Raw genomic sequence first — 55,591 nt, 5'->3', positions numbered from 1 at the left:
GTGCCGGCCGAGCAAAGGCGGCTATGCCGCTCACCAACTCCGGGAACCATCATCGACGACATGACCAGCACGCTACCCTTCGACGATTTTCGCAATCTTCTGGCGACCCTGCCGCGAGCCGACACGGCAGCCGAAGCCCGCGTCCGTGCGCTGTTTGCCAAGGCCGACAAACCCCGCGGTTCGCTCGGCCGCATCGAGGACATCGCCGCCTGGCTGGCCGCCTGGAGCGGCCGCGCGCCGCCGGCAGTGAACCGGCCTCTGGTGGCGATCTTCGCCGGCAATCACGGCGTCGCTCGCCACGGCATTTCGCCACGGCCTGTCGCTGCCACGGCGAACGCCGTCGAGCTTTGCGCCGCCGGGGGTGCGGCGATCAACCAGATCTGCATCGCCAATAATCTCGGGCTGAAAGTGTTCGATCTTGCGCTGCACGTTCCAACCGCCGACATCACCGAGGACGCGGCACTCGACGAGCGCGGCTGTGCCGCCACCATGGCCTTCGGGATGGAGGCGATCGCCGGCGGCGCCGATCTGCTTTGCCTTGGCGACCTCGGCGTCGGCAATTCCACCGTTGCAGCGGCCTTGCTTGCCGCACTGTTCGGCGGCAGTGGCGCAGATTGGGTCGGATCCGGATCGGGCGCCGATGCATCGATGCGGGCGCGCAAGGCGGAAGTGGTCGATGCCGCGCTAGCCTTCCACGGCACAGCTCTCAGGGACCCTCTGGAAGCGTTGCGCCGGGTCGGCGGGCGGGAGTTCGCAGCGATTGCCGGCGCCATCCTCGCCGCCCGGACGCAGAAGATCCCCGTCCTGCTCGATGGATTGGTGGCGACAGCCGCTGCGGCGGCGCTGCATGCCGCCGACGCCACTGCGCTCGACCATTGCCTGCTTGCCAGCCTGTCGCCGGAGCCTGCGCATGCCCGGGCCGCCGAGCGGCTCGGCTTGCGGCCGCTGCTTGATCTCGGCGTCAGCCACGGCGAGGGGGCAGGGGCGGCCCTTGCGGCCGGCCTGGTCAAAGCCGCTGCGCTCGCCGCCTCGGGCATGGCAGCGGCGCTCCATTAAAGCGCGTCGCGTTCGACCCGCCTCATGCGACGCGCTTTAAGTTGTTGCTTTTGCGCGACATGCATTAAGCGTCTATCGCCGGCGCGCAGCAACGGCTTTTGTCGGCAGCGCCGGCAATTCCTCCATCACCCGGCTCAACGGAAAGATGGCGATCGCCTCGGTGCCTTCGCGCAGCTTGGAATGGAGTTCGAACTCGCCGCCATGCATGGCGAGCAGGCTTTGGACGATCGGTAGGCCAAGCCCGGTGCCTTGCTCGGCGCTCTTGATGGCGATGGAACCCTGGCCGAAGGCGGACAGCACGACCGGAATCTCGTCTTCCGGAATGCCGGGCCCATTGTCTTTGACGGAGAGGTATTGGCCGCCGCCCGCTGTCCAGCCGACGCGCACGCGGATCTCGCCGCCAGTTCCGGTGAACTTGATGGCGTTCGACAAAAGATTGAGCGCGATCTGTCGCACCGCGCGTTCGTCGGCGAACAGGCGCGGCAAGGCGTTTTCGAAATCCTGGACGATACGGATGTCCTTGTTGCGCGCCTTCAGCTCCATCATGTGACAGCAATCCTCAACCACGGAAAGCAGCATCATCGGCTCTTCGTTGAGCTGGTAGCGGCCCGCTTCGATACGCGACAGGTCGAGGATTTCGTTGATCAGGTCGAGCAGGTGCTGGCCAGAGTCATGGACGTCGCGAGCATAGTCGCGATAGGTCGGATTGCTCATCGGTCCGAGCACCTCGTTGGCCATCACCTCGGAGAAACCGAGAATGGCGTTGAGCGGCGTCCGCAACTCATGGCTCATCGAGGCCAAAAACCGCGACTTTGCCAAATTGGCGTCCTCCGCCCGTCGGCGCGCTTCGTCCGACATCGATTTCGCCGTGTCCAATTCGGCAATCAGCGCGTCCTTTTCGGAGCGGAACGAGAGCAGCATCAGGGACGAACGGTTGAGGCGGCGCGCCACATAGGCGAAGAAGGGCAGCGAGACAATCAGCAACCCGGCCATGATCAGCTCGACCGGCATCCACTGTCTGGCGCCGGCATAGGCATAGGCGGCCACCGGAACGGCGAAAGTCGCCAGCAACGCACCGCGCAACGATGACGCCGTGATCGCGGTCGCTGCCATGGCAAGCAGCAGCACCACCGCCTTGATCAACTGGAACTGGTCGACCTGGCAGGCGTCGCAACCGAGCCAGGCAAACCAGGCCCAGCCGAGGCCGCAAAGGAAATGGCCTATCAGGAAATCACGGTGCGTCTGCAGCGGGTTGAGTTCGGCAGCTTCGGTCCGGTCGATGCGCCTCGCCATGAACACGACGATGGCGTAGCAGATGAGTATGAAAATCGCCCAGACGCCAATTGCCTTGCCGACGCCAGCAAACAGACCGGTCGCGGCGGTCGCCAGGACGAGAAGCGGAACGATGATCGCGCCGCCTATCATCGCACGGGCGTGGAGTTTCAACAGCTCGCGGTCGAAATCAGGATTTCCGGCCTGCTGCGAAAGACGGTCGCGCGTCTTGCGCACCGCGCGCGCCACATCGCTGTTGCGGTGGGGTTTCCGGCGGTCCACAATAAACTTGTCCGCTGTGGTCGAGCGTTGCGAGGGCATGGAGACTTCAATTTATGCGGGCAGCGATTTCAAATCGTTAAGCTACGGTCGAATGATTAACCAACGGTTTGCCATATGAGCCGATCGTGGTCGCGGCGGCCGGGACAGCGATACGTCCCGCCGCGGCCGCGAAGCCTTTGGCGCCGGCTGGCGGACTACGCACTGGCCGTGCTGGTCCTCGGTCTGTTGATCCTGCTGGCGGCGCGGCTTGATCGGATCGAGACGCGCAAGACCGAGGGTGCCGCCGTCGTCAATGACGGCGATACGATCACGCTCGGCACCGAGCGCATCCGCATGCGCGGCATTGATGCGCCCGAATATTCACAAATCTGCCGCAAGGACGGCGCCGACTATCCCTGTGGCAAGCTGGCGCGGCAGTCGCTGGTACGTCTGATATCAGGCAAACCCGTCTCCTGCACCGGCTGGCAGCGCGATCGCTACCGCCGGCTGCTCGGCGATTGCAGCGCCGGCGGCAGGGATCTCAACCGCTCCCAGGTCGAGGCCGGCTGGGCAGTTGCCTATGGCGATTTCGAGACCGAGCAGGCCGCTGCCCGCACAGGCAAGGCCGGCATCTGGGCCGGCACTTTCGACGAGCCGCACGATTGGCGCGAGAGCCACGATCACGAAGTGGTCGAAAGAAAGCACGGTCGTCTGGCTTCGATCGGCGATGGCTTGCGAGAAATTTTTCGCTTCTGGTGATGGTCAACCCTATAGTTGTTGCAACAGACCTGATCAGAGCGGCGTGCGTCCATTCGGACGCACAAGCCCATGCGGCCAGGTTTTTTTGTTTCTAGCGTTGTGCTTCCGGAAATCGATTCCGGTTGTCGGGCCGGCGCGAAAGGAGGATGGGATGAAACTCTTCGACGGCGGCCGGGCGCCCAATCCACGGCGGGTTCGCGTCTTCCTCGCCGAAAAGGGACTTGAGGTTCCGCTGGTGCCCGTCGACATGGGCGCGCTGGAGCACAAAGAGCAGCCGGTCAGTTCGCGCAACCCGCTGCAGCGTCTGCCGGTGCTCGAACTCGACGACGGCACCGTCATCACCGAATCCGTCGCCATTTGCCGCTATTTCGAGGAACTGCACCCGGAACCGGCGTTGTTCGGCCGCGGCGCGCTCGGCAAAGCGCTGGTCGAGATGTGGCAAAGACGGATGGAGCTCAATTTGCTCAACTGCGTCAGCGCCGCGTTCCGACACGTCCATCCGGCGATGAAGGAATGGGAGATTCCGCAAATCCCCGAATGGGGCGAGGCCAACAAACCGAAAGCGGTTGGATTCCTAAAACTGCTCGACGACGAGTTGGCGAACCGCGAATTCGTTGCCGGCGACGCCTATTCGATCGCCGATATCACCGGGCTGATTGCCATCGACTTCATGAAGCCGGCGCGCATCAAGGTGCCGGAAGACTGCGCCAACGTGCTGCGCTGGCATCAGGCGATCTCCAGCCGGCCGAGCGCCGCCGCCTGAGGATGAGCCCCAGGGCATGAGCGAAGAGCTGGAAAATTTCGCGGCGAGGGTGCGCGCCTGCCGTATCTGCGTCGAAAACCCGGTCGGCCGGCCGCTGCCGCACGAGCCGCGCCCGGTGCTCAGGCCGTCGTCGAGCGCCCGGATCCTGATTGCCAGCCAGGCACCGGGCACCAAGGTGCATATATCGGGCATGCCGTTCACCGACGCCTCCGGCGATCGGTTGCGGAACTGGCTGGGCGTCAATGCGGAAGAATTCTACGACACGACTAAATTCGCCATCGTGCCGATGGGCTTTTGCTTTCCCGGCCAGGATGCCAAGGGCGGCGACCTGCCGCCGCGCCGCGAATGTGCAGCGGCCTGGCGTGCGCCGCTGATGGCGCTGATGCCGCATATCGACCTGGTGCTGACGATCGGCCTCTATGCGCAATCCTGGCACATGGGCGCCGCGCGCCGGCCCTCGCTGACGGAGACGGTGATGGATTGGCGCACTATCTGGGATGCGCCCAGCACCCCGAAAGTGCTGCCGCTACCGCATCCGTCGTGGCGCAACACCGGCTGGCTGAGGCGCAATCCTTGGTTTGAAATGGATTTGCTGCCGTTTCTGAGATCGGAAATCCGCTATCGCCTTGGCTGACGCGCAAGCAAGAAATCGCTCGCTTTTGCGCCATCTGACAGAAATTCTTTCTTGTGAATGGCCCAAATAAGAAGGACTATAGCCAATCTATTCCTGATCTATCCCCGTGGGAGCACCCAAATGGACCGCCTTGACAGAAAAATCCTCCGCCTCTTGCAGGAGGACGCGACGCTCGCGGTCGCCGATGTCGCCAAGAAAGTCGGATTGTCGACCACGCCCTGCTGGCGGCGCATTCAGAAGCTCGAGGAGGAAGGCGTCATCAAGCGGCGCGTCGCCATCCTCGATCATGAAAAGGTCAATGTGCGCGTCACCGTGTTCGTGTCGATCCGCACCAATTCGCACAGCCATGAGTGGCTGCGGCGCTTTTCGGAGGTGATCCAGGAATTTCCGGAAGTGGTCGAGTTCTACCGGATGAGCGGCGACGTCGACTATCTCTTGCGCGTGGTGGTGCCCGACATCGCTGCTTACGACGCCTTCTACAAGCGGCTGATCGCCAAGATCGAGATCCGCGACGTCTCGTCGTCGTTCGCCATGGAACAGATCAAATACACGACCGAAATGCCGCTCGACTACATGGTCCTGGACAAGGAATCGGGCGCCAACGCTGCCTGAGGAGTTCTTGCTTAGTTCTTCTTTTTGTTGAGGAAACCCCAAGGCGAGCTTGCCGGTAGCGTGATCGTGTCCGGCACGAGATCGACGTTCGCCACCGCCGCCTTGCGCACGGTGTAACCCGACTGGATCACGCTGACACCGTCGAGGATGAAGAGCTGACTTTTCTCCATGCCCGGCTCCAGCGCGCCGGTCACGGAAACCGGCTGATAGGCTTGCGACATCCTGTAGGGGCGGGCGGGCGTGACGAGGACGATCTGATTGGGCGGCGGCGTCGGCATGTGGCTGCACGCCCCAGTCCACGGCACCAGCAGGAACTGATAGACGAGATCGCCGTCACGATCGAGCGGCAGCGCGTACCCCGCCAGTTGGATGGCCTTGTCCCGCAAATCGAGAGACAGCGTCTCGCCACGGTCGGGCATTTTTGCCGCGACCATCGGCAATCCGACACTTTCGGCAGCGGGCTGGGTCGCCGGGCGCAGGTCCTTCCAGAATATGCGCGCGGTTTCGGCGGAAGCGGTTGCAATGGAGAGGCCCAATGCTACAGCCAAGGCCGAAACTGATTTGAGACGATTGTTCATTGCCTTCATCCTTCGCCAGTCCGTGGCTGGATCGGGTAAACCCCTCGTGAAGTATCGGCCGGAGTGATCCACTTGTTATCGCAGAATACAACATCGAGTGCCATGACCGTGGGGCAAACCGTCGTTGAGGCTTCAAGCCGCTCTGAAGGGCAGAGCGGCGCCGGAGCGGGGAGTTCGATCGGAAGAAAGGCGAGGAAATCGCCGGAAGCGTCTTGCCCAGTCGCCTCAGCGGAGCAGATAACCTTGCCAATCGATGCCTGACGACAGAAACCCTATCTTCGAATATCGCCTGAGCCTGGAGAAGTTCAATGCCGACCAGCCATGATCTCAGCGGGCTGATGAAATTCCTCAGCCGTGACGGATGGAGCGAATGTTTCGCGGAAGTGTTCGACGATCATTTCGGCCCGATCCTCGGCGACGGGGACATGGAATTCGAAGAGCTCGCCGAGGTCCTGGGTGAGGACAGAGTCATGAACCTTTGGGGCTGCGCCTTCGAGGATTTCCTGACCCGGGACTTCGAGCGCGAACCCAGCAACATCGTCGACGAGTATCTCAAACGCAGAGGCTGGAAGGAAAATGCGCAAACGAGAGCCTATATGGGCGCGCTGCGTACCTCCATCATGAGCTTGTATGAGGTGAGCGACGTCGTTCCGGGACAATCGCTCATGGCGCGCGATCTTCTCCGCGGTGGCGAACCGATCCTCGTCAAAGAGGGCACCGCCACCAAGACATTGAAGCAGTGGGACAAGATCGCGGCGAGAATCGTGCCTGTCCGCGGAAAGAATATCCTTGCCGGCGGGGTTCTTCCCTTCACCCGAGAGGCCACCCAATCCTTGTTCGATGCCCTGTTGGACGTGTTCGGCAAAAAGAACGCAAGAAAGCTGCCGGCCATAAAGGATGAAGACCTGCGGGCGGTGGCGTTCACGTTTACGCTCGTATGGGTATCCGACGCCCTTGACAAGGTGATGAACATGCCGAGGGTCCAAAATGCCGAAGGCGACGAATTCATGTTTCATGATGTCCGCTTTCCCTTGGCCGCCGGCGCGACGCAGGAGGACATCGCCGCCCGGCTGAACGGCATAGCGGGCATGTCGCAGGAAAATGCACAGTTCTGGAACTGGCTGGGATACATGCCGCAAGGCGAAGACAGACCCAAGGAGGCGGGCACGCTTTCCCTGGACACCGCAATGGACAGCGGTTTGCGCGTGTTGGGCAATGTCGAGTTGAAAGGCGGTTTCCTGTGTCTATTCGCCAATTCCGCCGCGCGGGCGGAAAAAGGGACGGCCCTGATCCGGCGAGCCCTCGGCGATCTGGTCCGAACACCTCTTACCGAAATCCGTACCATGCAGCAGATGATGGCCGAACGGCCCGCCAAGGATGGCAGGACGCCCTCATCGAAGATGCCTCCGCAACTCGCTGAACAGGTCGTTCACGAATACCTGGATCAACATTATCGGGAAACCCTCGATCAACCGGTCCAAATACTTGGGGGCAAGACACCGCGTCAGGCCGTCAAGACCCAAACAGGCCGGCAAAAGGTCGCCGAGTGGCTCAAATACCTGGAAAACCAGACCGCCAGGCAGCCTGACCGCGACCATCCTATGGCCGTTTACAGTTTTGAGTGGATGTGGACGGAACTTGGCGTTCACGACCTGCGCCGCTAGCGGCTGGCGTCCTAACGCTCCAGGCGCATCACATGCCGGCGCGAGCCGGCCATGCCGACCTCGTGGAATCCGCGGGCCACGAACATCTCTCGAACGCCCATGAAACGGTAACTCGGCGACGCCCGGTCGACCGGATAGGCCTCGATGATCCTGGCGCCTTTGGCGAAGGCGTGATCGATTGCCGCGTCTAGCAGGGCGCTTGCCAGTCCACGGCCGCGCGACGCCCTCGGCACATAGAAGCAGACGATCGACCATACGCCCGCCTCGCTGTCGTCCTGCTCCTGCGACAGCTTGCGATAGGTCTCGCGTGGCGCCACGGAGCACCAGCCGACGGTCTTGCCTTCGGCATGGGCGACGATGCCGACCGGCGTGCCGGCTTCGATGAGCGCCATCATGGCCCGTCTCCTGTCATCGTTGGACGCGTGTTCGCGGTTTTCGAGGTGGCGCCAGGCCATGCACCAGCAATATTTCGGGCCGCCAGGCTGCTCGAACAAGTTCTCGAAATCGGCGCGCGTCGATTGCGTCACCTCGGCAAAGCGGATTTGGCTCCGGTCAGCCTTTCCTGGCGAGCCGCTCGAGCGTCTTGGCATCGGAAAGCTCCCGTGCAGCGTCCTTGCCGATCCAGCACGCCGTCTTGTCGGTCGATCCGGCCAGCTTCTGTGCCAGGGCAAGGGCAGCGCCATGCAACTTCGTCGATCGCTTGCCGATAGAGCGAAGCGCCCAGTTCACTGCCTTCTTGACAAAATTACGGCCATCGCCGGCGTGCGCTTCGATGATCGACAGGAAGTCGAAGAAGGTCGCCTCTGGCTCGTTCTTCCGGTGGACGACCGACCAGGCCATCATGGCAAAGGCCGTGCGTCGAACGAACTCCCGTTCGTCGGCGGCGAACTCTCCTATCAGTTCCTTCCAGCAATCCGTGTCGACAAAGAGATCGGAGACGCCGTCGACGATATCCCACGAGTCGAAAGTCGCCGCCCATCGTCTTGCATCCGCAGCAGAAAACCGCTTCGGATCTGCTGTGACGGAAGCGATGAACTGCGCTTCCATGATCCCCGACTCCCATAGGTCGAAGGCACGCTCATGGTTGCGCTTGATTTTTTTGGCAATCTGCCGCTGCACGCCATGCGAGATTCCGAGCGCACGGTCGATCTTGATGCCGTAGCGCAGCATGCCAAGGCGGCCCTCCTGCGAGCCGATCGAGCGCAGATGGGCGACAATCTCCTCGGCGCTGGATTGTGGCGAAAGCTCGGCCACGACAAAGCCTACTTTTCCAATCGCGCCAGCAGCGAAGACGTGTCCCAGCGTTTGCCGCCCATCGCCTGCACATCCTTGTAGAACTGGTCGACGAGTGCCGTCACCGGCAGCTTGGCGCCGTTGCGGTCGGCCTCCGCCAGGCAGATGCCGAGATCCTTGCGCATCCAGTCGACAGCGAAGCCGAAATCATACTTGCCGGCATTCATCGTCTTGTGGCGGTTCTCCATCTGCCATGAGCCGGCTGCGCCCTTGGAGATCACCTCGATGACTTTTTCGATGTCGAGCCCGGCCTTCTTGCCGAAATGGATGCCCTCGGCCAGCCCCTGGACAAGGCCGGCGATGCAGATCTGGTTGATCATCTTGGTGAGTTGGCCCGAGCCGGCCGGGCCCATCAGCCCGACCATGCGGGCATAGGCATCGATGACAGGCTTCGCCTGCTCGAAGGCTTTCTGTTCGCCGCCGACCATGACGGTCAGGATGCCGTTTTCGGCGCCGGCCTGGCCGCCGGAAACCGGTGCGTCGAGAAACGAAAAACCGCGACCTTGCGCCTTCTCCGCCAGTTCGCGCGCGACTTCAGCCGAGGCCGTGGTGTTGTCGATGAAGATGGCTCCCTTCTTCATCGACTGGAACGCACCCTCGGCTCCGATCGTCACCGCGCGCAAATCGTCGTCATTGCCAACGCAGCAAAAGACAAAGTCCTTGCCGTCGGCGGTCTTAGCCGGCGTGTCGGCAACACTGCCGCCATGCTGGGCAACCCATTGCTCGGCCTTTGCCTTGGTGCGGTTGTAGACGGTGACGTCGTGGCCGCCCTTGTTCCTGAGATGTCCGGCCATTGGATAACCCATGACGCCAAGACCGAGAAATGCCACCGATGCCATATTTTCGAATCCCTTCAATCCTGTTTTCCGGCCTTCTTAGCGGATCAGGCAAAGCGATGGGAGTCAGCGATGCAGATGGATCGTAATGCGCCGTTCGATCCATTCGACTGCGTGGCGCAGCGTTTCGACAATGATCAGATAGATGATTGCCGCCCAGACATAGGACTGGAAGTCGAAAGTCCGCGAATAGGTGAGCTTGGTGATGCCCATCAGATCATAGACGGTGATGATGGCTACGATCGCCGAGCCCTTGATCATCAGGATGATCTCGTTGCCGTAGGGACGCAGCGCCACGATCAGAGCCTGCGGCAGGATGATCTTCCACATCGTCTGCAATTTGTGCAGGCCGAGCGAGGCAGCACCCTCCCACTGGCCCCTGGGCACGCTCTCGATCGCGCCGCGCAGGATTTCAGCCTGGTAGGCGGCCGTATTGAGCGAGAAGGCGAAGATTGCGCAGTTGAACGCCTCGCGGAAAAAGCCCCAGAGGCCAATCATATCGAGCTGCGGCCGGAACGAACCTACGCCGTAATAGACAAGGAAGGTCTGGGCCAGCAGCGGCGTGCCGCGGAAGAAATAGACATAGGCATAGGCAAGACCCGAAAGAAACCGGTTCTTCGACATGCGGGCATAGGCGATCGGCACCGAAAGGATCGCGCCAAGCACGATCGAGATGGCGACCAGCAAAAGCGTCACACCCAGGCCTGTCACATAGGATGGCGCATATTTCGCGAAAAGCTCGCCGTTCCAGGCGACAATGAGGTACGCAGCAATCCCGGCGAGAAAAGCTATCCACATACAGACCAGCGCGTAGCCGAGAATACGCTGGCGCGGCCAGCCGTGCGGGATTGCTGGCGGTTTTTCGACCTTCGTCGCCACGTCGGCTGCCGCCGCACTCATCGCTGCACCTGCTGGCGGCCGACCGCACGTTCGATCGCGTTGATACCGAAGGACGATATGATGGCGAGGAGCAGGTAAATAAGCGCGGCAACACCGAAAAACAGGAAGGCGTGCTTGGTGACGCGGGCGGCGACGCCGGCTTGCCGCAATATGTCGGTAAGGCCGATGGCGGAAACCAGGGCGGTATCCTTGAGCAGGATGAGCCACAGATTGGCAAGACCCGGCAGCGCGATACGGACAAGCTGCGGCAGCACCACGAGGCGCATCGTCTGCCAGCCAGACAGGCCAACCGAATAGCCGCCCTCATACTGTCCCTTCGGGATGGCGCGGAACGCCGAGAGGAAAACCTCGCTGGCGTAGGAGGAGAAGACGACGCCGAGCGCGATCATGCCGGAAACAAAGGCATTCACCTCGACCGCGGCGGTCGGGTCATACAGGCGCATCAATTGCTGGATGCCGACTTGCGCGCCGTAAAAGATGATGAACAGGGTCAGCAGCTCAGGCAGGCCACGAAAGATCGTGGTGTAGATATTGCCGGCCAGCCGCAGCGACGGTTCGTTGGATTGCTTGGCAAGCGCAACCAGAAAGCCGATCACCAGACCGAGAGGCAGGGTCGCGGCTGCAAGCGAAACGGTGATGAAAACACCATAGGCGATGTCGTCGAGCCAGCCTTCGGGTCCCCAACTGAGCAGCGTCCAAACGCTTTGCATCCGCCTGTCTGTTCTCCTCTATGGCTTTTTCTGAGAGCGCGGCGTCAGCCCTCGCGCTTCGCTGTTTGCGCAAACGGCGGGATGACCCGCCGTTCGCTGTCAATCCGTAGGGATCAGGACTCGCCGCCGTAGACGTCGTACTTGAAGTACTTGTCGTTGATTTCCTTGTACTTTCCGTTGGCGCGAATGGCGTCGATCGCCTTATTGAACTGATTGACCAACGCGGTATCGCCCTTGCGCACGGCGATGCCGGCGCCCGGACCATGGATCTCGACGTCGGGCGTGATCGCACCGATCAGCTTGCAGCAGGCGCCGTCCGGCGTGGCAAGCCAGCCTTCGAGAACGGTGATGTCGTCGTTGACCGCATCGACGCGGCCATTGGCGAGATCGAGCTGGTATTCCTGCGCGGTCGGGTACGGCTTGACCGTGCTGTCGGTATAAGTCTTGGTTGAATAATTGAAGTGGGTGGTGGCCGCCTGCACGCCGATCGTCTTGCCGGCCAGGTCCTCCTTGGTCACGCCTTTGATATCGCTGTCCTTGGGCGCGGCGATGGCCGGCGGCGTGTTGTAGTATTTGTTGGTGAAGTCGACCTTCTCGGCACGCTCCGGGGTGATCGACATCGAGGCGACGATGGCGTCGAACTTGCCGGCCTGAAGCGCCGGGATGATGCCGTCCCAATCCTGCGCGACGAAAGTGCACTTCACCTTCATCTCATCGCAAAGCGCCTTGGCGATATCGATGTCGAAGCCGACGAGCTGGCCATCAGCGGTCAGGTTGTTGAACGGCGGATAGGCTCCCTCCGTGCCGATCCTCAAGGTTTTCTCCTGAGCCTGGGCAACGCCCAATGTCAGCAGCGCCGCCGACGCGGCGAGCGCTATACGCAGTGCAATACGCATGATAGTCCTCTCTGTATGTTCCCGGCCGTCGTTCCGAACGGCTCTGTGGGCGGTTCTGTTGACCGCCCGCTGGCGCGATACTCCCATTCTTTCCCAAGAAAAAGCAACTGTAAAACCGTTGCTTGCGGGTTTCGCATCCCCGGACAATGCTGACGTTGCGGCAGGCAGACAACCGAGGAAAACAGGGAGGCCAACGAGGAAACAGCGGGCGGCCGATGCTGCTTCGGCAGTGCCCTCAGCGCGTCAACCCTGTCGCGCGCTCGATGAAGTCGGCTATCGATCTGGTGTCGTCGAGATCGAAGACAGGCAGGTTTTCGTCGGCTATGGCGAAGTCGGCGGCGATGGCGACGATATGCGGATCGTTTGCCGAAAGCGGCGCCAGGTCCTTGGCTTCCAGCCGCCGCGTCTCGATCTTGCTGTGCGCCTCGCGTTTGTAGCCTTCGACGAGCACGATGTCGGACGCGCCGAGCCGCGACAGGATCGCATCCAGCGTCGGTTCGTCCTCGCCGCGTAATTCGTGCATCAGCGCCCAGCGCCTGTCCGACACGATGGCGACTTCAGTGGCCCCGGCTTGCCTATGGCGAAAACTGTCCGCCCCCGGCTTGTCGATGTCGAAGGCATGATGGGCGTGTTTTACCGTCGACACTTTCCAGCCACGCCGGACGAGCTCGGCGACCAGCTTTTCGGTCAGTGTCGTCTTGCCGGAATTCTTCCAGCCGGTGATACCGAAGACGCGTCTCATCATGGCTTCATGCTCTGCAACAGACCTTCGGCCCGGGCAAGGTCGTGCCGGCAATCTCTTTGGTCATCGTCCATCGTCCATGCGGTCACTCGCCGCGAACGGCAAGCCTATATGCCGTCCGGCGCCATATCAGGTCCAGCGCTTTCGGCGGCGGTCTTTCGCCGGCCGACGATACGTTCGCGGTAAAGTGCATAGAGGCCGGAGCCGACGATAACGCTAGCGCCGAGGATCATCGGCAGGTCAGGAACGTCGCCGAAGACGAACAGGCCAAGCAGGATCGACCAGAGCAGGGCCGTGTAGCGGAACGGCGCGATGAACGAGATGTCGCCCATCCGCATCGCCATGATGATGAACTGGTAACCGATGACCACGAGCACTGCCGCCAATGCCAGCAACGCCGTGCTCTCCCCCGTCATCGGCGTCCACCCGCCCATTGGCAAAAGCAGCGCCGCGCCGAGCATTGTCATGGCGAGTGCCGTGGTGGTCGACACCAGCAATGTCGGAATGGCTTGCGGTATCCGCCTGGTGGCGAGGTCACGCACCGCACAACAGGCGACACAGGCCAGCGCCAGCACCGAATAGATGCTGAACCCCTCGAAGCCGGGCCGCACGATGATCAGCACGCCGGCAAAACCGATGGCGATGGCCAGCCAGCGCCGCCAGCCGACGCCTTCGTTGAACACAAGTGCTGCGCCCATCGTCACCGCCAGCGGCAGCGCCTGCAGCACGGCCGAGACATTGGCAATCGGCAGATGGGCAAGGGCGATGAGAAACGACACGGTAGCACCGGCTTCGCCGGCGACGCGCACCGCAACCATCGGTTGCAGCATCGAGCCGGACAGGGCAAGTGCACCGCGTTGCCAGGCAAGCAGGCCAACGAAAAGCGAAGCGAAGGCGCCGCGGATCAGCATGACCTGCGCCATGTTCATGGATTCCGACGCGACTTTGGTGATCGCGTCGTTGAGGGTGAAACCACTCATGGCCACCACCATGAACAGCGCGCCGCGAAGATTTGGGGAAAGAAGCAAGGGCGTTACCACTGTGGTTCTGCATCAAGCCTCTACCAGCCGGCGGCAAGACAGCAACGTCAAAGGGCTGGGCCACAGCCTTTCGGCGGCTCGTTAACCTCCTCGCAAGAGTGGCAGGATCTATTTCGGCGGTACGACCAGAAAAATCAGCCGCCGGTGACGCTCATATGCCGCGACACCGAGGGACGGTTGGTGCGGCGGTCGATGATGAAATCATGGCCCTTGGGCTTGCGGCCAATGGCTTCGTCGATGGCGTCGGCGACCAGTTCGTTGCCTTCGGATGCACGCAACGGTGCGCGCAGGTCGGCGGCATCTTCCTGGCCGAGGCACATATAGAGCGTGCCGGTGCAGGTCAGCCGGACGCGGTTGCAGCTTTCGCAGAAATTATGCGTCATCGGCGTGATGAAGCCGAGCCTGCCACCGGTCTCGGCGACGTGGACGTAGCGGGCCGGACCACCGGTCTTGTAGGGGATGTCGGTCAGCGTGAACTGTCGCTCAAGTGCTGCGCGCAGCAGCGACAGCGGCAGATACTGGTCGGTTCGGTCGGCGTCGATCTCGCCCATCGGCATGGTTTCGATGACCGTCAACTCCATGCCGCGGCCGTGCGCCCAGCGCAGCATCTCGGGCAGCTCGGCGTCGTTGAAATCCTTCAGCGCCACCGCATTGAGCTTCACCTTCAGCCCAGCCGCCTGCGCAGCATCGATGCCTTCCATGACCTTGTCGAGATTGCCCCAGCGGGTAATCTGACGGAATTTTTCCGGGTCCAGCGTGTCCAGCGAGACGTTGATGCGCTTGACCCCGCAATCGGCGAGTTCAGCGGCAAAGCGCGAAAGCTGCGAGCCGTTGGTGGTCAGCGTCAGTTCTTCCAGAGCGCCGCTTTCGAGATGACGCGAAATCTGGCGCACCAGATGCATGATGTTCTTGCGCACCAGCGGCTCGCCGCCGGTGAGACGCAGTTTCCTGACGCCCTTTTCGATGAAAACCGTGCATAGCCGGTCGAGCTCTTCCAGCGACAGCAGATCCTTCTTGGGAAGGAACGCCATGTCCTCGGCCATGCAATAGGTGCAGCGGAAGTCGCAGCGATCGGTGACCGACACGCGCAGATAGCTGATCGTGCGTCCAAAAGGATCGATCATGTCCATGCTGGTGCGTTTCCTCGGCTGCGAACGGCATCGTTATATATGGCTATGTGATACGATCCAACCTGTCATTCAAGATAAGAAGTTTCGACCTTGGGCAGCATCGCGCCGCCGACAGATCGTGTCGGAAGTTTCGAAGCGGCCTTTTCCCGCAGCGCGAAGCGGCGTAGGGAAGGACAGATGATGCGGAACTTATCACCATGACGGCGCCGAAGGAACTCAGGGTCTCGAAGGATCGCAGGCTGCTTACCGTGACGTTCCCTGGCCATCAGCCGTTCGAGCTGCCGGCGGAGCTGCTGCGGGTGGCCTCGCCATCGGCCGAAGTGCAGGGCCATTCGCCCGAACAGCGTGTGACCGTTCCCGGCAAGCGCAACGTTCAAATCCTGAAGATCGAACCGGTCGGCAACTATGCCGTCCGCATCACTTTCGACGATTTTCACGATACCGGCATCTTCACCTGGAACTATTTGCATACGCTGGGCCATGAGAAGGACGCACGCTGGGCCGCCTATCTCGCCGAACTGGAAGAGAAGGGACTAAGCCGCGATCGGTAACTCCGGCCCGTCGTCAAAGCGTCACGGATTTTGGAGTAGCGCGGCAAAGGGCTCGGAGTCGAAAACATGTCCGTCATCACCACGGTCGAACAGCTCGAAGCACTCTATGGCCTGCCCGGCGAGACCTCGCTGGTCAAAGAACTCGACCATGTTATCCCTGAATACGCCGCCTTCATCGAGGCCTCGCCTTTTGCCGCGCTCGCGACCAGCGGGCCGGAAGGGCTGGATTGCTCGCCGCGCGGCGATCTCGCCGGCTTCGTCCGCATCCATGATCCGAAAACCCTGATGATACCGGACCGGCGCGGCAACAACCGTGCCGATTCGCTAAAAAACATCATTCTCGATCCGCGCGTCGGCCTGTTGTTCCTGGTCCCAGGCTGCGGCACGACGCTGCGCGTCAACGGCCGCGCCCACATCACCACGGATGCCGCGCTGTGTGCCTCGTTCAGCGTCGATGGCCGACCGGCGCGTTCGGTCACGATCATCGATATCGATTCGGTCTATTTCCAGTGCGCCCGCGCCATTGTCCGGTCGGAACTGTGGAACCAAGCGAGGCATGTCGACCCGAAATCGCTGCCGACACCGGGAAAAATCCTGGAAATCACCAGCCGGAAAGGCATCGACGGCGAGGCTTACGACAGGGAATGGCCGGAGCTTCCAGTGCGCCCGCGCCATTGTCCGGTCGGAACTGTGGAACCAAGCGAGGCATGTCGACCCGAAATCGCTGCCGACACCGGGAAAAATCCTGGAAATCACCAGCCGGAAAGGCATCGACGGCGAGGCTTACGACAGGGAATGGCCGGAGCGCGCAAAGAAGTCGATGTGGTGAGCAGCTCGCTCCGCGAACTCCATCTTTGTTTGAGCATTGGATTTTTCCCAAACCGATTTCCACCCCCCGGGTCGGGCCCTGGGTCGGGATCGAGGGCGGGCTTTTGGGTCCGACGCTCCGTCACGCTTCCCTAAGCACGTCGGCAATCTTGCGCATCTGCTCGCCGATCATGTCGCATTGCTCCGGTGTCGACTGGCTCATCGCTTTTTCGATCAGCGCCATATGGACCTTCAGCGCCTGCATCAGCAGTTCCGTGCCGGCTTCGGTCAGGGTTAGCCGCAGCACGCGCTTGTCCTTCTGATCGCCTTCGCGGCGCAGCAGGCCGCGTGTCTCGAGTTGCGGCAAAAGCATGGTGATGTTGGAGCGGCCGACCAGCAGCCGGCGGGCGAGATCGTGCTGCGACATGCCGGGATGGCGATAAAGGTTCATCAGCACGTCGAGCTGCGCCGGCTTCAGGTCCAGCGGCGCGAGCTTCACTGCCAGCGTGCGTTCCAGCACATGGCAGGCGCGCGCCACCGCGACCCAGTTGCGGAAACGCGGGTTGTCCCAGGGCAACTCTTGTTTAATGTTCATATTTGAACTATTATGTTCATGCTTGAACGAATGGATGGATCGCCACTATGGCATCATTTGGATTGAAGGTCATCCGGGGCGTGTTTGCCGCCGCCGAACATTTGGCTCCCCGCCTGACCGGGCGCGCGGCATTCGAACTGTTCTGCCGCACGCCGAACGCCAAGATCCTCAGCGACGGCGAGCGACGCGCCGTCGACCGCGCCGCCGGCTTCATGAACGAGGCGCGCCATCATCGGCTGAAGACCAAAAACGGCTGCGTCATGGTGCATGAATTCAGGCCAGAGCCGGGCAGGCGGGCCGCCGGCACGGTGCTCGTCATCCATGGCTGGCGTTCGCGCACCGAATATATGCGCACGCTGATCGAAGCCTATCGTGACGCCGGTTACAAGGTTGTCTCGCTCGACCTGCCGGGCCACGGCCAATCGCCGGGCCGCCGGCTCACATTGGTCAGCGCTGTCGAGGCCGCACGGCTGACCGGCGAATGGTTCGGCCCGTTCGTGGCGGTCGCCGGCCATTCCTTCGGCGGTGCCGTCGCCGCCAATGCCGTCGTCGGTTCGGTCAAGGGCATTCCGCCGCTGGCGACCGGGCGGCTGGTGCTGATCGCGGCACCGAGTTCGCTGCCGGCGATCTTCAACGATTTCAGCCGCATGCTCAGTGTCGGCCCACGCTCGCAGGCCGCCATGGCCGACCGGGTCGAACGCATCTCCGGCCGGCCGCTGCACGAATTCACCGGCGATCGCCAGCTTGCCAGCACGCCGGTGCCAACGCTGGTCATCCATGCGTCGGACGACCGCGAAGTGTCCGCCGACCATGCAAGGCTCTATGCCGGCGCCGGCGACCATGTGCGGCTGTACTGGGCCGACGGGCTCGGCCACCGCCGCATCCTCGCCGACAGGGGCGTGGTCGAGCGTGCGGTCGGCTTCGTTGCCGAACACCGGGAGTCGGTATCGCTGCATTAAAGAGGGCAAGAGTGATGCCGAGCGCGAAATTGCCTGGCTGGATCAAAATCAGCCGGCGATGGTGAAGAACCAGGTGATTTCGACCCGACTGGCCCGCCCGGAAGACGTGGAGTTCTTCATTAGCTCACTAAAGAAAGCCGGCCTCCAGATCGAAGACTAACTTTCACTGCCACGCGTGAGCAACGCCTGGAATTCTTCCTGTAGGATACCGTTAATTACCTTCCGTCACTGCAAGCAATCGGCCATCGTCCGCGACGACGGTTTGCTTGTCGCTGCACGGGTTCTTGGCAGCGTCGGTTGGAGGAAGCGGTGGAAATTTGGCCGAAGCGACTAATGCAATTCGTTCTTCCCGCCCTGCTGTTCACCACAGCCGGTTCGGCGCAGGACGCACAGGATCTCGCGAAAAAGCTGTCCAATCCGGTCGCCTCGCTGATCAGCGTGCCGTTTCAGTTCAACTACGACAGCGGCTACGGCCGGACGACGGCATCGGCGTGCGGGCGGGCATTGCCCTGCTGTACCCAAGGAAATGAGGAGCGACGCCGCCCACATCGGCTTGCCCACTACGCGATCAAATCTGCGAGATGAGAGGATCGAAGCATGAAACCAATCCACGGCAATCTTTCCGCGCTGATGCTGCTGCTCGCCGCATCCACGTTCCTTGCCGGTGCCGGTGTCGCCTATGCGGATGTATCGGCGCAAACACTCAAGTCGCTCGGCGCCCATGACAAGATTGAGACCAGCGCCGGAACGCTGGAGTTCAAGGACGGCGTGCCGACCGCCGAAACGGCGCAGAAGGTCTACGACACGCTGGACTTCACCAACGCCCTCAACGCCTACAACAACAGCTTCCGCGGCGCCTCTGCCCTGGGGATCGCCAAGGGCGTCGAGGAAATCGGCGCCAAGCCCGGCGATGTCGTCATCTTCTCCGAACTGATGGATGCGAATTCGCTGTTCCTGACGGCCAATGCCGACACCATCTACTACTTCACCGTGCTCGACCTGAGCAAAGGCCCGATTGTGATCGAGCAGCCGTCGAACGCCGTCGGCACGATCAACGACATGTGGTTCTCCTGGATCATCGACATCGGCGGCCCCGGCCCCGACCGCGGTCTCGGTGGCAAATATCTGATCGTAGGCCCTGACTATGACGGCCCGCTGCCGGAGGGCGGCTACTTCATCGGGCATTCAAAGACTAACTTCGCGCTCTATGCCGCGCGGGCCTATCTCGTCGACAACGACCCCAAGCCGGCGGTCGAGAACGTCAAAAAGAACCTGAAGGTCTATCCCTACCAGCCGGGCTCCTACGGCACCAGTGTTGCGCAAGCTCTCGAAGGCACGGTGCGTATCGCCGGCGAGCCGAAGATTCCCGAGACGAAGTTCATCGAGGGCAGCGGGCTGTCCTTCAATACGATTCCGCCGAGCGACTACGGCTTCTTCGAGATGATCAACGAAAACGTCCAGAACGAGCCTGCCACCAGTTATGACGTGGAGCTCGCCGGACAGCTTGCCGCCATCGGGATCGTGCACGGCAGGGAATTTGCGCCCGACGAGCGGATGAAGAAGATTCTGTCGGATGCGGCCGCCTTCGGCCAGGCGACCGGGCGGGCACTCAACTGGCGCTACGCCATGCAGCATCCCGATTGGACCATTTATGAAGGTTCGCGGTGGGGCAGCATGCTGTGGGAGGGCGGCGCATTCTTCGAGACGCCGCCGCCGCTCTTCGAACAGGGCATGTTCAAGCCGCTTGCACCGACTGGCGCGCGCACCCTCGATTCGCGCACCGCCTTCTACTACGGCTACACGCTCGACTCGCCTGGCATGATCATGCGCATTCCAGGCGTGGGCTCGCAGTATCTGATGGGCTTCCTCGATGCCGACGGAAACCCCTATGACGGCGCGAAGACCTACAAGGTGACGCTTCCCAAGGACATCCCGGCCGAGGCCTTCTGGTCGTTCACGCTCTACGACAACCAGACGCGCTCGATGCTGCAGACACCGCAAAAGTATCCGCGCGCCGGCAACCAGAGCTATCCCTCACCCGCCGCCGAGGCCGCCGCCGACGGCACAACGACCGTCTACTTTGGCCCGACGCGGCCCGAAGGCGTGGCACGGGGCAACTGGATCCAGACAGATCCGGAGAAGGGCTGGTTCACGCTCCTGCGCCTCTACAGCCCGCTGCCGTCATTCTTCGACAAGAGCTGGCGGCCGAGCGAGATCGAGCTGATTCGATAGGAGGAGCCATCGGCTGACGACGAAAACAGAGGGGAGATTTCGAGAACTCAAGTGGAGAGGACATCAATATGCGCCCATGTTAGCGCAGATAGGTCCGCAGATCCGCAATGGGCTCAATCGAGCCGTTCATCGCTTGCCGTGGACGACTTGGCGTACTTTCAGCGCGATGCCCTCTTAAACAGCGACGGCTTCGTCCTGCGTGTAAAAATCGACCGCTTCGAGGAAGAGTGCTTCCTTGCAGCCGAATGCGTTGAGGCTGGTCGAGTTGATTCCCATCGCCGGCGGCGCCAACGCCTGACCTGAGCGCTATTTGCTGGAGCCGGAGCGGAGCCAATTCGCTTCGGCTGCCACCGTTGTGAAACTGTTCTGCAACAGAGACGTTCTGAAATTTATGAAAGCTTAACGAAATCAGTATGAATCGGTGTAGTCGCGCCCTACATCCATGATGCGGTGGGCGAGACCGTCAAGCGATGCGGAACGGGAGCCGGCTGCAGCCGGAGCGGGTGATTCCATGAAATTCCTCGGAAACAAAGCAACCGTGATGCCGCTTGCGGCGGTCGCGGCAATGCTGGCCTTCGGCGTCCCGCAGGCAGACGCGCAAGGGTTTTTCGAGCGGCTTTTCGGCGGTGGTGTCAGGCATTCGCGGCAAGGTGATTTTCCCCTGCCGCCGTCGAGGCAGAGGCTGAAATACAAGCCAAGTGCAACGGCGCGCGCTGCCTCTCGGATCAGCAGCCCGTCCTATTACACCTACAAGAGCGATCCGCTCGTGCGCGTCGACTTCTCGACGCTGACGGCAGCGCCGGAGCCGGCAATGCCACAGGACGCCGCATTCCAGCCAACTTCCGCCACCGGCGCTGCCTTTCGCGAAGCGATTGCCGGACTGGACGATTACGAACTCTACGCCGAGAAGGACATCGCCAAGGCGCTCGTCGCCTATTACGCGGCCAATCCGGATTTCATCTGGGTGACGGGAGCCAGTGCCAACAGCCGCGCGCAAGATGCGGTGCGGGTGCTTGGCGAGGCGACGAGCTATGGCCTCACGCCGGCCGACTATACGGTTGAAGTGCCTGCCGCCGGCGCATCGACCGGCAGCGCCGATGCGCGGCTGCAGGAGCTCGTCCGCTTCGAGATGGCGCTGTCAGCGCGCGTCTTGCGCTATGTCCACGACGCGCACAATGGCCGCGTCGATCCCAATCGAATCACCGGCTACTATGATTTCCCGGCCAAGCCGCTCGACATGGAAGGCGTGCTGAAAACGCTGACGCGCACCCAGCAGGTGCGCACCTATCTCGAATCGCGGCATCCACAGAACGCTGAATACCAGGCGCTGCGTGTCGAACTGGAAACACTTCAGGCCAGCGCCGACGACGAGATCGTCGTCGATCCCAAGCTGTTGCTGAAGCCGGGGGAGACCAGCCCGGAACTGCCAAAACTTCTGACGAAGATCGCGCGCAATCTCGACGACGAGATGGGCGGCGCCTATGGCGAGATATTGGCCACGCTCGCCACCAGCGAGGTCTATGCCCCGGAACTGGTGCCGGTCATCAAGGCGGTGCAGAAAAAGGCTGGCATGAAGGGCGACGGCGTCATCGGTCCGCGCACCGTCGCGGCGCTAGTCGGGACGTCCAAGGCCGACAAGATTCAAAAGGTGCAGGTCGCGCTGGAAGAGTTGCGCTGGCTGCCATCCGATCTCGGCAGCCCGCGTGTCTTCATCAACCAGCCGGCATTTACCGCGAGCTACATCGAGAATGGCGAGGAGAAGCTGAAGACCCGCGTCGTCATCGGCAAGACCACCAACCAGACTTCCTTCTTCTACGATCAGCTCGAGCAGGTCGACTTCCATCCCTATTGGGGCGTGCCGCAGTCGATCCTCGTCAACGAGATGCTGCCCCGATTGCGCAGGGATCCCGGCTATCTCGACCGCGCCGGCTATGAAGTGGTCAACGCGCGCGGCAAACGCATTCCGTCCTCCTCGGTCAATTGGGGCGCCTATGGCGCGAAGATACCTTATGGCGTGCGCCAGCTGCCGAGCGAGGCCAATGCGCTGGGCGAACTGAAGATCCTGTTCCCCAACAAGCACGCCATCTACATGCACGACACGCCGCAAAAGACCTTTTTCCAGCGTGACATGCGCGCGCTCAGCCATGGCTGTGTTCGCCTGCAGGATCCGCGCGGCATGGCGGCCGCCGTGCTCGGCACCTCGGTCGACTATATCGCGGAGAAGCTGAAGCACGGACATGCGACCGAAAAGGTGGCGCGCAGGATCCCGGTCTATGTCGCCTATTTCACCGCCTGGCCTGATATGTCCGGCAAAGTCGAATATTTCAGCGACGTCTACGACCGCGATATGCGGCTGCAGCAGGCCCTCGACAGCACGGAAGCAGTGCGCTCGCCGGCGATCTGAGGACGCTAACGCAGGGAGAGCGGGCGCCGGAACCGGCCGCGCCGCCAGGGGATGCGGCGATCTATTTGGGTTCGGCTGTCACCGGATCATAGTTGATTTCGACCTTCGCCTTGTCGGTCGTGTAATAAATAACGGTGTAGGCGCCGCTGTCCCAGGCGACCTCGTCGACATAGCGAAAGTCGTCGCGCTGCTCGACTTTGGCGATTATCTGCGACAATTTCTTGGCATTCTGCGGCGGCAATGGACTTCCGTCTGCGGCAAGGGCCGGTTCACCGAAAAAGAGAACTACGACGCCTGTCGCCAAAACAAATCTGAACATGGCTTTCCCTCACTTCTCGCGAAAGTAGAAACTCGCGGCCATGCAGGTTTGTTCCGGGCAGGTTTGTTCCGGGTTCCGGAATGGACACAAGCGAATTGCGCCGACGCATCTTGTTGTCGTTGCTCATGCTAATGCGTTTGCAACTCGTCGGGGAAGAGGTGGGCCAAGGCCGTGTCGAACGTGAGCTCCAGAGCGTCACCCGGTTGAAAGACCTTGTCTTCATCGAAGGCCGCAATGAGTTCACTGTTATCGCGAAGCGTCAGGTCCACGACCGTCTCGCTGCCCAATCGCTCGGCATGTGCCACGATGCCATGCAGCAAGCCTTTTCCAGACTGCACCGCCCGCAGGTACTGCGGACGGACACCCAGGATGGCCTTGCCGTCTTTCCGGAAGGCGCGCCTTCTGGTCGCTACCCTGACTGGTTCCAGGGACTGGTTGCCAACCATTGCCGCTTCGCCATCGAGGTCGAGGACCTCGACGTTGAGGAAATTCATCGACGGGGCTCCCAGGAAGCCGGCTACGAACCTGTTGGCCGGTTCGTGATAGAGCTCCATCGGCGCTCCGATCTGCATGACTTGACCGTCCTTCAGGACGACGATCCTGTCAGCCAGCGTCATCGCCTCGACCTGGTCGTGGGTGACATAGATCGTCGTTGTGCCCAGTTGCCTGCGCAGCCGGCCGATTTCCATGCGCATGTCCATGCGCAGCGCGGCGTCGAGGTTGGAGAGCGGCTCGTCAAACAGGAATACAGCCGGTTTCCGCGTGATTGCGCGCCCGATGGCGACGCGCTGGCGCTGGCCGCCCGAAAGCTGACTCGGGCGGCGGTCGAGCAAATGTTCCATCTGCAGGATGCGTGCGGCCTCGGCGACCTTCTGCTGCTTTTCCTGCCTGGAAGCGCCCGCGATCGTCAGGCCGCACGCGATATTCTCGCGCACGGTCATGTGCGGAAAGATGGCATAGTTCTGGAACACCATCGCAACACCACGTTGCTTGGGCTGGAGCTGGTTGACCACCCGGCCTCCGATCTCGAGGGTGCCTTCGGTTATGTCCTCGAGCCCGGCGATCATGCGCAACAAGGTGGACTTCCCGCAGCCCGACGGTCCGACAAAGACGACGAATTCGCCGTGGTTGATATGGATATCGACGCCCTTGATGATTTCGGCGCGACCGAAGGATTTCTTGACGCCCTTGAGTGAGACCTCAGCCATGAGCGATGGCTCCCGTTTCCTGATTCATGTGCGGCAATTCGGGATCACCGATCGATTGGTCGGCCTTGAGGAATAGCCGTGCCCGCGTTTGCCGTCATGGGCAGACCGGCCGTCCGAGATCCAAGGGTGTTTGAGCGCGAAAGCCATGTAGTCAGCCCTTCACGCCGGTCGAGGCGATCGACGCAATGAAGGCGCGCTGCAGCAACAGATAGAAGACCAGCACCGGGACGGTGATAAGGGTGAGATAAGCCATGACTTCGCCCCAGGCGACGTTGAGTTGAAAGAAGTAGCCGAGGCCGACCATGACCGGGCGATAGCTTTCCTGCTGCACCACGATGAGCGGCCAGAGATATTGGTTGTACATGACGAGGAATTTCAGGATCGCGGCAGTCGCCAGAACCGGCCCTGAAAGCGGCATGACGACGCGATAGTAGACCTGCCACCAATTGGCGCCCTCAACCCGGCTTGCCTCGATCAGCTCGCCCGGCAGCCCTTTGAAATACTGCACGAACAGGAAGATCGTCAGCCCGTCGGCGATCCACGGGATGATCTGCACCCGGTAGCTATTGAGCCAGCCCCAGTGCAGCCCATCAAGCCCGATCCAGGGCAGTTTCGAGACCAGGAGCAGGAGCGGGATAGCGATGGTCTCGAAAGGGATGATCAACGTCGCGATGACGATCGAGAGCAGGACATCGCGCCCCTTCCACTGCAGGAAAGCAAAGGAGAATGCGGCCAGCGAACAGATCAGCAGCGAGAGAAGGACGGTCGCCCCTGTGACCAAGACCGAGTTCAGGACGAACAGGCCAACCGGCGCCCGCCGGAACGCACCGAAATAGTTGTTGAGGCTGATGTCGCCGACGGGCAGGAAGGCACGCAGGCTGGCCGTGTCTGCGAGGAGCTGACTGTCCGGCTTGAAGCTCGAGTTGATCATGAAGACGAGCGGAAAGACGAAGATCAGCGCAATCAGGCAAAGCACCAGATAGCGGACGAACAGCCTGAGGCCGTAATTGTCGGGATTGACGGCCATCTCAACGCTCCCGTGTCAGCCAGCGCTGGATGAGTGAGATCGCCAGCACGATCGCGAACAGGATGACCGAGATGGTCGAGCCGCCGGAGATGTCCTGCTTGCCGTAGCCGCGCTCGACCGCCTGGAAGACCAGGGTCTGGGTGCTGTCGAGCGGACCGCCACTGGTCATCACGTCGATCTGGGCGAAAAGCGCGAAGCCCTGCATGGTGATCACGACAAGGACAAGCACGGCGGTGTTGCGCAGGCCCGGCCAGGTGACATAGCGGAAGGTCTGCCATCGCGAAGCCCCCTCGATGGCGGCGGCCTCGTAGAGCGTGGGACTGATCGTCTGCAGCCCCGCCAGCCAGATGACCATATGGAAGCCGACGGCCTGCCAGATCGACATGGCCATCACTGAGGGCAGCGCGGTCGATGGATTGCCGAGCCAGTCGACGGGCTGGAAGAGGCCGAAGGTGAGGGCCTGGAGGATGCTGTTCAACAGCCCGTTCTGGCCGTCATAGATGAACCTCCAGAGGAGCGAGACCACGACGATGGAGACCACCACCGGCATGAAGTAGATGGTGCGGAACAGGTTGATGCCCCTGACCCTGTGGTTGATCAGCAAAGCAAGCATCAGTGCCAGGCTGCCCTGGACCGGCGCCACGACCAGGACGAACAGGAAGGTGTTTACCAGCGCCTTCATGAACACAACGTCGCTGGCGATGACGACCATGACGTTTTCGCCGGACTGCCAGCGAAACCACTCGCGCATGCCGCGATACTGAGGATAGTCGTCGCTACGGGTGATCGCACGTAGGCGGGGATACTGGATTTCGCCGGCCTCGTTTCGGATCATCTCGCCAGCATCGTTGCGCTCTGGCTCGAGGGTGACCACCGCAAGGCCCAGGAGCTGCTGATAGTTTTCCAGCCCGACGAACTGGGTGGGGTTCGGCGACAGCAGCCTCTGATTTGTCAATGACAGACCGATCGCGAAGAAAAACGGCAGGACGATGAATGTAAAGATGAGTGCGAAGCCCGGCAGGGCGAATGTCCAGCCCGCCCGGTTCGACAGGGTTAGTTTCGACGCCATTTGCGATATCCGCCCAGCAAGCCAGAGAGGGTGGAGTCCGCGGCTGGCGAGGACCCCGGCGCGACAGGACTAGCGGTGACCGTAGCCACCATTGCTTTCGATGTCGGCGTCGATCTCGTCGACCGCCGCGTCAAGCGTGTCGGCCACATCGGCGCCATTGGCGATATCGGCCAGTGCCTTGGTGAAGACCTTGGCCTGGACCACGTAGCCCGGGGTAACCGGGCGCACCAGGGCTTGTGCCTTGGAGAGGTCGAAGAACACCGCGAGCGGGCCGCCGTCCTTGTAGTTCTTCGTCATCTGCGCCGCCGAGGGCGTCGGCGGGATCAGGCCGATGCCGTCGGAGAAGGCGGCCAGGTACTTGTCCTGCGCGGCGAACTTGATGAACTCGGCAGCACCTTCCGGATGCCTGGACTTGGCCGAGACACCGAACTGCCAGGAGCCCGCGCCGATCTTGTTGCCGGCGCCGAAATCGGGGGCTGGAAGGAAGACAACGTCATCGACGGCTTCCATCGTTGCCACCGCGCGCCAGTTGCCGTTCCACTGGAAGGCGAACTTGCCGCCGATGAAACCGGTCTGCTGATCGGCCGGGTCCTCGCTGGTGCCAGGCGCATAGCCTCCGGTGAACAATGATTGCCACCACTTGCCAAACGCTTGCGCGGCCTCGCCGTTCAGCGCGCCTTCCGCGGTCTTGTAGGTCGAACGGTCGACAATGTCGCCGCCGAAGCTCTGCAGGAACGGCGAGAAGGCATAGGAATACCACTCGGCCTGGTCGTTCATGCCGAGATCAAGGGCAAATTCATACTTGCCTGAGGCCTTGGCGGCGTCGAGCGCGGCCATGAATTCCTCGCGCGACCAGGGCTTGTCGAGGGTCGGGGTGCGCAAGCCCAATTCATCCAGCGTCGACTGGCGTGCAAAAAGCGCCACCGCCGCCTCCCACAAACCGACCGAATAAAGCTTGCCATCCCACACGCCTTTGGCGCCGGGCAGGAAGTCGGCGAACTCGCTCTCGTCGATCGGCAGCGGCTGCAGATAGCCGGCCCAGGCCCAATTGGGCATGACGGGCCCGTCGACATCCAGGATGTCGGGCAGGTTGCCTGCCAGGGCCGCCGCCGCAACGGAATCGTTGTAGCTCTTCTCGGGGAAGCTCTCGATGGTCACCGTCCAGTCGGACTGGCTGGTGTTGAAGTCAGAGATGATCTGGTTGAGGATTCGCGACTCCACCTCATTGCCGGCGCCGTGATACCACATGGTCAACTTGGTCTGCGCCAGCGCGGGCGCACACAGACAGGTCGACGCGATCACCACACTGGCAAGGTGCTTTGTCAGTTTCATCGCTTGTTCCTCCGTTTTGACTTAAAGACGCTGGCTGGATCCAAGGTCGAGGCCGCCAGGACAGCGGGCAGGGAAGCCAGCGCCCTGGTTTCGGGTCGGCCGCTACGAAGCCTTGATGGGGTCCAGCAATGTTCGCGGAAGCCGGACGCATTTGCAATTGCGCAGTTTTCATCTGGTCGGAGCAGGAGGTCGACGGCGATTTCCCCTCGTCAGTTCGCGGGCCACTGAGATAGCAGTTCACCTAGGACGCTTTTATCGCCCGTCAACTTTCTCCCGGCCATGTGCAATGTGCTGCTTGAGCGATTGCAAGGGTAGACAGCGCTTGGTGATGTGTCCCCAGGCGAATCGCATGAACCGGATCATGGCAAACCTGGCGATGAGGCGGAAGTTCGAAGCGTAGGCGGCTGCGAAGCAGATGAAAGCTTTGCACGGGAAGGGGGCATTGGTGGGCGATGCAGGGATTGAACCTGCGACCCCACCCGTGTGAAGGGTGTGCTCTCCCGCTGAGCTAATCGCCCGCTCGTTGCCCGAAGGCCAAGCGCGCCGCGATATAAGGGAGGCCGGCCGGGGAAGTCAAGGCGATGTCCGGGCGTTCCGACGAAGACCGAAATGCAACTCCGCCGGGAGCGGCCCGGTCGCCGTCGCGCTCAGTGCCCGGCAGCGGCAATCAGCCGTTCGGCCAGAGCAAGCGTCAGCGCATCGAAATGCGAGATCACCGCCGACGGTTCGAATTCGCGCACATGGCGGTCGGTGTAGCCGAAATCGACCGCCACCACCGGAATGCCGGCCGCCTTCGCCGTATCGATGTCGGTCTGCGAATCACCCACCATCAGCGCGCGGTGCGGATCGCCGCCGGCGAGCAAGATAGTTTCGGTCAGATGGCGCGGGTCGGGCTTGCGGAACGCAAACGTGTCCTGACCGCAAATCGCCGCGAAATGCTTGGCCAGGCCGAGCGCCTCGATCAGCGCCACCGAGTTGGCTTCGTATTTGTTCGTGCAGACGGCCAGGAGATAGCCGGCTGCCTCAAACCGGGCGATTGTCTCGACGACGCCGGGGTAGGGGCGCGATTTGCCCGGGATGTTGTCGGTGTAGTGATCGAGGAACAGCTTTAGCAATCGGTCGTGTTCCTCCACCACCAGCGATCTCTGCTGCGCGGCGTGCGCGCGCTCGATCATCACCCGGCCGCCATGGCCGACGAAACGCTTGAAGCCGGCCTCGTCGACGGCTGCGAGTTCGCTGGCGGCAAGGCTGTGGTTGAGGCTGTCGAGCAGGTCCGGCGCTGTGTCGACCAGCGTCCCGTCAAGGTCGAACACGATGATCGGTCGGGTCATGGCCTGTCCTGTGACGATTGCGCTACCGGCAGGCGATAGCCGCTGCAGCCCGTCCGGGCAAGCCGTGCCTGGTTAATGCACAGGGCAAAGTCTTTGACCGGACGGGCAAAGATGCTAGGAGCGCCGAAACAAGCGAAATCCGGGGCAAACATGGATGCGAGGCAACTGAAGGTCGAGGCCGCGCGGGCGGCACTTGCCCATGTCAGCGATGGCATGCGGCTTGGCATCGGCACCGGCTCAACGGCCGAAGAGTTCGTTCGGCTGCTCGCCGAAAAGGTCGCCACCGGCCTTACCGTTATCGGCGTGCCGACCTCGGAGCGCACCGCCATCCTCTGCGGCGAGCTTGGCGTGCCGCTTTCAACGCTGGAAGAAACGCCCGAGCTCGACCTTACCATTGACGGCGCCGACGAGATCGATCCGGAGCTGACGTTGATAAAGGGCGGCGGCGGTGCGCTGCTGCGCGAAAAGATCGTGGCGGCGGCTTCCGCCCGCATGATCGTCATTGCCGACCGTTCGAAGATGGTCGAGACGCTCGGCCGTTTTCCACTACCGATCGAGGTCAACCCGTTCGGCCTGCGTGCCACGGAAATCGCCGTCGCGGCGGCAGCCGGAAGGCTCGGCCTTTCCGGCCCCGTCACATTGAGGATGACGGGAAGCCAGCCTTTTGTTACAGACGGCGGCCATTTTATCCTCGATGCATCTTTTGGCCGCATTCCGGATACAAGAGCGCTTTCGAATGCTCTCCATGCCATTCCGGGCGTGGTCGAGCATGGTCTTTTCATCGGGCTGGCATCAGCGGCCATCATAGCCGGCGACGGCGTCCAAACCGTCCATGCCGCTCGAAAACCAGGGAGTTCTACCGATCATGATGTTGCATAACCGGGTTCGCCGTTTTTCCGCAATTATGGCAGCTTCGGCCGTCTTTGCGTTTTCGTCACCGGCGTTCTCGCAGGACGTCAGCGAGGGGCATCTTAAGGCAGCCCGCGCCGCAGTCGCGGCGATCCACGCGACGGACCCGTTCGACAACATCCTGCCGCAGGCCGCCGCCGCGCTTCAGCAGCAGCTTATCCAGAAGAACCCGGACATGCAGGAACTGATCGGCAGGACGGTTGGCGAAAAGGCTCTGGCGCTGGCCTCGCGCCGCGCCGATCTCGAGAAGGAAGCGGCCCTGGCCTATGCCAAGGTATTTTCCGAAAAAGAGCTTACCGAAATCGCCGCTTTCTACAATTCCGATTCCGGCAAGAAGCTGCTCGACAGCGGCCCGGGCGTGACGCGTGACCTGCTCAAGGCCGCCGAAATCTGGCAGAACGGCGTCGCTCGCGATCTCGCCCAGCAGGTCGGCGAAACGCTGGCCGCGGCAGCAAAGGCCGCGGCACCGGCAAATGCCGCGGCTCCGGCTGATGGCACGCAGCCGGAAGCACCGAAGAACTGAGCATATTTGCCGGCGGCGTTTTCGCTGCTGGACCGGAAAGCCCGCCTCGGTTGCGCGTCCGATAGGATGCGCGGCGTCCGGGCTTTTCTTTTGGTGGTTCGCAGCCTACTTCTCAGACATTTTTGAAGGGCAAGGAGCCGCACCATGGCCGTCTATGACTACGATCTTTTCGTCATCGGCGGCGGCTCCGGCGGGGTGAGGGCGGCGCGCATGGCGGCGGCACTCGGCAAGCGCGTCGGCATTGCCGAGGAATACCGCTATGGCGGCACCTGCGTCATCCGCGGCTGCGTACCGAAGAAGCTCTATGTCTATGCCTCGCAATTTCCCGAGCACTTTGCCGACGCCGCCGGTTACGGCTGGACCGTGCCGCAGGCGAGCTTCGACTGGCAGACACTGGTTGCCAACAAGGATCGCGAGATCAGCCGGCTGGAAGCCATCTACAGGAAAAATGTCCAAGGCGCCGGCGGCGAGACGTTTCAGTCACGCGCCATGCTGGTCGATCCGCATGCGGTGCATCTTCTCGGCGAGGACCGCACCGTCACCGCCGACCAGATTCTCATCGCCACCGGCGGCCGCCCGGCACCGCACCCGGCTCTGCCCGGCCATGAGCATTGTATCTTTTCCAACGAGGCCTTCGATCTCAAGGAATTGCCTGACGCGATCATGATCGAGGGCGGCGGTTATATTGCGGTCGAATTCGCCAACATCTTTCACGGCCTCGGCGTCGATACAACGCTGGTCTATCGCGGCAAGGAGATCCTCTCCCGCTTCGACATGGATCTCAGGCTCATGCTGCACGAGACGATGGAAAAGAAGGGGATAAAAATCCTCTGCCATGCCGTATCCGAATGGGTCAGGAAGCGTCCGGACGGGCGCCTCGACGCTGTCGTCACCGGCGGCAAGGTGCTGACGGTCGATCAGGTCATGCTCGCCATCGGGCGTCTGCCCAACACCGAAAACATGGGGCTTGAGGGCGTCGGCATCGAGATGACCAGGACCGGCGCTATCCATGTGGACCAATATTCGCGCACCAGCATCGACAACATCTGGGCCATCGGTGACGTCACCAACCGCGTGCAATTGACGCCGGTGGCGATCCATGAGGCGATGTGTTTCGTCGAGACCGCCTTCAAGGCCAACCCGACCGCGCCCGACCATGAAACGATCGCCACCGCGGTCTTCTCACAGCCCGAGATCGGCACGGTCGGCCTGTCGGAAGACGAGGCCATCAAGCGTTTTTCCGAAGTTGACATCTACCGCGCCAGCTTCCGGCCGATGCGCAATACACTGTCGGGCCGCGACGAAAAGATGCTGATGAAGCTGGTGGTCGATGGCGCCTCGAAAAAGGTGCTCGGCGCTCATATCCTCGGGCCTGATGCCGGCGAGATGGCGCAGCTTCTCGGCATTCCGCTGAAGGCCGGGCTAACCAAGGATGACTTCGATCGCACGATGGCCGTGCACCCGACCGCGGCGGAAGAACTCGTCACCATGTACAAGCCGACCTACCGGGTGAGGGACGGCGAGCGCGCCTGACGTTTTCCCCACCCCGTCGCCAACGGAGCACTCGATGCTCGCAAGCAATGGCGCCGCACCACCCGACCACAATTTCAGATCACCAATCCAATGCGACACTGGGCAACGATATTCTGTTCGCCGCTATTTCTGCCTGATGCGGCGAGGGAAGCGCAGCCATCTTTCTTCGACCGGCCTTGGTTCCGCGACTGGCCTGGGGTGTGCGAGGATGGTGGTGAGCTCGACCGGCAGGCTCGGCGCCAGCGGCTTCTTGCTCGCGACGCCGTCCGCGATGGCAACGATGCTGTGGTAGAATTCGGCGCCCGAAAGCGACCTTGGCGGCACGGCCTCGTGCATGATCGATATCACCGTGACATCTGGACAATTGTCCTTGATCGCCTGATGGAAGGCAATCTTCCCTTCCGGATCGAGCGCCCCGGTCGCCTCATCGAGGAACAGCAGCCCGGGCTGCTGCAGCACGATACGAGCGACAACAAGCTTCTGTTTCTGGCCGCCCGAAAGCACCTGGTCCCAGATCATTCCGTCGCGGCTTTCATCGGCCATGTGTTCGATGAAATCGCCAAGGCCAGCTTTGTGCAGGGCCGATGCAACCTGCGTGTCGGTGTAATCGCGCTCTGAGCCGGGCAGGCAGACCAGTTGCTTCAGCGAAACCTGCTGCAGCTTGACCTCCTGGGCGGCATAGAAACTTTCGACCCCTTCCGGGAAGACGATGGTGCCGCGGCCATAGGGCCACAGACCGTTGATTGCCTTGATTAGTGATGTCTTGCCGCAGCCGGATTCGCCCTTCAGGAACGTCCACTCGCCACGCCGGAAGCGCAAATTGGCAGCACTCAGGAACGGGGTGGCGTCCTCGCCCTGATGGGACAGCTCGAGTTTCTGGATGGTCAAGCCGAAAACCGGGTTCTGACGGTCGTAGCGGAAATCGGAACAGCCGGTGAGACTGTAGAATTGCTGCGGGTGTTGAACGTTTTCGATCGCGTTGGCGAGTTCGGTCACGCGTTGGCTGTTGGCGCGCAGCGCCGCAATGGAAGGCATGACATGGATGAACCACGAACATTGATTTATGAGCGAATTGACCATCTCGGAGCCGGTTATGTAGCCCTTGAGGTCGAAACGGTTGTGGATGTAGGGCACCAGGCCGGGCGCATAGGCGACAATGCGGGCGCCGATGAAAGTGTAGACCAGCTCGAAAGAACGGTAGCTGGTGTTGACGATGTTCAGCCTTGCCCAAGTGCGGTCGATGTCGACATAGAGCCGGTCGTGCATGGTCTTTTGCACATTCTCGCCCTGTGAGGCGGCGACGTGGAAACTGCGGCGCAGGAACGTGGTCAGTTCGCCGCGATAACTGCCTTCGGATTGCTGCATCCGGATATTGAGCCGTTCCAGCAACCTGCCGAGCTTCACCGCGATCCAGGTGTTCAGCGGCACGTATATGGCGACCGCCAGGAAAGCCAGGACCGCGCTGCCATAGCTGCCGAGGAACTCCAGCCCTTTCACCTCTGCCGAGGTCTCAAGCAGTTTCCGGCCGACGAAATAAAGCGATGTGGCGACAGCCATCACCCCTATGGCGAGGCCGATGGCTCCGCCAGTCATGTCCTTGATCGACTCCTGGACGCGCTGGTCGATGTTGTCGGGAGCCGCAGCGCCGGTGGAACCGTGCTGAACATGGAAATGGGTGTGATTGGTGTCGAGAAGCGCTGCGTTGAAACGGCTGTCCAGCCAACCGCGCCATTTGCGATGCAGCGTCGCGGAAACAAAAGTGCGGATGCCGGTAAAGCCCACGTCCTTGAGCACGACCAGAAGGATGAGCACGCCGGCGTTGGTGAGCAGCGATACGAGTGGCGTGGTGTTCGCGGCATCGTGGTAAAAGGCAATCGAATTGACCAGTTCCCCGGATGCTTCGGCGAACCAGACGCCGGCCTTGCTGGAGAGCGCGGTAAACAGGGCGATGACCAGCGTCAGCGTCCAGGCCTCCACCCAGCGGTCCGAGAACCAGTAGGCCCGCATCAGTCCCCAGAAGCTGCGCATCGAGGAAACCGGTGTCAGGAGCGGCGACCTTGCGGCGCCGCGGAGGTATTTTTCCGATATTGAATGTCGCTCTGGTCTGCCGACCCGAATCACAATCCCGCCCAAACCTCTTTTAGTTTTATTACAGACAGTAACACCAATTGATCATTTTCAATTACCTTTTCTCGGGCTGTGGAGGATTGAACCCCTGGCCGTTGCCATTAAGCAACAGCGGCAACGCCATGCGATGCCGCTCTCGACCCGTATTATCGCTATGATTTCAATGAGTTGCTGTTTCAGGTATGCAAGCGTCAGCATCTTCCCCAAGGGAAGGCGTTTTGCACAGTTTTGTTATGGGAAGAGCGTGATCGATCGGCCGATTTTTATGTTGTGGAAGACGAATCGACGCAAAGACGCGCCGTCATCCTTGTTGCCAGATCGACCTGGCGGCAGCCGGAAAGTGACCGGAGGGCGTTGGCTGCTGTGGCGATGTCGCCAAACGCGCTTATGGAATGACGTCTATCAGGTCGCTTTCTCCAACTCGCCCCGCGCCTTCGCCGCCGCAACCTGGCGAATGGCGTCGGTGAGCGTGTCGACGTCTTGCGCGCCCATCACCGCATATTTGCCTTCGAGCAGGAAGCACGGCACGCCGGTGATGCCCATGCGCGAAGCAGTGGCGATTTCGGTGCGCACCGCCTCGACATCGGCCTCTGTCGGCAAAAGCGTCTCGACAATGGGCGCATCCATGCCGGCCTCGCTCGCGGCGTTGATCAGCACGGCATGGTCGCCGAGATTGGCGCCTTCCTCGAAATTCAACTGGAACAGACGTCGCACCAGCCGGTTCTGCATGACCTCGCCGGCGGCGCCAGCCCAGCGGATGACCCGGTGCGCGTCCAGCGTGTTGGGCGCAACCTTGATGGCGGCGAACGCGAAGTTGATTCCCTCGGCTTCGCCCAATGGCTCGATGCGGGCGTGGATCTCGCGGATGCGTTCGTCGCTGCCGAACTTGGCCATCATGTATTCGCGGCGATCCTTGCCTTCGGGCGGGATGGTTGGGTCGAGCTGGAATGGCCGCCAGCGAATATGCACCTCGACCTCGCTTGCCGCGGCGATCGCCTTGTCGAGTCGCTTCTGGCCGATGAAGCACCAGGGGCAGACGACGTCGGAGACCACATCGACGGTAATCGACTTCTCGTTGCTCATCTTGATCTCCTGTTCCGAAGAGGTCACTTCGGCTTGCGCCACCATGTCGGCAGTCGATAGCCTGAAATGGAGGTCTTTCGCGGATGTTCCAGATAGCTCCAGTAAGCGAGCCATTGCTGCGTGTTGTGCTGCATCGGAACCATGTAGTGGCCGGAGATCAACAACCTGTCGAGGACCCGGACGGCGGCAACATAATCCTCGCGGCTGCGCGCCTCGACCATCGCCTCGAGTGCGGCATCTATCGCCGGATCGGCGACGCCGGCAAGGTTGAACGATCCTTCGGCATTGGCGGCAGCTGATCCCCAGCGCCCGAACTGCTCAATGCCCGGCGACAGCGAGTTCTCGAAGCCGCTGGCGCCGATCAGCACCTCGAAATTGAAACGTTGCTTGCGCGACTGGATCTGGTCGCCGTCAAGGCTGCGGATGGTGACATCGATGCCGATCTTCGCCAGTGTGCGCTGGTAGATGGCGGCAAGCCGCTCCTCGTTCTGGGAAGCGGTCAGGATCTCGAAGCCGAAGGGTTTCCCCTCGGGATCGAGCATCACTCCATCCTGCAAGGCATAGCCGGCGCCCTTGAATATGTCGAAGGCGGCTTTCAGCACTCTGCGGTCCTGGCCCGAGCCGTCGGTGACAGGTGGCCGCCAGGTGCCGTCCATGACATCGGCCGGCACACGGCCGGGGTAGGGTGCCAGGAGCGCTTTTTCCCTGTCGTCGGCCGGATGGCCGAGTGCCGACAACTCCGAATTCTGCCAATAGCTCATGGTGCGCATGTACTTGCCGCCAAACAGGTTCTTGTTGGCCCATTCGAAATCGTAGAGCATGCCGAGCGCGCGTCGAACCACCGGACTGGAGAACTTCTGCAGCCGTGTGTTGAACAGGAACCCGGTCACCACTGGCGGGATGCCGGTGTCGAACGTTTCGGCGATCACGTCGCCCTTGTGGAAGGCCGGGAAGTCGAGATCGCGCTCGCGCTTGACCGGATCGCTGTCGTCAGCGATAGCGCAGATGCCTTTCTTGAAAGCTTCCAGCTTGGCGTTGGCGTTGAGAAAATACTCGATGGTGATCTGGTCGTAATTGTCGAAACCGCGCTTGGCCGGGATGTCCTTGCCCCAATAATTCGGGTTGCGCTTGAACACGATGCGCTGGCCAGGCGCCACATGCGCCACGGTGTAGGGGCCGCTGCCGATCAAAGGTTTCAGCGTGGTCCTGTCGAAGGTCTCCTTGTCGAAAGCGTGCTTGGGCACGATTGGCGTCATCGCGATGACCAACGGAGTCTCGCGGTTAGCCTTGTCGTTGAATGTAAAGCGCACGCTGCGGTCGCCGGTCTTTTCCAGTTTGGCGACCATGCTCATACGGGCGCTGTAGGGTGGCCGGCCTTTCTCGGTAAAGACGTCGTAGGTGAACAGCACGTCTTCGGCAGTCACCGGTTGGCCATCGGACCACTTGGCCCTCGGATCAAGGTGGAATTCGATGCTCCTGCGCTCCGGATCCATATCGGCAGTGTCGGCAAGCAGGCCGTAAAGACTAAAAGCCTCATCGTCATTGCGCTGCATCAACGGCTCGAAGACGAGATTGCCGAAAATCCTGTCGATCATGCCGCGTGCCGTCGTGCGCAGGCTTTTCAGGATGAAAGGGTTGAGATTGTCGAAGCTGCCAACGACGCAATAGGTGATGCTGCCGCCCTTCGGCGCATCGGGATTGACGTAGTTGAAATGCGCATAGCCGGCCGGCAGCGCCGGCTCGCCCTGCATGGCGATCGCGTGTTTCGGCGCCGACAAGGCTGGTTGAAGCGAAAGGGTGACAATCGCGGCGATCAGCCAAACAAGAACGCGGCCCATGACCGTCTCCTTACCGGGTCGGCTTGATGATTCGGAGCGCACCCTAACATGAGCCGACAGCCTCCCGGCTAATCGCGAGCTCAAGAATTGCGGATATCGGGCTGGATTCGGCACCGCTTGCAGTGTAACACGCCGTCCGAAGTCATTCTGTTGCCTCATTTCGGCAACAGGTAGCTGGACCACACGGCGCGAAGAAGCCGGTCCCGGGATCATTTGAGAGGAAGTGTACGACATGACGAGCCTGAACAGCAACGCGTACCGCCTGTCGGTCATGGCCGCTGGCGTGGTCGGCTTTCTGGGCGCACAGCTTCCGGCTGCTCTTGCGCAGCAGCAACAGCAGATTCCGCAGGGCTGGTTCAAAGCCTGCACCAAGCAGGAAGACGTCGACATCTGCAATGTCCAGAACATCACCACAGCCGGCAACGGCCAGCTCGTCACCGGCGTCAGCCTGATCGAATTGAAGGGCAAGGTAAACCGCAAGGTGTTCCAGGTGACGGTTCCGACCGGTCGCCTGGTTCCTCCCGGCATTGGCCTCCAGATCGACACCGGCAAGGCGCAGAAGCTCGATTATGTGATCTGCTTCCCCGACCGCTGCGTGGCAGAAGTGCCGCTGACCGACCAGCTCGTCGCCTCCTTCAAGAAGGGTTCGAACCTGACGCTGACCTCGGTCAATTTCCAGAACCAGCCGAACCCGATCAAGATCGCGCTGACCGGCTTCAGCGGCGCCTTCGACGGGCCGCCGCTGAAGCAGTCGGACATCGAGGATCGGCAGAAAAAGCTTCAGGATTTCGTTGCCAAGAACAACCAGGACTTCGCCAAGAAGCTAAAGGAAGAGCAGGACAAGGCGAAGACCGCCAACTGATCGCCCCCTGGCGCGACTTGGGCGACCAAGACGATTTCTCAAGCCGAAAAAAAGCGGGGTCATGCCCCGCTTTTTTTGTTCCGGCCGGCCATTTCTTGATCCCGGCAGGTCCGGGCGATCTGTCAGGTCAATGTCTTGACTGGCGTCTCGGCTCGTAGCGCCCGTCCGGCCGCTTGTCGAACATCTCGCTGATCTCCGGATGCCGCACCGGTTCGCCAGAGCGGTCCTCGAGCAGGTTCTGCTCAGACACATAGGCGATGTATTCCGTTTCCGAATTCTCGGCGAGCAAGTGGTAGAACGGCTGGTCCTTGCGCGGCCGCACATCCGCAGGGATCGCCTCGTACCATTCGTCGGAGTTGGCGAATTGCGGGTCGACATCGAAAATGATGCCGCGGAACGGAAACAGCCGGTGGCGGACCACCTGTCCGATCGAAAATTTGGCTGTTTTCATCATGGTACTCACCACTAAGTCCCAGTGGGCCGCGTCGTCCCTGGAATACGCAAAACCCGCTAGAACCTTAAATTTACGCGTTACGCTTCAAAAAATCGAGCCCGACTTATGGCTGATACCTTGACCTATTTGGCGCAGACGCCGGATGAATTCAATGCCGAACGGCTTGAAGCCCTGCCAGCTACGGGCCAGCCCGCCCGAGGACGTGCTAGCGCCGGATCTGTTTCCTTAAGCCGCCGGCGAGCGCCGCAAACCCACTGCCGGGCTGCAGCCCCTCGCGCATGAAAAAGGCGCGGAGCGGCGTGAAGCCGCCGAGCACGCCAAGGCCAGCACTGCGCGCCATCTGTGCCGGCAGCAGCTGCGAGAGCAGCGACCTGTTGAGCAGGTTGACCGCATTGCTGCGCGCCAGGATGTCGGGCCGGCGCTTGAAATCATAGGCTGCGAGGGCCTTGATGGCGCCCGGGTCCGCCCTGTTTTTGCAAGCAATTCCAATCAGATCATCGATATCCCTTACACCAAGGTTGAGACCTTGCGCGCCGATCGGCGGAAACACATGGGCGGCTTCGCCGACAAGTGCCACCCGGTTGCGCGCGAAGCACCGCGGCGTCACGCCGGAAAGCTGGTAGATCTGCCGGCCGGATTCGACGGAAACCCGGCCCAGCATCGATTGCATCCGCTGTTCGACCCGCATCGAAAGCGCCGCGTCGTCCAGTGCGGCGAGTTCCTTTGCCGTTTCCGGCTCCACCACCCAGACAAGGCTGGACCGGTTGCCGGGCAGGGGAACCTGGGTGAACGGTCCGGTCTCGGTGTGGAACTCGGTTGAGGTGAAAGCGTGGTCGCTGCGGTGGCCGAAATTGAGAACCAATGCCGCCTGCGGATAGGACTGCGCCGATGTCGAGATGCCGGCCGCCTCGCGGGCCGGCGACAGACGGCCATCGGCAGCGACGGCCAGCGATGCCGTGATCTCGCTTCCGTCGGACAGGATCGCATGCGCATGGTCGCCCTCGAGGCGCCAGGTCTGCACCATCGCTTTTCGCCATTCGATGCCGGAATGCGCGGCAATAACACTGGCAAGCGCGGGGTTGAGCGCACGGTTGGGTAAATTCAGCCCGAACTGCTCCTCGCCGATTTCGCTGGCGCGGAAAGTGACCACCGGGCTGCGGATCAGCCGGCTGGTTGCATCGACGATGCGCATCACCTTCAGCGGTGCGGCCTGGGACCTCACCGCATCGAGCACGCCCAACCGCTCGAGGATTTTCAGGGCCGGATTCATCAGGGCCGTCGTGCGGCCGTCCTGGCCATTTGCCTCGGGTCCGACGAGCGTCACGGGAAAGCCGGCGTCTGCGAAACCAAGCGCTGCAATCAGCCCTGCCGGGCCACTGCCGGCAACCAGTATCCGTGCTGTTTCCCGACGGTCCAATTCGGCTTCCCGGTTGCGATGCGAGGCGGTCGGTCCGACCTGACGAGCATATAGATCAGATCATGCGGCTTGATCAACGCGGCGATTCGGCCCATTCGATTGCCATGACCGCCGAAGACCATGATTTCAGTCATCTCGACCGTTTCGGCCGTGCCGCGGCGAGCGTCTCGCGCAATCCTCGACTGGCGGTGAACATCGTTTTGGGCGCAGGCGTCGTCCTGGCGTGGCTGCTGCTTGGCGCCATGACCATGCGTGGCGCCGAAAGCCGGGTTCCGGGCATCGATGCACCCGGCGACACGATGCTCAGGCACCTGCCGCGGCTGCCGCTGCCGGATCTTCTCGACCGCTTCTTCAGCCTTTGTCTTGCACCTGCGCCGCTCGACGGGGGCGCCGGCGCGCAGGCCGGAGCGCTCATCGTCATGTGGTTCCTGATGGCGGTCGCCACCATGCTGCCTTCGGCGGCGCCGATGATCCGCACCTATTGCGAGATCGCCGATACCGCGCGGATCAAGGGCGAAGCGGTCGTCCATCCGCCGACCCTGGTCGCCGGCTACCTCAGCGTGTGGTTGGCTGCGTCGGCAGTGTTTTCGGCGCTGACGCTCATCGTCCACGGCTTCGCCGCATCTGTCCAGATGCTCGATCCGGTGGTCGGAGCGACAGGAGCGGCTGCGCTTTTGGTTGCTGGCCTCTATCAGTTCAGCGGCCTGAAGGAAGCCTGCCTGACAAAATGCAAAAGCCCGTTTTCGATCCTGTTTTCGAACTGGAGCGCGAGGCCCGGCCGCATTTTCCGGCTCGGCATCGAGCAGGGCGTCTGGTGCCTCGGCTGCTGCTGGGCGCTGATGCTGGTGATGTTCGCCGTCGGTGTGATGAACGTGTTCTGGTTGGCGTTGATCGGCCTGTTCACCTTGATCGAAAAACAGACGGCGGGCAGGCTGTTAACCCGGGTCGCCGGTGCGATACTGCTTGTCTGGGCAATCGCCCTGCTAGTAGTCTCGGCATAGGGAGAGAATTTTATGGCGGATCAAGGCTGGGCAATGAAGGGAGAGCTGGTACTCTCCTGCAATTGCACGGTTTTTTGTCCTTGCGTGCTGTCTCTCGGCAGTCATCCGCCGACCGAGGGATATTGTCAGACCTGGGCGGGGTTCCGCATCGATGCCGGCCATTTCGGCGAGGTCGAGCTGTCCGGTCTCAATCTTGGGCTGGTCATGGAAATCCCCGGCTATATGAGCCGCGGCAACTGGACCGCCGGACTGTTCATCGACAAGCGCGCCTCAGTCTACGCGGTAAAGGCGCTGACCAGGATTTTCACCGGCAAGGCTGGCGGGACCACCTCGCTGCTCTCCATCCTGGTCGGCAAGTTCCTCGGCGTCGAGCAGGCGCCGATCACCTATGAGACGCGCGACAGGACCCGGATCTTCCAGATCCCGAAGATCATCGATGGAGCGGTGACGCCGATTTCCGGCAAGGACCGCGACAAGGATACGGTGATCAGCAATTCGGAGTACTGGATCGCACCGGAAATCATCGTCGCCAGGTCCGACAAGAGCAGGATGCGGGCCTTCGGCCGCAACTGGAACTTTGCCGGCCGCTCGGCCGAAATCTGCAAGCTGGACTGGCGGGGCCCGTGAGCAAAAAAACAACGGCCAGAAAAATCACGGCCAAGAAAATCACGGCCGGAAAAATCACGGCCAGGAAAATCGCTGACAGGATTCCGAGGCCGAAGAAGAAAGTCACATGGCCGCAGGCGCGCGCATTTTCGGTGCATCTGCTGACCGCGTCGGGCTCGTTCCTGGCGTTCCTGTCGCTGGTGGCGGCGAGCGAGCAGCGCTGGACGGCGATGTTCTGGTGGCTGGGGCTGGCGCTGTTCGTCGACGGCATCGACGGGCCGATCGCCAGGAAACTCGAGGTCAAGGAAATCCTGCCGACATGGTCGGGCGAACTCCTCGACAACATCATCGATTACGTCACCTATGTGCTGATACCGGCGTTCGCGCTTTACCAGCGCGGCTTCATGGGTGAGGGCCTGTCGTTCCTGTCGGCAGCGATCATCGTCGTGTCGAGCGCCATCTACTATGCCGACACCGGGATGAAGACCAAGGAAAACTTCTTCAAGGGGTTTCCCGTGGTCTGGAACATGGTGGTGTTTACGCTGTTCGTCATCGAGCCGGGACAATGGGTTTCCTTCGCCGTGGTCGTGGTGGCCGCCATCCTGACCTTTATGCCAATCAATTTCATCCACCCGGTGCGGGTGGCGCGGCTGCGGCCGATCAACCTTGGCATGACGTTGCTATGGTGCGCTTTCGGAGCGCTGGCGCTGGCGCAGGCAGCGCTTGCCGCCTTCTACGACCAGATCGGCGTCTTGGGCGAGCAGGTGAGTGTCTTCACCAAGATCGGCATCACGGTCACCGGACTTTATCTCGCATGCATCGGCGGTATCATGCAGCTGTTTCCAACGCTCGGCGCCAAGAAAAACTGATCCCGATCGAAGTCTAGTCCCCCGATAGAAGTCTGATCCCAAGAGAGTCTGGTCCCAAGAGAGCCTCATCAATGTCCAAAGCAATACGCATCCACGCCCATGGCGGTCCGGAGGTCCTGACCTATGAAGACGCCGATCCGGGCCAACCCGGCTCCGGGCAAATCCTGGTCAGGCACACGGCAATCGGCCTCAATTTCATCGACGTCTATCATCGCTCCGGACTTTACCAGCCGCCTGGCGGTTTCCCGCTGATACCCGGCGGCGAGGCGGCCGGGGTGGTGGTGGAAGTGGGCGCTGATATCGACTGGCTGAAGCCGGGCGATCGCATCGCCTACGCCGTGACGACTGGCGCCTATGCCGAACAGCGCGTGATCGCCGCTGATCGCGTCGTCAAGGTGCCGGACGGCATCAGCGACGAGCAGGCGGCCGCCATGATGCTGAAGGGGATGACGGCGGAATATCTGCTGCGCCGTACCTTCAAGGTGAAGGCGGGCGACACGATCCTGTTTCACGCGGCGGCCGGCGGCGTCGGGCTGATCCTCGGCCAATGGGCCAAGCATCTTGGCGCAACCGTGATCGGTACCGCCAGTTCCGCCGACAAGATCGAACTCGCCAAGGCGCATGGCTTCGACCACGTCATCAACTATCGCGAGCAGGACTTCGTCGCCGGCGTTCTTGCCATCACCGGCGGCAAGAAGTGCGACGTCGTCTATGATTCGGTCGGCAACGACACCTTTCCGGCTTCGCTCGACTGCCTGAAGCCGCTCGGCATGTTCGCCAGCTTCGGTCAATCGTCGGGACCGGTCCCACCGTTCAGCATGTCGCTGCTGGCGCAGAAAGGTTCGCTGTTCGCAACCCGTCCAACGCTGTTCGTCTACAACGCCAGGCGCGAAGATCTGGAGGCGTCCGCCGCCGCTCTGTTCGAAATCGTGCTCAGCGGCGCGGCCAAGATCAAGATCAATCAGCGTTACCCGCTCGAGGATGCCGGCAGGGCGCATTCCGACCTTGAAGGCCGCAGGACGACCGGGACAACCATTCTTATCCCCTGAGCCAGGCATCGTGCTTTCCGAAAATCGATTTCGATTTTCGGGCCGATGCGTTAGGTTTCCGCTGAAATTCTTGAAGCTCTTTCAAGACGGGTGCCGCTTTGCGACGACAGCAGGCCGCGCATACCATGCCTGCGGGAACACAGAACATATCTGGCAAACCAGATGGGAGGCACTGTGAGTGCAAATCAGGACGACGCAAACCTGCTTGAGGTTCGTGGCCTTACCAAGACGTTCGGCACACTGACAGCGTGCGACCATGTCGATCTCACCGTCGCAAAAGGCGAAATCCATGCGCTGCTCGGCGAGAACGGTGCCGGCAAGTCGACGCTCGTCAAAATGCTGTTCGGAACGCTGGAGCCCAATTCGGGCGAGATTTTCTGGAACGGCCAGGCGGTCACGATCACCAATCCCGGCTTTGCGAAGAAGCTTGGCATCGGCATGGTGTTCCAGCATTTTTCGCTGTTCGAGGCCCTGACGGCGGCCGAGAACATCGCGCTGTCGCTGGACGACGGCTCGCCGATCAGCACGATTGCCGCGAAGGCGAGGGCGCTTTCCTATAGCTACGGGCTGCCGCTCGATCCGCAATCGCTGGTCGGCGACCTCTCGGTCGGTGAGCGGCAGCGTATCGAGATCATCCGCTGTCTGCTGCAGACGCCGCAACTCATCATCCTCGACGAGCCGACCTCGGTGCTGACGCCGCAGGAAGCCGACAAGCTGTTCGAGACGCTCGAACGGCTGCGCTCGGAAGGGAAGTCCATACTCTACATTTCGCATCGGCTGGAAGAGGTCAAGCGTATCTGCGACCGCGCCACCGTGCTGCGCCACGGCAAGGTGGTTGGCCATTGCAATCCGCGCAAGGAAACCGCGGCATCGCTGGCCCGCATGATGGTCGGCAACGAGGTGCAGGCCGTGGTGCGTGCACCGGCCCAGGGTATCGAGACCGCGCAGCCGCTGCTTGAAATCCGCGCTCTCAGCCGCAAGCCGGCAACGCCGTTCTCGATCCCGCTCAGAAACATCAACCTGTCCGTACGCGCCGGCGAAGTGATCGGCATTGCAGGCGTCGCCGGCAATGGCCAAGGCGAGTTCTTCGAATCCGTTTCCGGCGAGGTGCCGCAGCAGGAGGCCGCCTCGGTGCGCATCCGCGGCAAGGACGCCGGCCGCCTCAGCATCACCGGCAGGCGGCTGATGGGCGCTGCCTTCGTGCCGGAAGAGCGGCTCGGCCACGGTGCAGCACCGCGCATGAAGCTTTCGGAAAACCTGCTGCTGTCGCGCCATGCCACCGACGGCAAGGTGTTCGTCGGCGCCGGCGGAATGGTCAAAAGCGACGCGATCTATGCCGCTGCCCAACGCATCATCAAGGCGATGGATGTGCGCAAGAGCGCTGCGGACCCGGAGGCGGCAGCGCTTTCAGGCGGCAATCTGCAGAAATTCATCGTCGGCCGCGAGCTCGACCGCAGGCCAGGCGTCATGGTCGTCAATCAGCCGACCTGGGGCGTCGACGCCGGTGCGGCCGCCCACATTCGGCAGACGCTTATCGAACTGGCGCGCAGCGGCTCGGCGGTGCTGGTCATCAGCCAGGATCTCGACGAATTGTTCGAGATATCCGACGCGATCGCGGTGATGCACAATGGCGAATTGTCGAAGCCTTTGCCGATCGCCGAGGCAACGTTCGAAAAGGTCGGACTGCTGATGGGCGGGGCCGAGCCGGGCCACGCCGAACACGCTCTGGAGACGTCATGATGCGCCTCGAACTCGTCAAACGGCCGCAGCGCTCGATGCTGTTCTCGGCGCTGTCGCCCTTCATTGCATTCGCGCTGACAATCATTGCCGGTGCCGTCCTGTTCGCGCTGCTTGGCGTCAATTCCCTGAAGGCGTTCCAGATCTACTTCCTCGAGCCGGTCAGTCAGGTCTGGCAGCTGCATGAGTTGGCGATCAAGGCGGCACCGCTCATCCTGATCGGGGTCGGCCTGTCGGTTTGCTACAGAGCCAACATCTGGAACATCGGCGCGGAAGGCCAGTTCATCCTGGGCGGCATCGTCGGCTCGAGCATTCCGGTGCTGCTTCCGCAGTTTGAAGGCCCGCTGGTGCTGCCGCTGATGCTGCTGTTCGGCATGGTCGGCGGCGCCGCTTACGCCGCCATTCCCGCCTTGCTCAAGGCGCGCTTCAACACCAACGAGATCCTGACCAGCCTGATGCTGGTCTATGTCGCGCAGCTGTTCCTCGACTGGCTGGTGCGCGGGCCGTGGCGCGATCCGAAGGGTTTCAATTTCCCGCAGACGATACAGTTCAACGACTCGGCCATTCTCCCGGAACTGATGCCGGCCTCCGGTCGTGCCAATTGGGGTTTCGTGTTCGCGCTGGTCGCGGCGGTGCTGGTCTGGATCCTGATGAGCCGCATGCTGAAAGGCTTTGAGGTCCGCGTGCTCGGCTCAAGCCCCAGGGCAGGGCGCTTCGCCGGCTTCGGCATCAACCGGATGGTGTTCTTCGCCTTCATGCTGTCGGGGGCACTGGCCGGACTTGCCGGCATCTCGGAAGTCTCCGGCGCCATTGGCCAGCTGCAGCCGGTGATTTCGCCTGGCTACGGCTTTGCCGCCATCATCGTGGCGTTCCTCGGCCGGCTCAATCCATTAGGCATTGTCGCGGCGGGCCTGGTGCTGGCGCTGACCTATCTCGGCGGCGAGGCGGTGCAAAGCGCGCTCGGCATTTCCGACAAGGTGGCACGCGTCTTCCAGGGCATGCTGCTGTTCTTCGTGCTCGGCTGCGACACGCTCATTCACTACCGCATTCGTCTGATCGGCTTGGCTGCGCCGACGCTTGAAGCCGCGCCCAAGTTGGAGGAGGCCCGCTGATGGACATCACCGTCAACATTCTTTTGACCATCGCAACCGCGGCGACGCCTTTGCTGATCGCGGCGATCGGCGAGCTGGTGGTCGAACGTTCCGGCGTGCTCAATCTCGGCGTCGAAGGCATGATGATCATGGGCGCGGTCGGCGGTTTCGGGGCCGGCTATCTCACCGGATCGCCATGGATCGGGTTGTTGGCGGCGATCGCCCTGGGCGCGGTGTTTTCACTGCTGTTCGCCGTCATGACGCTGTCGCTGGCCACCAACCAGGTGGCGACCGGCCTGTCGCTGACACTGCTCGGCCTCGGCCTTTCCGGCATGATGGGCACCAGCTTTGTCGGCCAGCCCGGCGCGAGGCTGCCAAACCTCGACATTCCCGGCCTGACGGCGATCCCCGTCATCGGCAGGTTGCTGTTCGGCCAGGACCCGATCTTCTACATCTCGATCGCATTGACCGCCGCCGTCATGTGGTTCCTGTTCAAGACCCGCACCGGGCTGACGCTGCGCTCGATCGGCGACAGCCACACATCGGCCCATGCGCTTGGCATCAAGGTCATCCGCTACCGCTACCTGGCGGTGATCTTCGGCGGCGCCTGTGCTGGCCTTGCCGGGGGCCATCTGTCGCTGGTCTATACGCCGCAATGGGTGGAGAACATGACCGCCGGACGCGGCTGGATCGCGCTGGCGCTGGTCGTGTTCGCATCATGGCGGCCATGGCGGGTGCTGGCGGGCGCCTATATCTTCGGCGCGGTCTGGATCGGCCAGCTTCATGCACAGGCTTTTGGCATTCCGGTTCCCTCGCAACTGCTTTCTTCGTTGCCCTATCTGGCAACCATCGTGGTTCTCGTTCTAATCTCGCGCAACAAGCGTTTGACGATGATGAACACACCGGCTTCCTTGGGGCAGCCATTCGTTCCGGATCGTTGACAATAAAAAGACAAACGGGAAGCTCCAAGGCTTAACTCAGAAAGGTAACACGATGAAAAAACTGCTTATTGCGCTGATGACCGCGGCGGCGGCATTGTCGCTGGCGGCGACCGCCGAAGCGCAGGAAAAGCTGAAAGCCTGCTGGGTCTATACCGGCCCGATCGGCGATTTCGGCTATTCGTACCAGCATGACCAGGGCCGCCTGGACGTGGAGAAGGCGCTCGGCGACAAGGTCGAGACCGCTTATCTGGAGAACGTCTCCGAGGGTCCCGATGCCGATCGTGCCTTCGAGCGCCTGGCGCGCGAAGGATGCAAGATCATTTTCGGCACGTCCTTCGGCTTCATGGACCCCGAAGTGAAGGTCGCCAAGAAATTCCCCGACGTGATGTTCGAGCACGCGACCGGCTACAAGATGGCCGAAAATCTCGGCATCTACAACGCACGCTTCTACGAAGGCCGCTACATCCTCGGCCAGATCGCCGCCAGGCAATCGAAGTCGGGTGTCGCCGGCTACATCGTTTCGTTCCCGATTCCCGAAGTGGTGATGGGTATCAATTCCTTCATGCTCGGCGCCCAGTCGATCAAGCCGGATTTCAAAGCGAAGATCGTCTGGATCAATTCATGGTTCGATCCGGGCAAGGAAGCCGATGCCGCCAAGGCTCTGTTCGACCAGGGTGCCGACATCATCGTCCAGCACACCGACTCGACCGCTCCCCTGCAAGTCGCCGAAGAGCGCGGACTGCAGGGCTTCGGCCAGTCTTCGGACATGATCAAGTTCGCTCCCAAGGCGCAGTTGACCTCGATCGTCGACGATTGGGGGCCGTATTATATCGGCCGGGTGAAGGCCGCGCTCGACGGCACCTGGAAGCCCGGCAATGTCTGGCTGGGCATCAAGGACGGCGCCGTTAAAATGGCGCCTTACACCAACATGCCCGACGACGTGAAGGCGATGGCGGAAGCCACCGAGAAGAAGATCGTCGAAGGGTGGAACCCGTTCACCGGGCCGATTGCCAAGCAGGACGGCACGCCGTGGCTGAAGGAAGGCGAAGTCGCCGACGATCCGACGCTGCTCGGCATGAACTTCTACGTCAAGGGCGTCGACGACAAGCTGCCGCAGTAAGCGCAAGCGGGGCCAAATCTTGACAGGCCAAAATCTTGACAGAAAGGGCGCCGCGCGGCGCCCTTTCGTTTAGCGGGAGCCCGAAATCGGGATCGATTTCGGCAGGGTCATGCGCAAAATACGCGGCATCCTTTGCCGTCCAAAGGGACGCGGCGCCGTAGGGCGAGAAGCGGTCAGACCGCCGAGCCGTAGAGATCGTAGGCGTCGGCACGATCGATCTTGACGGTAACGACATCGCCGGCGCGCAACGGACGCCGCGACTGGATATGCACCGAGCCGTCGATTTCGGGTGCGTCGTATCTGGTGCGGCCCTTCGCCGAGGTGCCATGCGCCTCGTCGATCAGCACTGGCAGACGCTTGCCTACCTTCCTGGCGAGCTGCGTTGCCGAGATCTTCTGCTGGCGCTGCATGAAACGGTGCCAGCGCGCTTCCTTGATCTCCTGCGGTACCTGTTCGAGGCCGAGGTCGTTGGAGCGGGCGCCTCTGACCGGCTCGTATTTGAAGCAGCCGGCGCGGTCGATCCTGGCTTCGTCCAGCCAGTCGAGCAGCATCTCGAAATCGTCGTCCGTCTCGCCGGGAAAGCCGACGATGAAGGTGGAGCGGATCGCCAGATCCGGACAGATTTCGCGCCAGCCGCGAATGCGGTCGAGCGTCTTTTCGCCGTGGGCGGGCCGGCGCATGTTCTTCAGCACTCGCGGCGAGGCGTGCTGGAACGGGATGTCGAGATAGGGAAGGATCGTTCCTTCGGCCATCAGCGGGATGACATCGGCGACATGCGGGTAGGGGTAGACATAGTGCATGCGCACCCAGACGCCGAGCTTGCCGAGTTCCTCCGACAGATCAAGGAATTTGGCCCGCACTTCGCGATCGCCGAACATGCTGGTCTGGTATTTGATGTCGATGCCGTAGGCGCTGGTGTCCTGCGAGATGACGAGGATTTCCTTGACGCCGGCCTTGGCCAGTTTCTCGGCCTCGCGCAGCACGTCGGCCGCCGGCCGCGAGACGAGATCGCCGCGCAGCGCCGGGATGATGCAGAAGCTGCAGCGGTTGTTGCAGCCTTCCGAAATCTTCACATAGGCATAGTGGCGCGGCGTCAGCTTGACGCCTTGCGGCGGCAAAAGATCGACATAGGGATCGTGGCTCGGGGGCGCAGCCTGATGCACCGCAGCCATCACGCTCTCGTAGGCCTGCGGACCGGTGATGGCGAGAACGTTGGGATGCTTTTCGCGGATGACGTCAGGTTCGGCGCCGAGACAGCCGGTGACGATGACCCTGCCGTTCTCCGAAAGGGCGGAGCCGATGGCATTGAGCGATTCGTCGCGAGCCGAATCGAGAAAGCCGCAGGTGTTGACGACGACCAGATCGGCGCCGTCATGCTTGCGCGCGATCTCATAGCCCTCGGCGCGCAGGCGGGTGATGATGCGCTCCGAATCCACCAGGGCTTTGGGGCATCCAAGGCTGACGAAACTGACGCGAGGGGCAGACATTTGCGGTTTCCAATGGACGCGGGCCGGAAACCCTGAGGCCCAGCCCGGAAGTCTCGATACATGTTGATCTTTTGAACTTTCGCAGAAGCTCAATTTGCACGGCGCAATAGCATAGTTCCGCAATCAAGCAAACCGGGAACGGCTTGGCGCCTCGGGCGGACCTGCACTGCTAAACTTTCAATGACCGCCGCCCGGCCCGAACCAGGGCGCCAGGAAGGCAAACTGTTCGGGGAACTGCTGCACAGCACCATCCAGAAACATCTTCACGGCGACGTAGAAAATGATCGCGAGGCCGATGTAGGCGATCCAGCGGTGCTTATGCAGGAGGCGTGCGACAAACGAAGCGGCAAAGCCCATCAGTGCGATCGACAGCGCCAAGCCGATGATCAGGACCGTCGGATGGTCCATCGCCGCGCCGGCGACGGCAAGGACGTTGTCGAGAGACATCGAAACGTCGGCAATGACGATCTGCCAGGCTGCCTGAGCAAAAGTCTTGCGCGGTCCCTTGCCGCCAATCGTCCCGCTCTTGTCGTAATCGACATTCGACAACGCTTCCGTCGCGTCATGTTCCTGCTCGTGGCTGACACGCAGTTCGCGCCACATCTTCCAGCACACCCAAAGCAGCAGCAGGCCGCCGGCTATGAGGAGAATGGGGCCGATGGTGAGGAGCCACTGGGTGATCAGGGCGAAGAAGATGCGAAGCAGGGTGGCCGCCAGAATGCCGACGAGAATCGCCTTCTTGCGCTGATCCGACGGCAGGCCTGCCGCAGCAAGGCCGATGACGATGGCATTGTCGCCGGCAAGCACAAGGTCGATGGCGATGACCTGGAGCAGGGCCGCGAGGCCGGCGGCGGTAAAAATTTCCATCGGCTGGAATTTCCTTGCTTGGTCGCCAATCGTTCGGGTGCCGAACGCCTAACGTGTATGGTTCCCGCGCGTCAAGAGACGGCTTGAGAACAAGGCCAGCAAACCGCCTGATCGCGGTGGAAATCGCCGGCAGGCGGTGAAAGCTGCCATCAGGGGTTGAAGCCCGCCGTCACCGCAATAGTTTCGGGGACCGAAGAGTACGGCGCTGCGCGAAAATGTTCCCTCACAGGAGAGGCTCGTGACGTCTGATGACAACACACCCGTCCTTTCCGGGGCACCAATCCTTTCCGGGGCAATTGGGGAATATTGCGAGTTCGATCCTCCGGCCGCACTCGAAGGGCATTTCCAGTGTGCCTGGTGCAACACATTGCGACCGGAGGCGACGAGCCTGTCGGCCGTGGTCCCCGACGGCTGTGTCGACATCATTTGGATCGACGGCGATCTGGTCGTGGCAGGCCCCGACGTGGAGGTTGCCCTCTCAACGCTGAAACCCGGTTCCACGGTGATCGGCGCCCGCTTCCGACCGGGTGCGGCAAGCCGGTGGCTCGGCCTGCCGATGTCGGAAATCGTCGGCGGCCGGTTGGCGCTCAGCCACTTTTGGGGAGCGCTGGCGCGCGAAACCGCCCAAAAAATTGGCGATGCGTCCTCCATGGTGGAGCGGATGCGGGCGATGCAGGCGGCACTCTGCAGGCTTGCGCCAGATGTCGAGCCGCCGCCTGCGGACATGGGATTTGCCTTCACCGCGCTGAAAACCGAATCCGCCGGTCCGGGCATGGAAGTGATCCTCGACCGGCTCGACGTCAGCCCGCGAACGCTTCGCCGCCGCTGCCAGGAGGCCTTCGGCTATGGTCCGAAGACGCTCGACCGCATTCTCCGCTTCCAGCGGTTCCTGAACCTGGCGCGGCAGTCTGCCGAGCCGCGCCTGGCCGATCTTGCGTTCGAAGCAGGCTATTGCGACCAGGCGCATCTGACGCGCGAGGTGCGGCGCCTGTCGGGCTTCTCGCCGGCAACGGTTCTGCGACAGCTCAGCGCCTGAGCTGACCGTTTCGTTCAATATGCCACCGCCAACTCGGCCTAGTCTGCCTTCGTTGAAAGGAGGCAGACATGACCATCTACAAATCCCGCATCATCACCGTGTCCATCGACCGGGACTGGCGCGAAGTTTATGACTTCGCCTCCATCCCTGAGAATTTCCAGCGCTGGGCGGCAGGCCTCGGCAGGCGCTTCGAAAAATCGGGCGAGGAATGGACTGCGGAGGACCCCAACGGCCGGCCCATCCGCATCCGCTTCTCCCGGCCGAACGAATACGGCGTCCTTGATCACATCGTCTTTGCCGAGGACAAGGAAACCCGCAATGCGGTGCGCGTGGTTCCTAACGGGACCGGCGCGGAGGTCATGTTCGTGCTGTTGAGGACGCCGGACATGACGCAGGAGATATTCGCTGCCGACGCCGAGGCCGTGCAGCGCGACCTCAACACCCTGAAGGCAATGCTCGAACGCTGAGCATCCAAAAACCGCGAAAGGAGAAGATCATGGCCAATTCCAGCAACGACAAGCGCATCGATTATATCGAGTTTTCGGTCGGCGACATCGCGCGCTCGCGCGACTTCTATGGAAAGGCCTTCGGCTGGTCCTTCAAGGACTACGGGCCGAACTATTGCGAGTTCAACGACGGCCGCCTGACCGGCGGCTTCGCTCTCGGTGGCCACAGCAGGGCGGCAGGCGGGCCGCTGGTGATCCTTTATGCCGACAAGCTCGACGAGACCCAGCGCCATGTCGAGGAAGCCGGCGGAAAGATCGTCAAACCCGCCTATTCCTTCCCGGGCGGCCGCCGCTTCCACTTCTCCGATCCGGACGGCTACGAGTTGGCTGTGTGGTCGCAGAAGTGAGGAAGCAGACGGGGCGTCGAGCCGAGCCCGGCGCCTCTTCGAATGGTTTGCGGCCGAGTGGTTTGGGCGGGCCATCCGGACTTGATATTCGGGTCAATGCCGCACTTGGCGGCAGGAGCGGATAATGATCACTGACCGGCGAGCCACCAAGGAGCCGGATTGCGCGGCTGTCGTCCCGGCACTGAACCCCTTGGACCAGAGATGCCTGCGCTGCTGTTGTAACAAAATCATTCTCGCATCGTATAAGGCTGGCCCGAGGACCATCGCATACCGCACGGCGCATGACACAACCGACACGGACGACAATACGGCAAAGGCTGTATGCTTTTCTGATCGCAGGCCTTGGCGGGCTGGCCGCATCGGCAATCTCGTTTTCGATGACGCTCTACGAAGCTGCCCATCCGCCAAAGGTGCCGGTTGTACAGGCGGGCCAGCAAATCGATGCCGGTCGCTGGTTTGTGACCTTGCGAACGGCACGTTTCGGAACCGTGCCGCCGACAGGCGTTCCGCCATCGCGGCCCGTGCAGCTTGTGATGGTGGATATGGATGTGGTGAACCGTTCCGCCACCCCTAACAACGTGCTCCATCGCGTCGTCAGGCTCAGCGCGCCGGCGCAAAAGCTGCCGATGCCAACGGTTTATCTTGATCGCGACAAGTATCTGGCGGGATATTTCAATCCCAACATGCCGGAACGCCTGACCATGGCCTGGGAGTGGCCGGCCGGTGTGCCCGTGCCCGACAAGGTGACGATCACCGTCACCGGCCAGATCTACAAGTTGCGCGACAATGTCTACGGCGCAGGCGGGTGGTTCGAACGTGATCCCGTTGCGACGGTCGATCTGCCGGTGGAGAGGGCGCCATGATGCGCATGCTGCGTTCGGCGCTGGCGCTGCTGTTGGCTGCCGCCGTGCTCTACGGCATGCAGCATACGCGTCCGCTGTACAGCGACATTACATCGCCGATAGTCGCTTCGGGCGGCATGAACAAGCGTGTGGAGGCCCGCGCCTTCGCGCTTTCGCTGGACAGCGCCAGGGTGGCGCGTGTTCTCAACGTCGAGACCTTCGGCAAGTCAAAGACCTACACGAGTTCCGGCGTATGGGTTGTGGTCGAAGGCGAGGCCGAGGCGAAATTCGAGACCCTGGGTCTCACATCGGGCGAGTGGCTGAGCCGCAGCGGCGTCCGTTATGTCCTGACCGACCGCCTGTGGGCGACGATCGAAATGATGCCCGGCGATGTCTACCAGCCCGGGCTGCCACGCCGGGTCCTTCTGGTGTTCGAAGTGCCGGAGGATGCCGTCGCCGGCGGGAGCGTCGTGGTCGCACCCACAAAATTGCTGCCGCTCGACGACGAGATCCGCATCGCCACGAATGTTTCCGACGAAGACATCGAGCCGGCGATCACCATACGCTGCAACGAAGAAAGGCCGCCATGGACGGTTCTCCCGCAAAGGTGACGTCAACGCGGCGAGGCTACTGGCTGAGCATGACGGCGCTGGTGGTCGCACTGCCTGCCGCGCTGGCCGTGCAGACGTGGGGAAGCATCAAGGACTGGCGCACTCAACATCTGCGCCAGCCGCTATCTACGAGCTTGGGAGAGCCGATCGATTATGCCGGCGCCAGCTGGACCGTGACACGCTTCACCAGACTGGCAGGCAGCGCGGGAAGCGCCGTCGTGCTTGCCGAATTTGAAGCTCTCGCTGCTGACCCGAAAGCGCTCGGCTCGGTTCCTTGCCAGGTGCGGCTTTCCGATGGGAGCGGTCGCGAATGGCGGCCAACCCTGTTTGCCGATCCGGTGGTCAGGAAGCAATATCCGGAGGCCGAGCAACGGTCCCTGTGCGGCGGCAGGGCATTCGCCGCGTCGGAGCCCGGCAAACCGGCACGGATGGCCGCCAGCTTTTCGATCCCACCTGCGGCGAGCGGCCTCACGCTGTCGATCGCCCTCTACTCGGCGCTGCCGAGTCATCTCAGCGTCAGCGAGCCGCGGACCTGACGCCAGTTGCTGCGCCAGCCATGGCGACCGCGGTCTCGAGCACGGCTGCAAGCAGCGCGACTCGGACCGCGTCGAGCAGGATTCCACCGTCGAGTTCGCTTGGGCTGCCGATGAACAGGCTAATGGCATCGGCGAAGATCTGCCAGGTCCCGAGATCATGCGCTCCGATCAGCCTCGTCAGTCCATACCACGTCCAGGCACCGGCCCAGGAGATGGCCTGATAGGCGATGACGAAGGTGACAAGCGTGGCCAGGCCGGCACTGAGCGTCAGCTTGAGGCAAGTCCAGACTGGCGAATAGCGGCTGCGGTAACCGCCAACGAAGTGAGACGCGAAATCCTTCAGCCACTTCTGCCAGGAGGTTGCTCGCGATGGCGCAGGACCGGAAGCGGCCGGCGCCGCAAGCTCATAGCCGTTGATGATCGCCGCCATCACCAGCCAGACAATCGGCAGCAACGCGAAAAAGAACAGATTCTGAAGCTGCTCGCCGAAGGGAAGCGGCTGGAACTCCACGGGAACGAACTGGCCGGCCGCGGCCGCCTGACTTACCGGCGCAAGCAAATCGAGGCTGAGTTGTTGCAGGGCGGCGCCTGCGCCAAGCCAGCGGATGAACTGGTCCTTCCATACGCCGAGCGCATAAAGGCCGATGAAGACCCAGGTCGCGTCCGTCGCCACGATCAGCAGCCGCCAGTAGGGGTGGGAGGCGCCCGCATTCAGTCGCTTGGCGGCAAAGCGCACCAGCCAGCATATGACGATCGACAGTGCCACGCCGCTTGACTGAAGAATGGCGAAGATGTCGACGCTCTTGCCGAAATCGGCCTGAGCGAGCGCCATGCGCGAATATTCGCGAACCGTATCGCCAAGAAAACCCCAGGCGGCATAATAGGCGAAGAACGGCAGGATCGCAGCGGCGGTAATCGCCAGGACCGGCTCGCGCTTTGTTTCGTCCATCGCCTTTTTGGCTTTTTGCCTCAGTGCCGCCACCGCCGGCATATGCGGCCGGAGCAGCACGAACATCATGACCAGCACCGTCAGCTTGGCGAGGACCACCAGCGACAGCATGACCATTCCGCCCAGCGGGAATTGCAGGCCGATCGTCACTGCGCCCTGAAGCAGCAGACCACGAGCGATCATACCCAGGCAGCCGACAAGCAACAGCTGCGGCCAGCACTGGACGAGCAACCGCGCGGTTAAGGCAAGCGGCCGAAACATGTCCTCAAT

Annotated in this window: 56 protein-coding genes, 1 tRNA gene and 3 pseudogenes (1 of these 60 cut by a window edge); 33 read left to right on the top strand and 27 right to left on the bottom strand. The window is 61.9% G+C overall.

All coding sequences use genetic code 11. The annotated features are described in order from the left end of the window. Positions 1 to 60 precede the first annotated feature (60 nt). A complete protein-coding gene (locus tag JG739_RS20375; protein WP_202363115.1) occupies positions 61 to 1,056 on the top strand; it encodes a nicotinate-nucleotide--dimethylbenzimidazole phosphoribosyltransferase in 996 nt (331 codons plus the stop codon). A 72-nt stretch (positions 1,057 to 1,128) separates the two neighbouring features. Here the strand turns inward: JG739_RS20375 and JG739_RS20370 are convergent, their stop codons facing one another. Then, on the bottom strand, positions 1,129 to 2,649 hold the full coding sequence (locus JG739_RS20370) for a sensor histidine kinase (protein WP_202363114.1): 1,521 nt from the start codon (positions 2,647 to 2,649) through the stop codon (positions 1,129 to 1,131). 75 nt (positions 2,650 to 2,724) lie between these two features. On the opposite strand from JG739_RS20370, the gene JG739_RS20365 reads away from it, so the two are divergent. From JG739_RS20365 to JG739_RS20350, 4 genes are all read left to right on the top strand, one after another. After that, entirely contained in the window at positions 2,725 to 3,348 is a 624-nt protein-coding gene (locus tag JG739_RS20365; protein ID WP_202363113.1) for a thermonuclease family protein, read from the top strand. Between the two features lie 151 nt (positions 3,349 to 3,499). Beyond that, complete coding sequence (locus tag JG739_RS20360) at positions 3,500 to 4,111, top strand: glutathione S-transferase (protein WP_202363112.1); 612 nt, start codon at positions 3,500 to 3,502, stop codon at positions 4,109 to 4,111. A 16-nt stretch (positions 4,112 to 4,127) separates the two neighbouring features. Then, positions 4,128 to 4,745: a uracil-DNA glycosylase family protein gene (locus JG739_RS20355; RefSeq protein ID WP_202363111.1), complete on the top strand. Its 618-nt coding sequence runs from the start codon at positions 4,128 to 4,130 to the stop codon at positions 4,743 to 4,745. A gap of 120 nt (positions 4,746 to 4,865) precedes the next feature. Further along, positions 4,866 to 5,357, top strand: coding sequence for an Lrp/AsnC family transcriptional regulator (locus JG739_RS20350; RefSeq protein ID WP_006333679.1), 492 nt, complete (start codon positions 4,866 to 4,868; stop codon positions 5,355 to 5,357). Positions 5,358 to 5,368: 11 nt separating this feature from the next. Here the strand turns inward: JG739_RS20350 and JG739_RS20345 are convergent, their stop codons facing one another. Continuing rightward, on the bottom strand, positions 5,369 to 5,935 hold the full coding sequence (locus tag JG739_RS20345; RefSeq protein WP_202363110.1) for a DUF3299 domain-containing protein: 567 nt from the start codon (positions 5,933 to 5,935) through the stop codon (positions 5,369 to 5,371). 308 nt (positions 5,936 to 6,243) lie between these two features. Here JG739_RS20345 and JG739_RS20340 point away from each other — a divergent pair, with 308 nt between their 5' ends. Next, a complete protein-coding gene (locus tag JG739_RS20340; protein WP_202363109.1) occupies positions 6,244 to 7,599 on the top strand; it encodes a hypothetical protein in 1,356 nt (451 codons plus the stop codon). Positions 7,600 to 7,610: 11 nt separating this feature from the next. Here the strand turns inward: JG739_RS20340 and JG739_RS20335 are convergent, their stop codons facing one another. The 9 genes from JG739_RS20335 to moaA all read right to left on the bottom strand — a co-directional run bounded on the left by JG739_RS20335 (position 7,611) and on the right by moaA (position 15,146). Then, positions 7,611 to 8,189 (bottom strand): GNAT family N-acetyltransferase, encoded by a 579-nt coding sequence (locus tag JG739_RS20335; protein WP_202363108.1) that lies wholly within the window; start codon positions 8,187 to 8,189, stop codon positions 7,611 to 7,613. Next, the gene (locus tag JG739_RS20330; RefSeq protein WP_202363107.1) at positions 8,152 to 8,853 is read right to left on the bottom strand and encodes a DNA alkylation repair protein; all 702 of its coding nucleotides are present in this window, start codon (positions 8,851 to 8,853) and stop codon (positions 8,152 to 8,154) included. The genes JG739_RS20335 and JG739_RS20330 overlap by 38 nt, the downstream gene beginning before the upstream one ends. An 8-nt stretch (positions 8,854 to 8,861) precedes the next feature. Next, on the bottom strand, positions 8,862 to 9,731 hold the full coding sequence (locus JG739_RS20325) for an NAD(P)-dependent oxidoreductase (RefSeq protein WP_202367546.1): 870 nt from the start codon (positions 9,729 to 9,731) through the stop codon (positions 8,862 to 8,864). A 63-nt stretch (positions 9,732 to 9,794) separates the two neighbouring features. Beyond that, positions 9,795 to 10,628, bottom strand: a complete 834-nt coding sequence (locus tag JG739_RS20320; RefSeq protein WP_202363106.1) for an ABC transporter permease — start codon at positions 10,626 to 10,628, stop codon at positions 9,795 to 9,797. Further along, complete coding sequence (locus tag JG739_RS20315; RefSeq protein WP_202363105.1) at positions 10,625 to 11,338, bottom strand: ABC transporter permease; 714 nt, start codon at positions 11,336 to 11,338, stop codon at positions 10,625 to 10,627. Before JG739_RS20315 ends, JG739_RS20320 begins: the two co-directional genes overlap by 4 nt. Before the next feature lie 113 nt (positions 11,339 to 11,451). Beyond that, positions 11,452 to 12,234 (bottom strand): ABC transporter substrate-binding protein, encoded by a 783-nt coding sequence (locus JG739_RS20310; protein WP_202363104.1) that lies wholly within the window; start codon positions 12,232 to 12,234, stop codon positions 11,452 to 11,454. A 235-nt stretch (positions 12,235 to 12,469) separates the two neighbouring features. Beyond that, entirely contained in the window at positions 12,470 to 12,979 is a 510-nt protein-coding gene (gene mobB, locus JG739_RS20305; RefSeq protein WP_202363103.1) for a molybdopterin-guanine dinucleotide biosynthesis protein B, read from the bottom strand. 104 nt (positions 12,980 to 13,083) lie between these two features. After that, positions 13,084 to 14,004, bottom strand: a complete 921-nt coding sequence (locus JG739_RS20300) for a DMT family transporter (RefSeq protein WP_202363102.1) — start codon at positions 14,002 to 14,004, stop codon at positions 13,084 to 13,086. 146 nt (positions 14,005 to 14,150) lie between these two features. Next, positions 14,151 to 15,146, bottom strand: coding sequence for a GTP 3',8-cyclase MoaA (gene moaA / locus JG739_RS20295; RefSeq protein WP_123151330.1), 996 nt, complete (start codon positions 15,144 to 15,146; stop codon positions 14,151 to 14,153). Positions 15,147 to 15,343: 197 nt separating this feature from the next. On the opposite strand from moaA, the gene JG739_RS20290 reads away from it, so the two are divergent. From JG739_RS20290 to JG739_RS35430, 3 genes and pseudogenes are all read left to right on the top strand, one after another. Beyond that, on the top strand, positions 15,344 to 15,697 hold the full coding sequence (locus tag JG739_RS20290; protein WP_292592261.1) for a DUF971 domain-containing protein: 354 nt from the start codon (positions 15,344 to 15,346) through the stop codon (positions 15,695 to 15,697). A gap of 66 nt (positions 15,698 to 15,763) precedes the next feature. After that, a pseudogene (locus tag JG739_RS20285) lies at positions 15,764 to 16,351 on the top strand (pyridoxamine 5'-phosphate oxidase family protein); the annotation flags it as partial. 1 nt (position 16,352) lies between these two features. Beyond that, positions 16,353 to 16,526, top strand: a pseudogene (locus tag JG739_RS35430) (pyridoxamine 5'-phosphate oxidase family protein); the annotation flags it as partial. 120 nt (positions 16,527 to 16,646) lie between these two features. Here the strand turns inward: JG739_RS35430 and JG739_RS20280 are convergent. Further along, positions 16,647 to 17,099 (bottom strand): MarR family winged helix-turn-helix transcriptional regulator, encoded by a 453-nt coding sequence (locus JG739_RS20280; RefSeq protein WP_077378063.1) that lies wholly within the window; start codon positions 17,097 to 17,099, stop codon positions 16,647 to 16,649. 47 nt (positions 17,100 to 17,146) lie between these two features. Here JG739_RS20280 and JG739_RS20275 point away from each other — a divergent pair, with 47 nt between their 5' ends. The 5 genes and pseudogenes from JG739_RS20275 to JG739_RS20250 all read left to right on the top strand — a co-directional run bounded on the left by JG739_RS20275 (position 17,147) and on the right by JG739_RS20250 (position 22,694). After that, complete coding sequence (locus JG739_RS20275; protein WP_202363101.1) at positions 17,147 to 18,058, top strand: alpha/beta hydrolase; 912 nt, start codon at positions 17,147 to 17,149, stop codon at positions 18,056 to 18,058. After that, positions 18,024 to 18,218: a hypothetical protein gene (locus JG739_RS20270; RefSeq protein WP_202367722.1), complete on the top strand. Its 195-nt coding sequence runs from the start codon at positions 18,024 to 18,026 to the stop codon at positions 18,216 to 18,218. Before JG739_RS20275 ends, JG739_RS20270 begins: the two co-directional genes overlap by 35 nt. A 173-nt stretch (positions 18,219 to 18,391) precedes the next feature. Continuing rightward, positions 18,392 to 18,532: pseudogene (locus tag JG739_RS20265) on the top strand (transporter); the annotation flags it as partial. 123 nt (positions 18,533 to 18,655) lie between these two features. Continuing rightward, positions 18,656 to 20,290 carry a DUF1254 domain-containing protein gene (locus JG739_RS20260; RefSeq protein ID WP_202363100.1) on the top strand — a complete coding sequence of 545 codons (1,635 nt, stop codon included), beginning with the start codon at positions 18,656 to 18,658 and terminating at the stop codon, positions 20,288 to 20,290. 511 nt (positions 20,291 to 20,801) lie between these two features. Continuing rightward, the gene (locus JG739_RS20250; RefSeq protein ID WP_202363099.1) at positions 20,802 to 22,694 is read left to right on the top strand and encodes a L,D-transpeptidase family protein; all 1,893 of its coding nucleotides are present in this window, start codon (positions 20,802 to 20,804) and stop codon (positions 22,692 to 22,694) included. A 61-nt stretch (positions 22,695 to 22,755) separates the two neighbouring features. Here JG739_RS20250 and JG739_RS20245 read toward each other — a convergent pair whose 3' ends face one another. Further along, complete coding sequence (locus JG739_RS20245) at positions 22,756 to 23,013, bottom strand: PepSY domain-containing protein (protein ID WP_202363098.1); 258 nt, start codon at positions 23,011 to 23,013, stop codon at positions 22,756 to 22,758. A gap of 128 nt (positions 23,014 to 23,141) precedes the next feature. Beyond that, positions 23,142 to 24,167 (bottom strand): ABC transporter ATP-binding protein, encoded by a 1,026-nt coding sequence (locus JG739_RS20240; protein WP_244749964.1) that lies wholly within the window; start codon positions 24,165 to 24,167, stop codon positions 23,142 to 23,144. Between JG739_RS20240 and JG739_RS35425 the strand changes: the two genes are divergently transcribed. Further along, a complete protein-coding gene (locus JG739_RS35425) occupies positions 24,079 to 24,297 on the top strand; it encodes a hypothetical protein (RefSeq protein WP_244750004.1) in 219 nt (72 codons plus the stop codon). The two genes, JG739_RS20240 and JG739_RS35425, sit on opposite strands and share 89 nt — an antisense overlap. Before the next feature lie 75 nt (positions 24,298 to 24,372). On the opposite strand, the gene JG739_RS20235 is transcribed toward JG739_RS35425, so the two are convergent. The 5 genes from JG739_RS20235 to JG739_RS20215 all read right to left on the bottom strand — a co-directional run bounded on the left by JG739_RS20235 (position 24,373) and on the right by JG739_RS20215 (position 28,980). After that, positions 24,373 to 25,248 carry a carbohydrate ABC transporter permease gene (locus JG739_RS20235; RefSeq protein ID WP_202363096.1) on the bottom strand — a complete coding sequence of 292 codons (876 nt, stop codon included), beginning with the start codon at positions 25,246 to 25,248 and terminating at the stop codon, positions 24,373 to 24,375. 1 nt (position 25,249) lies between these two features. Beyond that, complete coding sequence (locus JG739_RS20230; protein WP_202363095.1) at positions 25,250 to 26,317, bottom strand: carbohydrate ABC transporter permease; 1,068 nt, start codon at positions 26,315 to 26,317, stop codon at positions 25,250 to 25,252. Positions 26,318 to 26,386: 69 nt separating this feature from the next. After that, positions 26,387 to 27,649 (bottom strand): ABC transporter substrate-binding protein, encoded by a 1,263-nt coding sequence (locus JG739_RS20225; RefSeq protein WP_202363094.1) that lies wholly within the window; start codon positions 27,647 to 27,649, stop codon positions 26,387 to 26,389. Between the two features lie 443 nt (positions 27,650 to 28,092). Then, positions 28,093 to 28,167 (bottom strand) — tRNA-Val (locus tag JG739_RS20220). A gap of 129 nt (positions 28,168 to 28,296) precedes the next feature. Next, positions 28,297 to 28,980, bottom strand: a complete 684-nt coding sequence (locus JG739_RS20215) for a phosphoglycolate phosphatase (protein ID WP_202363093.1) — start codon at positions 28,978 to 28,980, stop codon at positions 28,297 to 28,299. A gap of 150 nt (positions 28,981 to 29,130) precedes the next feature. On the opposite strand from JG739_RS20215, the gene rpiA reads away from it, so the two are divergent. The 3 genes from rpiA to gor all read left to right on the top strand — a co-directional run bounded on the left by rpiA (position 29,131) and on the right by gor (position 31,945). Further along, on the top strand, positions 29,131 to 29,859 hold the full coding sequence (gene rpiA / locus JG739_RS20210) for a ribose-5-phosphate isomerase RpiA (RefSeq protein ID WP_202363092.1): 729 nt from the start codon (positions 29,131 to 29,133) through the stop codon (positions 29,857 to 29,859). Then, entirely contained in the window at positions 29,846 to 30,412 is a 567-nt protein-coding gene (locus JG739_RS20205; protein WP_202363091.1) for a DUF2059 domain-containing protein, read from the top strand. Before rpiA ends, JG739_RS20205 begins: the two co-directional genes overlap by 14 nt. A gap of 144 nt (positions 30,413 to 30,556) precedes the next feature. Then, positions 30,557 to 31,945 (top strand): glutathione-disulfide reductase, encoded by a 1,389-nt coding sequence (gor, locus tag JG739_RS20200; protein ID WP_202363090.1) that lies wholly within the window; start codon positions 30,557 to 30,559, stop codon positions 31,943 to 31,945. Between the two features lie 123 nt (positions 31,946 to 32,068). Here the strand turns inward: gor and JG739_RS20195 are convergent, their stop codons facing one another. The 3 genes from JG739_RS20195 to JG739_RS20185 all read right to left on the bottom strand — a co-directional run bounded on the left by JG739_RS20195 (position 32,069) and on the right by JG739_RS20185 (position 36,993). Further along, on the bottom strand, positions 32,069 to 33,973 hold the full coding sequence (locus tag JG739_RS20195; RefSeq protein WP_202363089.1) for an ABC transporter ATP-binding protein/permease: 1,905 nt from the start codon (positions 33,971 to 33,973) through the stop codon (positions 32,069 to 32,071). A 501-nt stretch (positions 33,974 to 34,474) separates the two neighbouring features. Continuing rightward, on the bottom strand, positions 34,475 to 35,155 hold the full coding sequence (locus tag JG739_RS20190; RefSeq protein WP_202363088.1) for a DsbA family oxidoreductase: 681 nt from the start codon (positions 35,153 to 35,155) through the stop codon (positions 34,475 to 34,477). 23 nt (positions 35,156 to 35,178) lie between these two features. Further along, a complete protein-coding gene (locus tag JG739_RS20185) occupies positions 35,179 to 36,993 on the bottom strand; it encodes an extracellular solute-binding protein (RefSeq protein WP_202363087.1) in 1,815 nt (604 codons plus the stop codon). A gap of 232 nt (positions 36,994 to 37,225) precedes the next feature. On the opposite strand from JG739_RS20185, the gene JG739_RS20180 reads away from it, so the two are divergent. After that, positions 37,226 to 37,855, top strand: coding sequence for an invasion associated locus B family protein (locus JG739_RS20180; protein ID WP_202363086.1), 630 nt, complete (start codon positions 37,226 to 37,228; stop codon positions 37,853 to 37,855). A 127-nt stretch (positions 37,856 to 37,982) separates the two neighbouring features. Here the strand turns inward: JG739_RS20180 and hspQ are convergent, their stop codons facing one another. Then, a complete protein-coding gene (gene hspQ, locus JG739_RS20175; RefSeq protein ID WP_202367544.1) occupies positions 37,983 to 38,306 on the bottom strand; it encodes a heat shock protein HspQ in 324 nt (107 codons plus the stop codon). A gap of 208 nt (positions 38,307 to 38,514) precedes the next feature. Continuing rightward, positions 38,515 to 39,726, bottom strand: coding sequence for a UbiH/UbiF family hydroxylase (locus tag JG739_RS20170; RefSeq protein WP_202363085.1), 1,212 nt, complete (start codon positions 39,724 to 39,726; stop codon positions 38,515 to 38,517). 62 nt (positions 39,727 to 39,788) lie between these two features. Between JG739_RS20170 and JG739_RS20165 the strand changes: the two genes are divergently transcribed. From JG739_RS20165 to JG739_RS20130, 8 genes are all read left to right on the top strand, one after another. Then, a complete protein-coding gene (locus tag JG739_RS20165; RefSeq protein WP_202363084.1) occupies positions 39,789 to 40,727 on the top strand; it encodes a DUF2182 domain-containing protein in 939 nt (312 codons plus the stop codon). A 12-nt stretch (positions 40,728 to 40,739) separates the two neighbouring features. After that, positions 40,740 to 41,354, top strand: coding sequence for a DUF1326 domain-containing protein (locus JG739_RS20160; protein WP_202363083.1), 615 nt, complete (start codon positions 40,740 to 40,742; stop codon positions 41,352 to 41,354). Beyond that, a complete protein-coding gene (pcsA, locus tag JG739_RS20155; RefSeq protein ID WP_370463445.1) occupies positions 41,351 to 42,202 on the top strand; it encodes a phosphatidylcholine synthase in 852 nt (283 codons plus the stop codon). The genes JG739_RS20160 and pcsA overlap by 4 nt, the downstream gene beginning before the upstream one ends. Positions 42,203 to 42,273: 71 nt before the next feature. Next, positions 42,274 to 43,251, top strand: coding sequence for a quinone oxidoreductase family protein (locus JG739_RS20150; protein WP_202363082.1), 978 nt, complete (start codon positions 42,274 to 42,276; stop codon positions 43,249 to 43,251). A gap of 162 nt (positions 43,252 to 43,413) precedes the next feature. After that, positions 43,414 to 44,991: an ABC transporter ATP-binding protein gene (locus JG739_RS20145; protein WP_202363081.1), complete on the top strand. Its 1,578-nt coding sequence runs from the start codon at positions 43,414 to 43,416 to the stop codon at positions 44,989 to 44,991. Next, on the top strand, positions 44,988 to 46,100 hold the full coding sequence (locus tag JG739_RS20140) for an ABC transporter permease (protein ID WP_202363080.1): 1,113 nt from the start codon (positions 44,988 to 44,990) through the stop codon (positions 46,098 to 46,100). Before JG739_RS20145 ends, JG739_RS20140 begins: the two co-directional genes overlap by 4 nt. Then, positions 46,100 to 47,020: an ABC transporter permease gene (locus tag JG739_RS20135; protein ID WP_202363079.1), complete on the top strand. Its 921-nt coding sequence runs from the start codon at positions 46,100 to 46,102 to the stop codon at positions 47,018 to 47,020. Before JG739_RS20140 ends, JG739_RS20135 begins: the two co-directional genes overlap by 1 nt. Before the next feature lie 52 nt (positions 47,021 to 47,072). Continuing rightward, positions 47,073 to 48,140: a BMP family ABC transporter substrate-binding protein gene (locus JG739_RS20130; protein WP_202363078.1), complete on the top strand. Its 1,068-nt coding sequence runs from the start codon at positions 47,073 to 47,075 to the stop codon at positions 48,138 to 48,140. Between the two features lie 173 nt (positions 48,141 to 48,313). Here the strand turns inward: JG739_RS20130 and rimO are convergent, their stop codons facing one another. Both rimO and JG739_RS20120 read right to left on the bottom strand, forming a co-directional pair. After that, on the bottom strand, positions 48,314 to 49,627 hold the full coding sequence (gene rimO / locus JG739_RS20125; RefSeq protein WP_202363077.1) for a 30S ribosomal protein S12 methylthiotransferase RimO: 1,314 nt from the start codon (positions 49,625 to 49,627) through the stop codon (positions 48,314 to 48,316). A 177-nt stretch (positions 49,628 to 49,804) separates the two neighbouring features. Further along, positions 49,805 to 50,494, bottom strand: coding sequence for a TerC family protein (locus JG739_RS20120; RefSeq protein WP_202363076.1), 690 nt, complete (start codon positions 50,492 to 50,494; stop codon positions 49,805 to 49,807). Between the two features lie 238 nt (positions 50,495 to 50,732). Here JG739_RS20120 and JG739_RS20115 point away from each other — a divergent pair, with 238 nt between their 5' ends. The 6 genes from JG739_RS20115 (at position 50,733) to JG739_RS20090 (ending at position 54,372) form a co-directional block, all read left to right on the top strand. Continuing rightward, positions 50,733 to 51,530 carry a helix-turn-helix domain-containing protein gene (locus JG739_RS20115; protein WP_202363075.1) on the top strand — a complete coding sequence of 266 codons (798 nt, stop codon included), beginning with the start codon at positions 50,733 to 50,735 and terminating at the stop codon, positions 51,528 to 51,530. A 68-nt stretch (positions 51,531 to 51,598) separates the two neighbouring features. Then, positions 51,599 to 51,997 (top strand): SRPBCC family protein, encoded by a 399-nt coding sequence (locus JG739_RS20110; RefSeq protein WP_202363074.1) that lies wholly within the window; start codon positions 51,599 to 51,601, stop codon positions 51,995 to 51,997. A gap of 29 nt (positions 51,998 to 52,026) precedes the next feature. Next, on the top strand, positions 52,027 to 52,383 hold the full coding sequence (locus JG739_RS20105; protein ID WP_202363073.1) for a VOC family protein: 357 nt from the start codon (positions 52,027 to 52,029) through the stop codon (positions 52,381 to 52,383). A 281-nt stretch (positions 52,384 to 52,664) separates the two neighbouring features. After that, positions 52,665 to 53,246 (top strand): hypothetical protein, encoded by a 582-nt coding sequence (locus JG739_RS20100; RefSeq protein ID WP_202363072.1) that lies wholly within the window; start codon positions 52,665 to 52,667, stop codon positions 53,244 to 53,246. Then, on the top strand, positions 53,243 to 53,836 hold the full coding sequence (locus JG739_RS20095; RefSeq protein WP_202363071.1) for a hypothetical protein: 594 nt from the start codon (positions 53,243 to 53,245) through the stop codon (positions 53,834 to 53,836). Before JG739_RS20100 ends, JG739_RS20095 begins: the two co-directional genes overlap by 4 nt. Continuing rightward, positions 53,812 to 54,372, top strand: a complete 561-nt coding sequence (locus JG739_RS20090) for a hypothetical protein (protein WP_202363070.1) — start codon at positions 53,812 to 53,814, stop codon at positions 54,370 to 54,372. Before JG739_RS20095 ends, JG739_RS20090 begins: the two co-directional genes overlap by 25 nt. Here the strand turns inward: JG739_RS20090 and JG739_RS20085 are convergent. Next, positions 54,353 to 55,591 carry the 3' portion of a hypothetical protein gene (locus JG739_RS20085; protein ID WP_202363069.1) on the bottom strand. 12 nt of this gene lie beyond the right edge of the window, so only the last 1,239 of its 1,251 coding nucleotides appear in the window; the start codon falls outside the window, past its right edge — the gene reads right to left on this strand; it ends in the stop codon at positions 54,353 to 54,355. The two genes, JG739_RS20090 and JG739_RS20085, sit on opposite strands and share 20 nt — an antisense overlap.

Source organism: Mesorhizobium sp. L-2-11, from assembly GCF_016756595.1.
Lineage (GTDB): Bacteria > Pseudomonadota > Alphaproteobacteria > Rhizobiales > Rhizobiaceae > Mesorhizobium.
This window is presented reverse-complemented; position numbering and strand designations above follow the sequence as displayed.

Coding starts and splice junctions, on each gene's coding strand:
- JG739_RS20260 (WP_202363100.1), top strand. CDS start 18,656: ATGAAACCAATCCACGGCAATCTTTCCGCGCTGATGCTGCTGCTCGCC.
- JG739_RS20135 (WP_202363079.1), top strand. CDS start 46,100: ATGGACATCACCGTCAACATTCTTTTGACCATCGCAACCGCGGCGACG.
- JG739_RS20350 (WP_006333679.1), top strand. CDS start 4,866: ATGGACCGCCTTGACAGAAAAATCCTCCGCCTCTTGCAGGAGGACGCG.
- JG739_RS20225 (WP_202363094.1), bottom strand. CDS start 27,649: ATGAAACTGACAAAGCACCTTGCCAGTGTGGTGATCGCGTCGACCTGT.
- JG739_RS20180 (WP_202363086.1), top strand. CDS start 37,226: ATGACGAGCCTGAACAGCAACGCGTACCGCCTGTCGGTCATGGCCGCT.
- JG739_RS20290 (WP_292592261.1), top strand. CDS start 15,344: ATGACGGCGCCGAAGGAACTCAGGGTCTCGAAGGATCGCAGGCTGCTT.
- JG739_RS20165 (WP_202363084.1), top strand. CDS start 39,789: ATGCGGCTTGATCAACGCGGCGATTCGGCCCATTCGATTGCCATGACC.
- JG739_RS20365 (WP_202363113.1), top strand. CDS start 2,725: ATGAGCCGATCGTGGTCGCGGCGGCCGGGACAGCGATACGTCCCGCCG.
- JG739_RS20150 (WP_202363082.1), top strand. CDS start 42,274: ATGTCCAAAGCAATACGCATCCACGCCCATGGCGGTCCGGAGGTCCTG.
- mobB (WP_202363103.1), bottom strand. CDS start 12,979: ATGATGAGACGCGTCTTCGGTATCACCGGCTGGAAGAATTCCGGCAAG.
- gor (WP_202363090.1), top strand. CDS start 30,557: ATGGCCGTCTATGACTACGATCTTTTCGTCATCGGCGGCGGCTCCGGC.
- JG739_RS20145 (WP_202363081.1), top strand. CDS start 43,414: ATGGGAGGCACTGTGAGTGCAAATCAGGACGACGCAAACCTGCTTGAG.
- JG739_RS20320 (WP_202363106.1), bottom strand. CDS start 10,628: ATGAGTGCGGCGGCAGCCGACGTGGCGACGAAGGTCGAAAAACCGCCA.
- JG739_RS20280 (WP_077378063.1), bottom strand. CDS start 17,099: ATGAACATTAAACAAGAGTTGCCCTGGGACAACCCGCGTTTCCGCAAC.
- JG739_RS20215 (WP_202363093.1), bottom strand. CDS start 28,980: ATGACCCGACCGATCATCGTGTTCGACCTTGACGGGACGCTGGTCGAC.
- JG739_RS20230 (WP_202363095.1), bottom strand. CDS start 26,317: ATGGCGTCGAAACTAACCCTGTCGAACCGGGCGGGCTGGACATTCGCC.
- JG739_RS20335 (WP_202363108.1), bottom strand. CDS start 8,189: ATGCCAAGACGCTCGAGCGGCTCGCCAGGAAAGGCTGACCGGAGCCAA.
- JG739_RS20340 (WP_202363109.1), top strand. CDS start 6,244: ATGCCGACCAGCCATGATCTCAGCGGGCTGATGAAATTCCTCAGCCGT.
- JG739_RS20250 (WP_202363099.1), top strand. CDS start 20,802: ATGAAATTCCTCGGAAACAAAGCAACCGTGATGCCGCTTGCGGCGGTC.
- JG739_RS20275 (WP_202363101.1), top strand. CDS start 17,147: ATGGCATCATTTGGATTGAAGGTCATCCGGGGCGTGTTTGCCGCCGCC.
- JG739_RS20325 (WP_202367546.1), bottom strand. CDS start 9,731: ATGGCATCGGTGGCATTTCTCGGTCTTGGCGTCATGGGTTATCCAATG.
- JG739_RS20110 (WP_202363074.1), top strand. CDS start 51,599: ATGACCATCTACAAATCCCGCATCATCACCGTGTCCATCGACCGGGAC.
- JG739_RS20185 (WP_202363087.1), bottom strand. CDS start 36,993: ATGGGCCGCGTTCTTGTTTGGCTGATCGCCGCGATTGTCACCCTTTCG.
- JG739_RS20090 (WP_202363070.1), top strand. CDS start 53,812: ATGGACGGTTCTCCCGCAAAGGTGACGTCAACGCGGCGAGGCTACTGG.
- JG739_RS20205 (WP_202363091.1), top strand. CDS start 29,846: ATGATGTTGCATAACCGGGTTCGCCGTTTTTCCGCAATTATGGCAGCT.
- JG739_RS20310 (WP_202363104.1), bottom strand. CDS start 12,234: ATGCGTATTGCACTGCGTATAGCGCTCGCCGCGTCGGCGGCGCTGCTG.
- JG739_RS20345 (WP_202363110.1), bottom strand. CDS start 5,935: ATGAACAATCGTCTCAAATCAGTTTCGGCCTTGGCTGTAGCATTGGGC.
- JG739_RS20360 (WP_202363112.1), top strand. CDS start 3,500: ATGAAACTCTTCGACGGCGGCCGGGCGCCCAATCCACGGCGGGTTCGC.
- JG739_RS20130 (WP_202363078.1), top strand. CDS start 47,073: ATGAAAAAACTGCTTATTGCGCTGATGACCGCGGCGGCGGCATTGTCG.
- JG739_RS20195 (WP_202363089.1), bottom strand. CDS start 33,973: ATGCGCAGCTTCTGGGGACTGATGCGGGCCTACTGGTTCTCGGACCGC.
- rpiA (WP_202363092.1), top strand. CDS start 29,131: ATGGATGCGAGGCAACTGAAGGTCGAGGCCGCGCGGGCGGCACTTGCC.
- JG739_RS35425 (WP_244750004.1), top strand. CDS start 24,079: ATGCGCAACAAGGTGGACTTCCCGCAGCCCGACGGTCCGACAAAGACG.
- JG739_RS20235 (WP_202363096.1), bottom strand. CDS start 25,248: ATGGCCGTCAATCCCGACAATTACGGCCTCAGGCTGTTCGTCCGCTAT.
- JG739_RS20355 (WP_202363111.1), top strand. CDS start 4,128: ATGAGCGAAGAGCTGGAAAATTTCGCGGCGAGGGTGCGCGCCTGCCGT.
- hspQ (WP_202367544.1), bottom strand. CDS start 38,306: ATGAAAACAGCCAAATTTTCGATCGGACAGGTGGTCCGCCACCGGCTG.
- JG739_RS20100 (WP_202363072.1), top strand. CDS start 52,665: ATGACACAACCGACACGGACGACAATACGGCAAAGGCTGTATGCTTTT.
- rimO (WP_202363077.1), bottom strand. CDS start 49,627: ATGTCTGCCCCTCGCGTCAGTTTCGTCAGCCTTGGATGCCCCAAAGCC.
- JG739_RS20140 (WP_202363080.1), top strand. CDS start 44,988: ATGATGCGCCTCGAACTCGTCAAACGGCCGCAGCGCTCGATGCTGTTC.
- JG739_RS20190 (WP_202363088.1), bottom strand. CDS start 35,155: ATGAGCAACGAGAAGTCGATTACCGTCGATGTGGTCTCCGACGTCGTC.
- JG739_RS20315 (WP_202363105.1), bottom strand. CDS start 11,338: ATGCAAAGCGTTTGGACGCTGCTCAGTTGGGGACCCGAAGGCTGGCTC.
- JG739_RS20105 (WP_202363073.1), top strand. CDS start 52,027: ATGGCCAATTCCAGCAACGACAAGCGCATCGATTATATCGAGTTTTCG.
- moaA (WP_123151330.1), bottom strand. CDS start 15,146: ATGGACATGATCGATCCTTTTGGACGCACGATCAGCTATCTGCGCGTG.
- JG739_RS20245 (WP_202363098.1), bottom strand. CDS start 23,013: ATGTTCAGATTTGTTTTGGCGACAGGCGTCGTAGTTCTCTTTTTCGGT.
- JG739_RS20160 (WP_202363083.1), top strand. CDS start 40,740: ATGGCGGATCAAGGCTGGGCAATGAAGGGAGAGCTGGTACTCTCCTGC.
- JG739_RS20375 (WP_202363115.1), top strand. CDS start 61: ATGACCAGCACGCTACCCTTCGACGATTTTCGCAATCTTCTGGCGACC.
- JG739_RS20120 (WP_202363076.1), bottom strand. CDS start 50,494: ATGGAAATTTTTACCGCCGCCGGCCTCGCGGCCCTGCTCCAGGTCATC.
- JG739_RS20095 (WP_202363071.1), top strand. CDS start 53,243: ATGATGCGCATGCTGCGTTCGGCGCTGGCGCTGCTGTTGGCTGCCGCC.
- JG739_RS20370 (WP_202363114.1), bottom strand. CDS start 2,649: ATGCCCTCGCAACGCTCGACCACAGCGGACAAGTTTATTGTGGACCGC.